We start from the raw sequence: 47,874 nt of genomic DNA, 5'->3' as shown, positions 1-47,874 counted from the left end.
CAGGGCGACCAGGCCCAACCACGCGAAGAAGAGGCCCCCCGCGCGCCGGATCTCGCCCACCGGGACCGCCTTTCCGTCCACGGTCACGCAGGTGACCAGATGCCTCCCGTGGCGGAAGTTGAAGATCTCGCGCCAGACCTCCTTGGAGAGCATGGCGGTGCGCATTACCTTGAATCCCCCCCCGGTGGAGCCCACGCACCCTCCCACCACCATCAGCCCCAAAAAGATCAGCCGGGCGGCGGGACCGAACCAGGGCCCGGCGATGTTGCGGGTGGCGAAGCCGGTGGTGGTCATGATCGAAACCGCCTGGAAGACGACGTCCCTGACCGTGTCGGCGCCGGGGAGGGCGCCCGTCCGTCCCAGACGCTCGGCCAGGATCAGGGCGGCGGCACCGCCCGCGATCCCCCAGAACCAGCGCATCTCGGTGTTGTCGCCCAGCGCCCGCCATTCTCCCTTGGAGAGGCGGTAGTGGATGAAGAAATTGATTCCGCCCAGCAGCATCCCGACGATGACGATGGTCTCGATGGCGCGGAAGTGAGCGTACCCGGCCTGGCGATAGAACCCGATACTGGCGTCGTGAGGCGAGAACCCCCCGGTGGAGAGGGTGGTGAGGGAATGGCAGACGGAGTCGAAGACGGGCATCCCCGCCAGGACCAGGGCTCCTCCCACCGCCAGCGTCAGGCTGACGTAGATCCCCCAGAGAATCTTGAGGGTGTGGCTCAGCCCCGGCACCGGCCGGCCCATCTCCACCTTGTGGCTTTCGGCCCCGAAGAGGCGGTGGTCGCCGCTCCGGTGGCGGCTGATGACAAGGAAGAAGGTGAGGATGCCCAGGCCACCGATCCACTGGGTCAGCGCCCGCCAGAGGAGGAGGCTCCGGGGCCAGCCGTCGAGGCCGGTGAACATGGTGATCCCGGTGGTGGTGAAGCCGCTCATGGTTTCGAAGAAGGAGTCGATGAAGGAAGCCTTGACCGCGATCATGAAGGGGACCGCCCCCACCGCAGAAAACGCGATCCAGGCCCCGGTGCAGGCCAGGGCGGCCACCCGCGGCGGGATGTCCCGTTCCGGGGTCAGGGCGCGCAGGAACAAGCCGGCGCCGGCGGCGCCGGCCGCGGGGAGGAGAAAGGCGACAGCGACGGCGTCGCCGTCCCCCCAGGCCCATCCCGCCAGAAGGGGGAGGAGCAGGATGGCCCCGAGAATGACCAGGAGCGACCCCAACAGCCGCAGGACCGCGGGAACGTTTCTTTTCGATTTTTCCGCCATGGCTCCCCTCTCCCCCGTCAGGCACGGCCTATGATAGAATAAACAATACCCGTTTGGCGGGATACGTCTTTCAACCGGGAGGTTGTCGGAAAGATGAACGCCGATTTCGGCATCAAATGGTTTCTGAACAGGGAAGGGGCCGTCTGCGCGGACAACCCCGCGATCGAAGCGTACGTTCCGATGGAGTCGGTCCGTCTGGCGCGGAAATTCCATCGCCAGATACCGGGTTACCGGGTCAGCCCCCTGAAGGGGCTGGACAACCTGGCGGCCCGTTTCGGCCTGGGGGGGATCTGGGTCAAGGACGAGTCCCAGAGGTTGACCCTGAACTCGTTCAAGGTCCTGGGCGGCTCATTCGCCGTCTACCGTTTTCTCCTGGACCGCCTGGGGATGAGCGGGAGCGAGGTGACCTTCGCGGAACTGACCTCTCCCGAAAACCGCCGGCGCCTCGGCGATCTGACCTTCGCCGCCGCCACCGACGGCAACCACGGCCGGGGGATCGCCTGGGCCGCGACCAAACTGGGGTTCCCCTCGATCGTCTATGTCCATAAAGGGACGTCGAAAGCCCGGATCGCGGCCATCGAAGCCAACGGCGCCGAAGTCAGGGTCGTGGACGGGACCTACGACGACGCGGTCCGGCAGGTGAGCGCGGATGCCGCCGTCCGGGGCTGGCAGGTGATCTCCGACACCTCCTGGCCCGGCTACCGGGATATTCCCGCCTGGGTCATGCAGGGTTACACCACCATGTTTGCCGAGGCCCAGGAGGAACTGGCGGCCCAGGGCCTGGTCAAACCCACCCACGTGTTCGTCCAGGCCGGGGTAGGGGCCCTGGCGGCTTCGGTCACCGCCTACTACCGCGGTATCTTCGGAGCGGACGGTCCGGCGATCGTCGTGGTGGAGCCGGATCGGGCCGCCTGTCTCTTCGCCTCCGCCCAGGCCGGCGACGGCAAGCCTCACTCCTTTCCCGGCGCCCTGGATACGATCATGGCCGGTTTGGCCTGCGGCGATCCCAGCCCCATCGCCTGGGAGATACTGGGGCCCTGCGCCGCCGCCTTCATCGCCTGTCCCGACTACGTGGCGGCCTTGGGAATGAGGGTCTACGCCGTTCCCCTGGCCGACGATCCCTTCATCGTCTCCGGGGAATCGGGCGCCGTCACCCTGGGTGCCCTGATCTCGATCGCCTGCCAGCCCGGGCTCCGAGAGCTGAAGGAGGCCCTGCGCCTGGACAAGGACTCCCAGATCCTGTTGCTCAACACCGAGGGGAACACCGACCCCGACCATTTCCGACAGGTGGTATGGCTCGGGTCCGAACCCGTGCCCCCGGGGTTCAGGGACTCGGCTACGTGACCGTCTCCCCTGCACGCGACCGCCGTACCGCCGCCCGCCGCCTGCGGGCGTGGTTCGACAAGGTCCCGGGGGCGGTGGTGGCCTTTTCCGGAGGAGTGGACAGCTCCCTGACGGCTTACCTGGCCCTCCGCCGCCTCGGCGCCGCCCGCTGTCTGGCGGTTACGGCCGTTTCCCCGCTGCGCCGGCCCGAGGAAGCCGCGCGGGCGCGGGAGTTCTGCGCGCAACACGGGATCCCATTCCGTGAATTCGCCGCCGCCGAGCTCGATCTCGACGAGTTCAGGCTCAACTCCCCGCTCCGCTGCTATTACTGCAAGCGGCTGATTCTGGAGGGGGTCAGAGAGCGTGGGCCGCGGGGATGGGCGCTCCTCGGCGGTTCCAACCTCGACGACGCCGCCGACTACCGCCCCGGTGCCCGGGCCGAGAGCGAAGCGGGGTGCCGCCGTCCCCTGGCCGAATGCGGAGTGGGAAAATCCCTGGTCAGGGAGCTGGCGCGCGGTTACGGATTGCGCTGCTGGGATCTGCCCGCTCAGCCCTGCCTGGCTTCCCGGATCCCCTACGGCGAACCGGTCACCGGGGAAAAATTGGCCCGGGTGGCGGCGGCCGAAGCCGCCCTGGAGGGAATGGGGTTCGTTCCCTGCCGGGTCCGGCATTACTCCGGATTCGCCCGGGTGGAAGTTCCCCGCGCCCGGGTGAGGGAGCTGGGTGCCCGGCGTCCGGAACTGGAGCTGCGGCTGCTGGACCTGGGTTTCGGGAACATAGAGATTGACCCCGAAGGCTTCGTTTCCGGTAAACTGAACCGGGTGCTGCCATGAACGACCTCGACCTCGATTTCGACCGGGAAGAACGGCTGGGTTTTCCGGAGATCGTCTACGGGGAATTCAAGACCCCGGAGCAGATCCGCCGGATCGTCGGCCTCTGCCGGGCCCGCTCCCGGCCCCTGCTGGTCACCCGCTTGTCCGGCGCGGCGGCGGCCGAGTTAGAAGGCGGAACCTACGACCCGGTCTCCCGCACCCTGACCGTCTCCGCGGGCGCGCCGCCGCGCCGCTCCGGCCTGGTCGGGCTGGTCTGCGCCGGCGCTTCCGATCTTCCGGTGGTGGCCGAGGCCGGCGCCGTCCTCGATTTCCTGGGGATAGCATCCCGCGTCTTCGCCGATGTGGGGGTGGCGGGCATCCACCGGCTTCTGTCCCGCCTGGAGGAGCTCAGGGAATGCGACCTGATCGTCTGTGCCGCCGGCTTCGAGGGTGCCCTCCCTTCGGTCGTGGCCGGCCTGCTGCCCCAGCCGGTGATCGGGGTGCCCACCAGCGTGGGGTACGGGGTCGCGGCGGGAGGGAAAACCGCCCTCAACGCCATGCTGTGCAGCTGCGCCAACGGCCTCCTGGTGGTCAATATCGACAACGGGTGCGGGGCGGCTTTGGCCGCCGCCCGGATGCTGGGGAGGCGGTCGAAGCCATGAAAGTGCTCAAGATCGAGCCGTTTTCCGGAATCAGCGGGGACATGTTCGTCGCCGCCGGGGCCCCGCTGGCCGGCGCCGAAGAGGAAGTGCGCAGCCTCCCCGCCGCCCTGGGGCTTCCCGGGGTCTCGGCGGAGTTCGGTTCCGTCCGGCGGGCGGGGATAACCTGCCGGACGTTCACGGTCCGCGAAGCCGGGAGCGAGGGCGGGGACCCCGGACTTTCCCCCCCCCGCCACCATCACCACCACCGGGGTCTCTCCGAGATCGCGGCACTGATCGAAGGTTCCTCCCTCCCCGAGGAGGCGAAAGAGTTGGCCTCCGCCATCTTCCGGAACCTGGGGGAGGCCGAGGCCGCCGTCCATGGAGTCGAGATCGAATCCATCCATTTTCACGAGGTCGGGGGCGTCGACGCCATTCTCGATATCACGGCCGCCGCCCTCATCTTCACCCGGCTGCGGGTGGAGGCCGTTTATTCCGGCCCCGTTCGGACCGGTTACGGGTTCGTGGACGCCGCGCACGGTCGCCTCCCCGTCCCCGCGCCGGCCACCGCCCGCCTTCTGGAGGGGATCCCATCCTGGCCCGGCGAAGTCCCGGGCGAGTTCACCACCCCGACCGGCGCTGCCATTCTCAGAGCGCTTTCCCCCCGCTTCCGGATCCCGGTGCTCGTCCCCCTCCGGGATTCCTGGGGAGCGGGAACGATGGAGACGCCCCATCCCAACGCCGTGCGCCTGACCCTGGCCGAAGAGAGCGCCGCCGCCGCCGAAGACCTGGTCCTGGTCCAGGCCAACCTCGACGATCTTCCCCCCGAGTTTCTGGGGGCGGGTCTGCTGGAACTGCTTTCGGCCGCGGGCGCGCTCGATGCCTGGGTGGCGCCGGTGGTGATGAAGAAAGGGCGGCCGGGCCATAAGCTCGAAGCCCTCTGCCCGGCCTCGGCGGCGCCGGCGGTAGGGGAAGAAATCCTGGAAGCCACCACGTCGCTGGGGGTGCGGTATATTTCCGTTTCCCGGCGCTTTCTGGAGCGCGAGGCGGTGAAAGTCTCCACCCGATTCGGAGAGGTCTCGGCCAAGGCGGCCCGGACTCCGTCCGGGAAAGTCCGGGTCATTCCCGAGTACGAGGATTGCCGGCGCGTGGCCCGCGCCGCCGGGGTGGACCCCTACACGGTTTACCGCGCGGCCCTGGGGGGGGAAGACGCTTGATCCGCAGCCGGGGGATAGACCTTCACGTACACACGCGCGCCAGCGACGGGCTCTTATCCCCCGCCGAGGTCGTGGCTCTGGCCCGGCGCCTGCGCCTGGGCGCGCTGGCCGTCACCGACCACGACACCGTCGCCGGTCTCGACGAGGCCCTGGCGGCGGGGAGCAAAGAGAAAGTGAAGGTGGTCCCCGGAGTCGAGATCAGCGTCGACCACCCCGTGGGATCGATTCATATGGTCGGGCTCTTTATCGACCACGGCAACGTCCGCTTGCGGGAATGGCTGGGGACGCTTCTGGAATCCCGGCTGGAGAGGCTGCCCAAGATCGTCGCCCGGCTCCGGGAACTGGGGATCGACATCAGCCGGGAGGAAGTGGAGGCGGAAGCGGCCGGCGGGGTCGTCGGCCGGGCCCACGTCGCCCGGGTGCTCAAAGCCAAGGGGGTGGTCCGGGGGATGGAGGAAGCTTTCCGCCGCTTTCTGGGCCGCGGCGCCTCCGCCTACGTGCCCCGGAGAAAGGTCCCGGCCGCCGAGGCGATCGAACTCATCCACCGGGCCGGCGGTGTGGCCGTACTCGCTCACTACACCACCTGCTGCGGCGGGGACCGGGAGCGGGAATCCGCCCTTATCCGGGAGATAACCGCCCTCGGCCTTGACGGGATGGAGACCTACTACCATTCCTTCAGCCGGGCCGAGCACCTGCGGGCCCGGGAACTGGCCCGGGAATTTCGGCTGCTGGAGGCGGGCGGCAGCGATTTTCACGGGCCGCCCGGGCCGGTTCCCCGCCTGGGGAGCCCCCGGATCCCCTGGAGCGTTTATTCCGCCCTCCGCCGGAGCGCCCGCCGTCATGCGCGCCGGGTCCGCCGGAGCGGCCCCGCCCGGCGTTTCCCGGCCTTCCTCCGTCAGTAGTCCCCCCCGCCGCCGCGGCTGCGGCGGACGCCGTGTTCGATGACGTGGCCGCCGAGGTCGGCTCCGGTTTTAAGCACGGTGAAAAGGGCGATCAGGGTGAAGTTGTCGGTCAGGGCCCCGGCCAGGATGCAGAAGTGCATGGGGATGATCCTCAGGTAAGGCATGAACATCAGTTTCCCGAACGGCGGGGAGGGCTCCCGGACCAGAAACCGGTGGTAAAGAAAAGAGAAAAGGTGGTTGGCGAAAAATATCGCCGCTGCCCCCAGAAGAACGCCGGGGGGAGCCAGGCGGCTGTGCTCGCGGGCGGCCAGGCCGACGATGAAGAGGGCGTAGACCAGGTGGAAAAAACCGTAGTGGAAGAGGAAGAAAAACGACATCCCCCGTTGCGCTCTCCGGGTGGGGGGGACGGGACGCCCGTTGGAAGTAATCCCCGAGGGGTCGAAATCGGGCACGGTGAGCATGGTTACGAACGTGAACAATCCGATGATGACGCTCTGGAGCCAATAGACGGCCAGGATGGTCTCCGCCGACCAGTCCTCGACCAGGTAGAGGTAGATGATCCAGAGGTTGGCTCCGATCAGCGTCCAGGCCGACGGGTCGAGCAGGAACGCTTTTCTTGGGGAGGCGGGCCTGTTCGGGGAAGCCGTCATGACGCTTTCCGGGCCGGCCCGGGGGGCCGGCCGCGGCCGTCAGGTTTTTCCCATCCGTCCGGCTGCGGCCATCAGTTCCCGGATCCGCGGGAGGGAGAGGGGATGGTCCCAGAGGCCGTCTTCCTTGATCCAGGAGCCGACGATGAAACCGTCGGTCGCGCGCCAACACTCCGCCAGGGTCTCGGGGGTGGTCCCGGAGCCGACCAGGACGGGGAGCGTGGTTCCGCGCCCGGCGTCCTCCAGGTCCCGGAGCCGGGTGGGTTCGCCGGTGGCGGTTCCGGTGACGACCAGTCCGTCGAGCCCGAAAAACTCGGCGGCATGGGCGGTCTGGGCCAGGTCGATGTCGGCGGTGATGGCGTGGCTCGAGTGTTTTTTCTTGATGTCGGCGAAAATCTTTATCCCCTCGGCGCCGACGTTGCGGCGAAAGCGCAGGAGTTCGCCGGCGTCCGCTTCCATGATCCCTTCGTCGGCCACGTGGGCGAAAATAAGCCCTTCGGCCCGGATAAAGGCGGCGCCTCCGGCCAGGGCGACGGCCAGCGCTTCGCGGTTGGCTCCGGCGAGAACCTGAACGCCGACCGGGCAATCCACGGCCTTGACCACTTCCCGGGTCACCGCCGTCATGGCGGAGGTGACTTCGGGCCCGACCGCCCGCTTGAGATAGGGGAGGTCGTGCATGTTCTCGACCAGGAGGGCGTCGAATCCGCCTTCCCGCAGCATGCGGGCTTCATCGACCGCGGTGGCGACGATCTCTTCCAGTGTCGAACGGTTGCGGGGGGTGCCGGGCAGCGCCCGGACGTGGACCATCCCAATCAATATCGGTCTATCGTCTCGCAGCGGGCACATGGTTTCCTCCTTGTAGGTGCCCCGAGTATAGTCCCTCGGACTCCGTAAGGCAAAAAGACAAGTCGCTCCCGCCGGCCCCGAACCGGGAACCCGTCCGTCGAAGCCGGGCTTGGAGCGTTCCCGGGTTTGGTATATAACATGATGGTGGGAAAACGCCGGGAGGAAAACGGCAAACGGGAACCGGGAGGTGAACCATGAGCGGAGAGAAGAATTACTGGTCCAAGGACGTGGAGACCAAGTGGCACCCGCCCGAAGGTTTCTTCGAGCAGCCGGCCGAAAAAATAGCTCGCGGCCTCAAGGACGCCTCCCAGGACCTGGCCCAGGCCATGGACCGGCTCGATTTTTTCCTCAACCGCGCCGGCTCCAAGCTCCCTCCCCGGGAGCGGCAGCGCCTGGAAGGGGTCAAGCCGATCCTGCGCGGTTTATTCGGGAAAGACTGAGCGGCGCGTCCGGGCGGCCGGCCCCGGCCGGAAACGTTTCCATGAGCATGGTCTCCCGGCCGGGGGAGGCGCCCCGGAAACCCGGAGCGCCCCCCCGTGCCGTTACCGTTTAATCCTCGAGTTTGAGCCGGATCTCGGTGCGCAGATCTTCGGGCGGGGTCCGGTCGGGGTCGGTGAGATAGACCTCGTACCCCGCTTCCGAGGAGACTACCCGCCCGCTGGCGGGGGCCCAGCGGCCGCAGAGAGCCTGGTAGGTCTCCCCCAGCTTATCGAAGGATCCCCGGTGCAGGGTGACGGCGTACTCTCCCCCCGGAATGGTCTTGATCTCGATCCCGGGAACGTCGGGAACGACGTCCGGACCCACGGTGATGCAGGCGTCGTAGCGGATTTTCTCCGGGGGCGTTACTTCGGGGTCGTCGTAGCTGACGCCGATACACTGGGTTGTGGGCCCGAAGATGCGGTTTCTGCCGGCCCAGGAGCAGAGCTTCTCCCAGGCCCCGTGACAGTTCTGGTACGGTCCGGTGTGGCGGACGCAGGCCACCCGGAGCGGTTCGAAGGTTTTGATTTCGACTTCGATCATGAGCTTTCTCCTCCCCAGTCGGGGTTTGAACATGGTGACGTCGCCGTCGGGCCGGTAGTGCACCCGGTTGGCGACCGGTTTCAGGGAGAGGAATCGGTCGCGCCGCGCCCGCGAGGGCGGGGCCCCGAAGAAAGAACGGAAAGCCCGGGTGAAGGATTCGTGGGTCTCGTAGCCGGCGTCGAGCGCGATGTCCAGGATCCGCCGGTCGCCGGCCTTGAGTTCGGAAAACGCCCGTTCCAGCCGTATCCTCCTGACGTGTTCCATCAGGCCTTCCCCCACCAGTCCGCGGAAAATCCGGTGGAAGTGAAACGGCGAAAAACAGGCGACGCCGGCCAGTTCCTCCAGGGTGAGAGACTCGTCCAGGTGCTCCTGGATGTATCCCAGCACCCGCCCCAGGCGCTGCCGGTATACCCGTTCCGTTTCTTCCTTCATCGTTCCCTCCTTCGGACGGCCCGGGGAGGCGCCGTTCCCCGACCGTCGAGGGTACGATAAACCAACGCCCCGGGCAAAGCTTGACCGCCCTTGCTTTTTTCGGCAGGGAGGGGAGGGCTCTCCATGTAGGCATGGAGGGAAGCATAAGGCATGGAGCATAGCCCCCCGCCGAACCTTTCTAGGGTTCGGGGTTCAGGAAGGGAGAGAATTCACAGACCTGCCGGCGGCAGGCAGGTTTCACAGATAGTAGAGAAAGAGGATTCAGGATTTGTTTTGCTCTATGCACTTCCATGCTCTTCGCTTTTCTCGACCATGAAGAACATGAAGGGCATGAAGGGGGGAAAGAAGAGGGTTTGGGTCCGGAGAATTGTATGTCATTGCGAGGAGTCCCACGTCTGGCGGGACAACGAAGCAATCTCTGGAGCAGTCCACAGACCTGCCGGCGGCAGGCAGGTTTCACAGATAGTAGAGAAAGAGGATTCATGATTGCTCCCTGCTCTATGCTTTGCACAGGTGCAGAAATCTCAAGGGGCCAAGGTGGAGTCCATCCTGAACCCTGAACCCTGGAGGAAGCCGGGGGCAGGCTGCCCCCGTCAGGCCAGCAGTTCGACGTTGCCGCCGGTATGGATGAAGAGGACCGCCTCGCCGCGGTCGAAGCGGCCTTCCTCCAGGAAGGACAGGAGGGCGGCGGCCGCCTTTCCGCTGTAGACGTAGTCGAGAAAGATGCCGTACTCGCGGGCGAAGCGCCGGACGGCCTCCTCGCATTCCCGGGTGCGGATCCCGTAGCCCGGACCCACCCAGCCGTCGTCGACTTCGGCCGGGCCCGGGATGGCATGTGGTTCGCCCAGGAGTTCGAGCGTGCTTCGGCTCAGGGCCAGGGCCTCTTCGGCCAGCACCTCGCCGGGATGGGCGGCGCTGATTCCCAGTATGGTTCCTTCCCATCCGGTCAGGGTTGTGCCGGCCATGAGCCCGGCCTGGGTTCCCGCCGAGGAGGAGGAATGGACGACCGTGCCGAAGTCGATCCCCACGCGTTTCCCGTCGTCGAGGATTTCCGCCCAGGCATCGACGTAGCCCAGGGCGCCGGTGGGGGTGGAGCCTCCCACCGGCAGGCGGAAGACCTTTCTCCCCTCGCGCTCCAACCGTTCCTCCAGCGTTTGGGCCTCGGTTCCCCAGTCCTCCCAGGAGGTGGAATCGATATGCAGACACGAAGCTCCCAGGATCCGGTCCAGCCGCAGGTTGCCGGTAGGGTCGGTTTCATCCTTCCCGCCCAGCACCAGGCGGACGTCGAGGCCGACCGCGGTCCCGTAAGCCGCGGCCATCCGGCAGAAGTTGGACTGGTTGGCCCCGATCGCGACCAGGGTGTCGCAGCCCAGTTCCAGCGCCTGGGCAATAAGGAAATCGAGCTTTCTGGTCTTGTTCCCCCCGAAGGCAAAACCGGTCAGGTCGTCGCGCTTGCACCAGACCTCGACGCCGAACCGGCGGGAGAGACCCGCCAGAGGCATGACCGGGGTGGGGAGCAGCGAATAGCCGAGACGGGGAAACGGCCGCAACCGTTCCCGTAAGGCGACCCCGGCGTTTTTCCCGTTCTTTGTCGTCACTTCCTTTTACCCCTTAAGCTCGCCATGTAAGCATGTCGGGCGTCAAAGAGCATGGCGTATAGAGCATAGGGCATAGAGCATGGAGCATAGAGTAAAACAAATCCTGAACCCTCTTTCTCTTATCCGTGAAACCTGCTTGCCGCTGTCAGGTCTGTGGACTCTCTCCCTTCCTGAACCCTGAACCCCGAACCCTGAACCCTGAACCCTGAACCCTCTTCCCCTCCTCTATGCCTACCTGGTGAGTTTTCCCACGCCTCCGCGGGGCACGAGCAGGGCGAAGCCGGTGTCGGCGTCGACAAGCCGGGCCGAATCCGTCCCGGTGATTTCCCGGAGGACGACTTCCAGCACCTGCCAGACCGTCACCCCCTCCCGGGCGCAGCCGGTTACCGTCGATTCCCCCCGGCCGCAGGCCAGGTGGAGATGGAGAAGGGGGTTCCCGGCTTCGTCGGGGAAGACGGTCCCGGTGCCGGTGACTTCGTGTACGCCCCGGAGCACGGCCGTCATCGGCCGCACCGGCCTTTCGTTCCCGTCCGCGGGGCCGACTACCAGGCGGCTGCCGTCTTCGGCGCCGCCCACGACGGAAAGGACGGCGGCGCCGATGCCTTCGCGCCGGCAGAAAGCCTCGATGGCTTCGTGGATTACCTCCCCCTGCTCGAGCCGGATTACGAACAGACGCCCGTCCCCGGCCTGGGCGGATTTCACAGATCCTCTCCCCCCCCCGGGACGGTAGCTTCCTCGAGCGCGCGCCGGAAGGCCGGATAATCGCTCAGATCGGGGAAAACGACGCCGGCGCCCAACCCCCGGAGCCGGTCGGCCCGGTCCCCCCGGCCGATCCCGATGAAAGGATGGTCGAGTTCCCGGGTCATGGCCACGTCCCAGACCCCGTCGCCGACGTAGACCACCCGGTCGAAGTGGCGCACGCGGTAGCATTGCCGGGAGCGTTTCAGGGCCATCCGGAAAATACGGGACCGCACCATGGAATCGTCGGCGGTCGCCAGGGGAATTCCTCCCGGGTCGATTCCGGCTTTTTGGAGCTTGTAGCGGGCCGATTCCAGCCAGCATCCGGTGCAGATCGCGATCTTCCAGGCACCCTCCGCCTTCAGGCGTTCGAGGGTTTCGCCGGCGCCGTCGACCTCTCCGAAAAGCTCAGGTTCGTCGTTGGCGCGGCTGGAGAGCAGGAGCATGAAGCGGTTGATCAGGCGCTGGTGCGCTTCCGCGTCCAGGCCGGCGCCGGTGGCTTCGGCGTAGATCTGGTCGGCGATCCCGGAATCGGTGTAGTGCTGGTAACTCCCCCAGTCGGTGCTGAACCCGGTGATGCCGAACTCCTGGGCGAACGCCTCCACGAAGCACTCGGCGTCCACATCCAGGGTCTTCGTCAGGGTACCGTCGACGTCGAAGATCGCCAGGTTCATGGTCTGGCCCCCATGCGCGCGCTCACTTCCTCCAGTACCCGGGGGATCGCCTCCTCCAACCGGGCACCCCGGAGGAGGGCTCCGGCCGCGGTCTGGTGCCCCCCGCCTCCCAGGACCTTGGCCGCGCTCCCGACGTCGGCGTCGCGTTTGGAGCGCAACCAGACCTCCACCCCGGCATTTTCTTCGTGCATCATGACCGCGGCCCGCACCCGCTCCAGGCTCAGCAGCTGCTTGAGGGCTTCCGAGGCCAGTTCCCGCTGATAGAAGGAGAGATGTTCGCTGCGGTAGAGGGTGAACCAGGCCAGGTTGCCGTCCCGCTCGTAACTGACCGAGCGGAGAATGGCGTACAGGTCGTCCAGGTAGGTGTCCCGGTTGCTGCAGTAAAGGCGTTCCTGGAGGAGTTCGATGTCGATCCCCGCCTCGACCAGTTCCCCCAGCATGCCGATCATGCGCCCCTCGGGGTCGATGTAGCGGAAGTTGACGGTGTCGGTCGAAAGACCCACGTACAGCGCCTCGGCGATCTGGCCCGCGATGGCCACCCCCATGGCTTTAAGGGTTTCGAAAACGAGCTGGGCGGCTCCCCCGGCACTGAAGCGGACGTAATTGACGGCCCCGAAGAAGCCGTTGTCGCGGTGGTGGTCGATGTTGACGACCGGGCCCGGCACCGTTTTGGCCGCCGTTTCCAACCGACCCAGGCGGTAGAAGTCGCAGCAGTCGACCATAGCGACGGCGTCGCACCGGGCCAGAAGGGGGTCGTGCCGGGGCGGGTCGTATTTTTCGATCACCGAACCCCGGTTGAGAAAGGCCAGGGTGGGGGAAATAGGGTCCGATCGGAGCGCGATCGCGGTTTTGCCCAGACCGCGCAGGGCCAGGGTGACGGCCACCTGGGAGCCGATGGCGTCGCCGTCGGGCTCTTCATGGGAGAAAACGGCGCACCGCGAGCACGCTTGCAGAGCGCCGGCGGTTTCCTCCAGGGTGGAACTTTTCTTGAAATCCGTTTCCTGAAACATGGCTATAGGCTACATGGGATCGCAGACGGGCTCAAAGAGAATCTGCGCCCTCCGGAAAAGGGTTCCCCCCTCCGGTGACGATCTGGGATAATCGTACCGGTCGAGCAATGAACGCGATCGCTTTGGCAGCCGTATCCCTGGCCGCATTTCTGGCGGCCTACTTCACCTACGCCCGGTTTCTCCAGGTCCGCATCTTCAAACTCCTCCCGGATGAAACCGTCCCGTCCCGGCGCTTCCAGGACGGGATCGATTTCGTTCCCACCCGGCCCGCCATTCTCTTCAGCCACCATTTCGTCTCCATCGCCGGATTAGGGCCGATTCTGGGGCCGGCCATCGGAGTCATCTGGGGTTGGCTTCCCGCCATGCTCTGGGTGGTGTTCGGGACCATATTCTTCGGGGCGGTGCACGACTTCGGGGCGCTGGTCATCTCCCTGCGCAGCGAAGGCCGCCCGATCGGGGAAATCGTCCGAGATACCGTGGGCTACCGGGCGGGGACGTTGTTCATGTTGATCATCTGCTTTCTCCTCGCCCTGGCCATGGGCGTGTTCGCCTATCTGGTGGCGGTGCTGTTTACCTCCTTCTACCCGGAATCGGTTCTCCCCGTGGGCTGTCTGATGCCGATAGCCGTCCTGACGGGATATCTGATCTACCGGCTCCGGGTTCCGGTCACCGCGGCCACGGTGCTCGGCCTCATCCTTATGTTCGGGGCGATCAGGATCGGACTCGATTACCCGGTGCCCCTGTACCGGTATTTTCTGGATCCGGAGGTCGGGGCCGCCGTCTCCGCCCTCACCGCCGCCCCGCTTCCCGGAGCCGCCGCCGAGGCGCTGCGGGAAGCGGGGAACGCGGCCGGAGCGCAGCAGGTCCTGGCCGCGGCCGACCGCGCCCGCGACTGCTGGATCTGGATCCTGCTCGCTTACGCCTTTCTCGCTTCGGTCCTCCCGGTCTGGGTACTCCTGCAGCCCCGGGATTATCTCAATTCCTTCCAGCTTTACGCGGGAATGCTGCTGCTGGTGGCCGGCCTGATCGTCGTCAACCCCGGATTGGCCGCGCCCGCCCTGGCGCCGTCGAATCCGGGGACCCCGCCGCTTTTCCCCTTCCTGTTCATCGTCATCGCCTGCGGCGCCATCTCCGGGTTTCACAGCCTGGTATCGAGCGGGACCACGGTCCGGCAACTCGACAGTTCCGTCCATGCCCGGGCGATCGGCTACGGACCCATGCTCCTGGAAAGCCTGCTGGCGGTGGTGGCGATCATCGTCTGTACCGCCCAATCCCCCATCTTTCCCGGAACGGAATCCTGGCTCGCCCGTTACGGCGACTACGCTCAGATGAACCGCCTGGGGACCAAGCTCGACGTCTTCATCTCCGGAGCCGGGTCCCTGATCGCCGCGGTGGGGGTGCCGGCCCGGTTCGCCCGCAGCTTCATGTCCGTGGTTGTGGTCGCTTTTGCCCTGACCACGCTCGATTCCGGTACCCGCCTGATGCGCTATGACCTGGAAGCCCTGGCTCGGACCTTCAAACTACGGCCCCTTACCTATAGGTTTCCGGCGGGAATCCTCTCCGTGCTCGTCATCGGCTATTTCGCCCTGATCAAGGTCCACGGGCAGCCGGCCGGGCTGGCGCTTTGGGAACTCTTCGGTTCCGCCAACCAGCTCCTGGCGGCCCTGGGGCTGCTGGCGGTCTGTGTTTTTCTCTATGTCCGCCGCCGGAACCTGCTGCCCTTCCTGATCCCCATGGTTCTCATGATGGTGTTCTCCCTGTCGGCGATGACGGTCAAACTGCGGGATTTTTTCCGGGAGGGGAGCCTGGTGTTGCTGATCACGGGGATCGTGCTTATGGTTCTGACCGTCTGGCTGCTGGTCGAAACCGTCATCCTGATCCGGCTCTTCCGCTTCGGGCGCCGTGGAGGCGAAGGTTGATGGACGAACGTGGCGCCCTGATCGTCCTCAACCTGATCAAAGGGCTGGGCCCGGTCAGGATCAGAGCCCTGGTGGAAAGCTTTGGTTCCGCCGAAGCCGTACTCGAGGCCCCCGCGTCCCGCCTGCGGGCGGTTCCCGGCATCGCCTCCTCGCTGGCCTCGGCGGTGGCGGCCTGGCGGGAGAGCGAGTACAAAAAGGAATTCGAGTTGATCGAGCGTTGGGGGCTGTCGGTCGTGAGCTGGCGCGACCCGGAATACCCGCCCCAGCTCGCCGAGATCTTCGACCCCCCCGTTCTGCTCTACGTCCGTGGCGCGTTTCGCCCGTCCGACCGGTGGGCGGTGGCTCTGGTCGGCAGCCGCCGGGCCTCGAGCTACGGGGAGCGGACCGCCTGCCGTCTGGCCCGGGAATTGGCCCAACGGGGTGTGACCGTGGTCAGCGGGCTGGCCCGCGGAGTCGACGTCCAAGCCCACCTCGGCGCTCTGGCCGGCGGCGGCCGCACCATCGCCGTTCTCGGTTCGGGCCTGGGCAACATCTATCCTCCCGAACACCGGGGCCTGGCGAAACGGATCGCTTCGGCGGGAGCGGTGATTTCGGAGTTCCCGGTCCGCGCCGTGCCCGAATCCGGCAACTTTCCCCGGCGCAACCGGGTTATCAGCGGGCTTTCCCTGGGGGTGGTGGTGGTGGAAGCCGGAAGCCGCAGCGGGGCCCTGATCACGGCCCGTCTGGCCATGGAACAGGGCCGCTCGGTCATGGCGGTGCCGGGGCGGGTCGATGCCTCCGGAGCTGAAGGGACCACCGGCCTTCTCCGCGACGGCGCCAGGCTGGTGGCCACGGCCGACGATATTCTGGGGGAGTTCGAGTACCTGGAGGCGAAACCGGCGGCCGCGGCCGCCCCGGCGGTCGAGCTTTCTCCGGAGGAAGCCGCGGTCCTGCGCGCTCTGCAGGAAGAAGACGCCGGGGTCGAGGCCCTGATGGAGAAAACGGGCTTGACTTCACCGGACATCTCCGCCATTTTGCTGAACTTGGAACTGCGGCGGCTGGTACGGAGGCTACCGGGCCGGCTTTACGGGCGCACCTGAGAGAGCGCCCGCCGCGAACCGTTCAGCGGATGGAACCATGGCCGAACAACGATCGAAGCGAAACCCGGAAAAAGCGCCCCGCAAGCTGGTAATCGTCGAATCCCCGGGCAAGATCAAGGCCCTCAGCCGTTATCTCGGCCCCGGATACCGGGTCATGGCTTCCCTGGGCCATGTCCGCGACCTGCCTAAATCCCGGTTGGCGATCGATGTCGACGGCGGGTTCGCCCCCGAGTACATCATCCCCAAGGGAAAGAACAAGCTGGTCAAGGACCTGCGTTCGGCCGTGAGCGACGCCGAAGCTGTTTACCTGGCGCCCGACCCCGACCGTGAAGGTGAAGCCATCGCCTGGCACCTTCAGGAACTGTTGAAATCCGGCGACACTCCCTTCTTCCGGATCGCCTACCAGGAGATCACCCCGTCCGCGGTCCGGGAAGCCCTCGAACATCCGGGGGAGATCAACCTCCGCAAAGTCGACGCCCAGACCGCCCGGCGGGTGATGGACCGTTTGATGGGGTATAAGATCAGCCCCCTGCTCTGGAAAAAAGTGGCCTCCGGGCTTTCCGCCGGCCGGGTCCAGTCGGTGGCGCTGCTTTTGGTCTGCCGCCGGGAGGAAGAGATCCGGGAGTTCCGCCCCGAGGAGTACTGGCTCCTTGACGCCCGTTTTTCCAAACCCGACACCGGGGAATCGTTCTGGGCGCGCCTGGAAAAGGTCGACGGACGCAAGGCCCGGCTGGAAGACGGAGAGAGCGCTTCGGGTTTGGAGGATGAAGTCCGCCGGGCGGTCCACAAAGTGGCCCGGGTGGAGGAGAAGGAACGGGCCAAGGCGCCCCCGCTCCCCTTTATCACCAGTTCGCTGCAGCTGGAGGCGGCCCGGCGCTTCCGCTGGACCGTCTCGCGGACGATGAAGGTAGCCCAGGGGCTCTATGAGGGTGTGGAACTCGGCCAGGCGGGCGTAGTGGGCTTGATCACGTACATGCGCACCGATTCCTACCGTATTTCCGCCGACGCTCTTCGCCACGCGCGCGAGTATATTGCGGAGGCTTTCGGCCCCGAGTACCTGCCGGCCAAACCCAAGGTCTACCGGGCGCGCCAGGGCGCCCAGGATGCGCATGAAGCCATCCGGCCCACCGATTTTTCCATTACCCCGGAGCAGGCCAGGCAATGGCTGCCGCCCGATCAAGCCCGGCTCTACGCTTTGATCTGGCGCCGGACGGTCGCCGGCCAGATGGCCCCGGCCCGGCTGGCCACGGTCACGGTCGCCGTCGAGTCCGGCCGGTGCGAATTCGTCGCCCGCCGCGAGCGGGTGGTCTTTCCCGGCTATCTGAAGGTCTGGGAGCCGGACGGGGAAAACGCGCAGGGAGAAGAGCCCGGGTCCCGGGACCCGCTCCCCTTCCTGAAGCCGGGAGAAGAGCTGGCCCTGGCCGAGATGAAGAAAGAACAGAAATTCACCCAGCCCCCGGCTCGTTACAGCGAGGGCACGCTGGTCAAGGCCCTGGAGGCCAACGGGGTGGGGCGTCCTTCCACCTACGCCCCCACCATCAGCACCCTGCTGAAAAGACGTTATGTAGAGAAGAAGGAACGAAAACTCGTCCCCACCGACCTGGGGATGATGGTCAACGGCTTGCTTCAGGAATATTTCCCCAGCGTGCTCAACATCAAGTTCACCGCTCAGATGGAAAAGGAACTGGACGAGATCGAAGAAGGCCGGTTCCGGTGGCGCCAGGTGGTCTCCGACTTTTTCGACCCCTTCCAAAACACCCTCCACCAGGCCGAGCAGGGGATGGAGAATCTGCGCCGCCAGGCCCTCCCGACCGACATCGCCTGCGAGAACTGCGGCCGGAAGATGATGATCCGGTGGGGGCGTAACGGCGAATACCTGGCTTGCGAAGATTACCCGCAGTGTAAAACGTCCCTGAATTTCGACCGGGCCCCCGACGGCACGATCGTTCCCCGCCGTCCGGAAACGACCGACGAGGTCTGTGAAAAGTGCGGTTCTCCGATGGTAGTCAAGCAGGGGAGATACGGGAAGTTCCTGGCCTGTTCGGGATATCCCGCCTGTAAAAATACCCGGCCCGTGCCCACCAGCGTTAAATGCCCCCGGGAAGGCTGCGACGGCGACCTGGTCCAGCGCCGGTCGAAAAAGGGCTATCGTTTCTACGGTTGCTCGCGCTATCCCGAATGCGATTTCGTGACCCGCCGCCTGCCCTCAGCCGAGGAAAGTAAAACCCCCGGAAAAGAGTCGTGACGAGTCTGCTCCAGCAGGGCGGCTTCCTGATGTACGTGATCCTACTCTGCTCCGTCGTGGGGTTGGCGGTGTTTCTGGAGAAGCTCTACCACCTCCACCGCGCGGCCATCGATCCGGAGCCGCTGCTGTTGCGCGTCCGGGAACTGGTCGGGGACGCAAACACCGCTTCCGCCCTCTCCCTCTGCCGGGAGACGCCGGGACCCGTCGCCCACATCATCGCCGCCGGACTCTCCAAAGCCGGCCTCGCCCGGCCCGAGATCAAGGAAGCGATCGAGGATGCCGGGCTCCGGGAAGTTTCGCGGTTGGAGTCCCGGTTGGGGATACTGGCCACGGTGGCCCATATCTCCCCGCTCCTGGGCTTGTTGGGCACCGTGCTGGGGATGATCCGGACCTTCAGGACCATCGAGAACCTCGACGGGCTGGTCAACCCCTCGAATCTGGCCGGGGGGATCTGGGAAGCGCTGTTGACCACGGCCTTCGGACTCATCGTCGCCATCGCCGCCTTCGTGGCCTATAATTTCCTGGTATCGCGGGTGGAGAAGATGGTCGGCCAGATGGAGGTCAGTGCGGTCGAGATCGCCGACCTCCTCAAGACCGGGGTTTGATCCATGAGGTTCGTCCGGCGGCGAACGCTGAAAAAGGGGAGTCTGGATATCGCTCCCCTGATCGATGTGGTTCTCCTCCTGCTTATCTTTTTCATGCTCACCTCGAACATGGTCAACCCGGCCGGTTTCAAGATCGACCTTCCCTCTTCCAGCTCCCGGCTTCCCCGGGCGCAAGCCGCTCTGGTGGTGACGATCGACAGCGCCGGGGCGGTCTACCTGGGCCCCGATCTGGTCGCCCGGGCCCAGTTGGCCCGCGCCCTGGCCCGGGAATATGCCTCCCGGGGAGATGGGGATTTGATCGTACGGGCCGACCGGGATACCCGGCACGGGGAAGTGGTGGAAGTCATGACCATCGCCAAGGACGCGGGCTGGGACCGGTTGGCGGTTCAGGCCCGCCCCGGCCCCCCGCCGCCGGAATAAATCCGCGCCTGCCCGGGGAGGTCCAGTTGCGGCTTGATGTCCCCTCTTTTCCCGGCGTATAATCCCGGCGTTCCCGGGATCCCTATGATGAACCCTGCAGATTTCGTACATCTTCACGTCCACTCGGAATACAGTCTTCTGGACGGCGCCGCCCGCATTCCGGAACTGGTCTCCCGAACCCGCGAACTGGGGATGCGCTACCTGGCCCTCACCGACCACGGCAACATGCACGGGGCGATCAAGTTTTACAAGGAAACCCGCACCGCCGGCATCCACCCGATTATCGGGTGCGAACTGTATCTGGCCCCGGGCAGCCGCCATGAGAAAGGGCCGGGAACCGGCAAGCATTTTTCCCATATGACCTTCCTGGCCAGGGACGAGGAGGGGTACCGCAACCTGATCGAACTCAGCACCCGGGGTTATATCGAGGGATTTTATTATAAACCCAGGATCGACCGGGAAATCCTGGAGAACCGCTCCCGGGGCCTGATCGCTCTCTCCGGATGCCTGCAGGGGGAAATCCCGCAGGCGCTGTTGAGGGGTAAGCCGGAACACGCCCGGCAGGCGGCCCGCTATTTCCAGGACCTGCTGGGTAAGGACAACTTTTTCATCGAACTCCAGGATCACGGTATTCCCGCCCAGAAGGAGGTCAATCCCCGCCTGGTCCGGCTGGCCCGGGAGCTGGAGGTCCCCCTGGTCGCTTCCAACGACTGCCATTACGTCCTTCCCGGCGACGCCGCCGCCCACGAAGTCCTGCTCTGTATTCAAACCGGGGCCAAGATCGAGGACGAAAAGCGCTTCCGTATGCCCAGCGCCGAGTTCTTCCTGAAGTCGCCCGACGAGATGGAGCGTCTCTTCGGAGAGTTCCCGGAAGCGCTGACCAATACCCGCGCGGTCGCGGAGCGCTGCCACTTGGATATCGTTTTCGGCCGCAACCTTCTTCCCTCCTTTCCGGTGCCGCCCGGAGAGAAGGAAGACGAATATCTGGAGAAGCTCTGCCGGGAAGGGATCCGAGGCCGGTACGACCGGGAAACCCCGGAGATCCGCGAGCGCCTCGCCCACGAACTGGGCGTCATCCACCAGAAGGGCTTCGATTCCTACTTCCTCATCGTCTGGGATTTGATCCGATACGCGAAATCCAACCGGATTCCGGTCGGGCCCGGGCGGGGGTCGGCGGCCGGGAGCCTGGTCGCCTACCTTCTGGGCATCACCGATATCGACCCCTTCCGCTTCGATCTTCTTTTCGAACGATTTCTCAACCCCGAGCGGATGGCGCTGCCCGATATCGACATGGATATATGCGACCGCCGCCGGGGCGAATTGATCCAATACGCCGCCGCCAAGTACGGAGGAAGCGAACGGGTCGCCCAGATCATCACGTTCGGCTCGATGAAAGCCCGGGCGGTTCTGCGCGACGTCGGGCGGGTTCTCGGCGTCCCCTACGCGGAAATGGACCGGATCGCCAAACTGGTTCCCGCCGGCCCCCGGATGACCCTGAAGAACGCCCTGCAGATGGAACCCCGGCTGAAGGAGGTCTCTGAGTCGAACGAGGAGATGAAGAAGCTGTTTCACATCAGCTTCCGGCTCGAGGGGCTGGCCCGGAACGCCTCCACGCACGCCGCCGGGGTCATCATCTGCGGCGATCCCCTCACGAGCTACGTTCCTCTGTGCCGGGGCAGCAACGACGAAGTGGTGACCCAGTTCGATATGCACGACGATGAAAGCATCGGCTTGCTGAAGATGGATTTTCTGGGGCTAAAGACGCTTTCGATTCTGCAGGACACCTTGGAGATGATCGAAGCCACCACGGGGAACAAACTCGACCTGTCCCGGATACCCCTCGACGACGAGGCGACCTTCAACCAGCTTTCCCGGGGCAACACCATCGCCGTTTTCCAATTGGAAAGCTCGGGAATGCGCGATCTCTGCCGCCGTTTCAATCTCAAGAACCTGGACGATATCCTGGCCCTGATCGCCCTCTTCCGTCCGGGCCCCATGCACATGCTCGACGACTTCATCGCCCGCAAACACGGTCAGGTCGAGATCAGCTATACCCACCCCGGGCTGGAGACGATTCTGAAGAAAACCTACGGGGTCATGCTCTATCAGGAGCAGGTGATGCAGATCGCCAACCGTTTCGCCGGTTTTACCCTGGCCAAGGCCGACACCCTCCGCAAGGCCATGGGCAAGAAGCAGGTGGATAAAATGGCGCAGCTGGAGGAGGACTTCATCAGGGGAGCGCGGGAGAAGGGGATCGACCCCGGGGTCGCAGGCAGGATCTTCTCCGACATGGCCCGCTTCGCCGAATACGGCTTCAACAAGTCCCACAGCGCCGCCTATGCCTTGATCGCCTACCGTACCGCATACCTCAAGACGCATTATCCCCGGCAGTACATGTCCGCCGTGCTCACCAGCGAAATGAACGACATGGACAAACTCACCTTCTATATGGCCGAATGCCGGGCGATGGGGATCGAGGTGCTCCCTCCCGACGTCAACGAGAGCTTTTCCCATTTTACCGTGGCCGGGGAGCACATCCGCTTCGGGCTGACCGCGGTCAAGAACGTGGGGCAGGGCGCCGTCGAGGCCATCATCCGCGAGCGGACCCGCGGGGGGGAATACGTCAGCCTCTTCGATTTTCTGGACCGGATCGATCTCTCGTCCGTGAACAAGCGCATGGTCGAAAGCCTGATCCGCTGCGGCGCCCTCGACTCGCTGCCCGGCAACCGCGCCCAGAAACTGGATATACTCGATGCCGCCGTCGATTCGGCGGTCGCTTCCCGGCGCGACCGGGAGGCGGGGCAGGAGACCCTCTTCGCCCAACTCGACACCGCCAACGGAGAGGAAGACCTGATCTCCTTCCCCGCCCTCGCCGAGCTCCCGGAAGCGGAGCTGCTGGCGGCCGAGAAAGAACTGCTGGGGATGTACGTCACCGGCCACCCGCTTCAGAAATACGAAAAGATCATGGAAGTCCTGACCACCGTCCCCCTCTCCCGCCTGGACGAAGTCAAGGCGGATACCGAGGTGAGGGTAGGGGGTCTGGTGGCCCAGGTGGACGAACGGCTTTCGCGCAAGACCGGCAAACCTTTCGCCGTGGTTCGCCTGGAGAGCATGGACGGGTCCGCCGAGGTGCTGATTTTCGGCAGAGACTACCCCCGCCTGGCTCCCAAGATGCAGGAGGGGGCGATCGTCGTGGTCGAGGGCAGGGTGCGGGCGGGGGAGATCTCCGCCGGCGTCTCCGCCGACGAGGTCCGCAGCGTGGAGGAAGCCATGGAGATGCTCTCCTCCGGGATCCACCTGCAGACCTTCGTCAACCAGGTCACCGACCACGACCTGGACGACCTGGTCGGTATTTTTTCCCGGTACCCCGGTCCTTGTCCGGTATTTTTCGATCTGCGCTGCCCCACGGGGCAGAAGGTCGTGATCAAGACCGGGCGCGAACATCATATCCGCTGCTCTCCCTCCCTGATCAAGGAGATCGAGCGGGTTCTGGGAACGGGCGCGGTCCGGCTCTGAACCGGCTGCGGGCCCGGTTCGGGGATAATCTCGCTTGAATCCGCGCGGGCGACTCTGCTACCCTTTCACCAAACCGAGCGGTCCGAAAAGAAGGAGTCAGCATATGACCAAGAGAGAACTGGCGGTAAGAATTGCCGAGGAGACCGGCTTGACCCAAGTCGCGGTCAAGGAAGTGGTTCAGAAGTTTCTGGATTACATCGTGGACGAGTTGGCCGCGGGCAGGAGCGTGGAGTTCAGAAATTTCGGAGTATTTGAAACCGTCTACCGCAAACCGAGAATGGGCCGCAATCCCCGTTTCCCGGAGCAGGAGGTGGAGATTCCCGGCCGCTACGTGGCTCACTTCAAACCCGGGAAGATCATGAAAGCCCGGATCGGGCGCCGGGTGCCCCGGGCCTGAGCGGGCCCGGTCCGTTCCCTTTTCCGGCGCTCGCGCGCAGCCCGGCCGACAAACCCCGGTCCCTCGGGCCGGGGTTCGTGATTTTTATGACCGAGACGAGGATACAATCAGTACGGGGGATGCAGGACGTCTTCCCCGACGAAGCGCGGCGCTGGGCGGCGGCGGAAGCCGCGGCCCGGGCCGTCGGCGTTCTCTACGGCTACGGAGAAATCAGAACTCCGCTGGTCGAGGCGACGTCGCTCTTCGTCCGGGGAATCGGCGAGGGGACGGACATCGTCGACAAGGAGATGTTCTCCTTCACCGACGCCGGCGGCAAGGGGCTGACGCTCCGTCCGGAAGGGACCGCGGGCGTGGTCCGGGCTTACCTGGAGCACCACGTCTACAAGACGGTGCCGCTGGCCCGTTATTTTTATCTGGGCCCGATGTTCCGGCGGGAACGGCCCCAGGCGGGCCGCCGGCGCCAGTTCCATCAGTTCGGAGTGGAGGCCCTGGGGTCGGACGAGGCCGCCCTCGACGTCGAGATCGTCGACCTGCTCATGTTCTTCCTGGGCGCGGCCGGGGTCAGGGCGCCCCGGCTGGAGATCAACAGCGTCGGCTGCGCCGACTGCCGCCCCATCTACCGGGAAAAGCTGCAAGCTTTCCTGCGGGATCGGTCCGCCGACCTCTGCGCCGACTGCCGCGCCCGCGCCGAGCGTAATCCCCTGCGGGTCATGGACTGCAAGAACCCCTGCTGCCGCCCGGTGCTGGAGGCCGCTCCGGTCGTCTCCGACCACCTTTGCCCGGGCTGTCGGGACCATTTCCAGGCCGTGCTTTCCGGGCTCGAGAACCTGGGGATCGCCGCCGTCCGCCGGCCGAGTCTGGTCCGGGGCCTGGACTACTATACCCGCACCGTCTTCGAGGTCTATTCCGATTCCCTGGGCGCCCAGGACGCGGTCGCGGCGGGCGGCCGCTACGACGACCTGGTCCGCGACCTGGGGGGGCCCCCGACGCCCGCCGCCGGGTTCTCGGTGGGGTTGGAACGGCTGCTGCTCTGCGCCGGGGACGTCACGATTCAGCCGCCTCGCTCGGGGAAGAAATCGGTTTACTGCGTCTGCATCGGGGAAGAAGCCGCGGCGTGGGGGGCGAGGACGGTCTCCGGCCTCCGCCGCGCCGGAATCCCGGCCCTGATGGACTACGGGAACCGCAGCACGAGGGCGCAGTTCCGGGAGGCGAACCGTGCCGGCGTCGATTTCGTCGTCACCCGGGGTGAGGCCGAAGCCGGGCGGGGAAAGGTCAAGTTCAAGGATATGGGGGAAGGGGTGGAGCGGGAGGTTGCGGATTCCCTCGACGTTCTGGCGGAGACGATCAAGAAGGGAGAGGGCTAGCATGGAATTCTGGAAGCGCAGCCACACCTGCGGAGAACTCCGCGGCGGGGACACCGGGAGCGAAGTGACGCTTTCGGGGTGGGTCCGTCGCCGCCGCGACCATGGAGGGGTGATTTTCGTCGACCTGGCCGACCGCGAGGGGATCACCCAGGTAGTCTTCAACCCGCAGACCGCCGCCGACGCGCATGCCCGGGCGGAGGGGCTGCGTTCGGAATACGTGATCGCCGTCCGGGGACGGGTGGGAAAACGCCCGGAGGGGACCGAAAACCCCGACCTTCCCACCGGGGAGATCGAAGTGGCCGTTTCCGGCCTTCAGATCCTCAACCCCAGTCTTCCTCCTCCCTTTCCCCTCGACGAGGAAGAAGCGGTGCAGGAAGAGACCAGGCTGGCCCACCGCTACCTCGACCTGCGCCGGCCCCGGATGCTGCGCAACCTGAAGTTCCGTCATTTGGTCACCCAGAAGGTCAGATCGTATTTGAGCGCCCAGGGGTTCTGGGAGGTGGAAACCCCTCTCCTGACCAAAAGCACCCCCGAGGGGGCCCGGGACTATCTGGTGCCGAGCCGCGTCCACCCCGGGCAGTTTTACGCGCTGCCCCAGTCCCCGCAGCTTTTCAAGCAGATGCTCATGGTGGCGGGGGTGGACAAATATTTTCAGATCGCCCGGTGCCTCCGCGACGAAGATCTGCGCGCGGACCGGCAGCCCGAGCATACCCAGGTCGACTGCGAGATGTCCTTCGTCACCCCCGAAGATATCTGCCGGACCATCGAAGGTCTGGTGTTCGAAGTGTTTTCGGAAATCATCGGCCGCCGGGTTTCCACCCCGTTCCCCCGGCTGACCTACGCCGAGGCCATGCTCAGGTATGGAAGCGACAAACCCGATCTGCGTTTCGGTATGGAGATCCGGGACCTTACCGATCTTTTCCGGGAAACCGGGTTCAACGTCATCCAAAGCGCCCTGGCCGAAGGGGGAGTCGTCCGCGCCCTGGCGGTTCCCGGGGGGGCCGAACTTTCGCTTAAGCAGATGGACGAATTGACCGCTTTCGTCAAGGAAGCGGGAGCGGGCGGCCTGCTCTGGATTCTGCCCCGGCCCGACGGTTCGCTGAAATCGCCGATGAAGAAATTCCTTTCCGACCCTCTCCTGGAAAAAATGCGGGAGATGCTCGGCTGCGGGCCGCACGATCCGGTGATGATGATCGCCGCCCGGGCAAACGTGGCCGCGGAAGCCCTGGGGCGCCTCCGCCTCCGCCTGGCCCGGGACCTGGGCTTGATTCCGGAGGGAGAATTCAGATTCTTGTGGATAGTCGATTTCCCCCTCCTGGAATACGACCCGGAGGCGGGACGGTACGCCGCGGTTCACCACCCCTTCACCAGCCCGGTTCCGGAAGACATTCCTCTCCTGGATACCGATCCGGCCCGGGCGCGCGCCCTGGCTTACGATCTGGTCCTCAACGGAACCGAAATGGGGGGCGGGAGCATCAGGATTCACCGCCAGGAGGTACAGAGCAAGATGTTTTCGCTGCTGAACATATCCCCGGAGGAAGCCCGGGAACGGTTCGGCTTTCTGCTGGACGCGCTTCAATACGGAGCGCCTCCCCACGGCGGCATCGCCCTGGGCCTGGACCGGATGCTGATGCTGATGCTGGGGTTGGATTCGATCAGGGACGTCATCACCTTCCCCAAAACCCAACGGGCCATCTGCCTGACCACCGGCTCTCCCTCTCCGGTCAGTTCCGAGCAGCTGAAGGAACTTCATATCCGCCTGGAGGCGGAGGATGAGGAAGGGGGAGGGCGGTGACGGCCGCCATCCTGATCGGCCTGGGGGTTCTGGCGGTAGCTCCCCCCGCCAACGGAACCTCCGCCGCCCTTCCGGTTCCCACCGCCCCTCCGGCGGCGGTCATCCGGGAAATGGAGAACATCATCCTGGTGGGCGATTTCTCCGAAGGCCTCGACGGAACGGTTCCCCGGTCATGGGAGTTGGACGACAAAAAAGAGCCGATCTCCATCTCTCTCTCCAGCGAGGGCGTCGATTGGGCGGTGGAGATGGCCAGCAGCAACAGCGCTTTCGGGATCTATCGGGAGCTGGATTTCAACTTGAAGCACCACCCCTATCTGAACTGGGAGTGGAAGGTGGAAGAACTCCCCCGGGGGGGGAATTTTCTCGATCCCGAGACCGACGACCAGGCGGGACAGGTCTATATCTCCTTCGGCTCGCTCAGTTTTCTCAACAAACCCTTCGTGAAGGCGGTGGGGTACTACTGGAGCAGCACCGCTCCGGTGGGTACCTCCGGCCCCTGCCCGACCTGGGGGAAAAGCCGGGTCATCGTCCTTAAATCGGGCCCGGAAAAGCTGGGGGAATGGGTCCGGGAAAAACGCAACGTCTACCAGGATTACCTGGATCTCTTCGACGGGGAAAAACCCGAACGGGTGAGCGCGCTCCGCCTGTATACGAACTCCCAGCATTCCGGGAGCGGCACCCGGGTTTCCTTCCGCAACATCTATTTCTCCAAAGAATAAACTTGTAAAAATTCCGTAGTTTGTTACATTAACCAGTGTAACCGCGGGTCCGGAACAAGGGTTCCGGGTGGCCGGCGGAAAGAGAGAAAAGGAGGACGGCATGAAGAAAGTTGCTGCTGTTGCGCTTCTGGGCGTGGTGGTGTTGACTGGCTGTGCCATGGGTATGGCCCCCGTGACCGGGTTCGTCTACAGCGACGTTTCCGGTCCTCTGACCGCGACCGGCGCTACTTCCGGCTTTGCCAAGGTCGGGCAGTCCGAGGCGGTTTCCTACCTCGGTCTTGTCGGGCTGGGCGATGCCAGTATCGACGCCGCCGCCAAGGCCGCCGGCATCTCCAAGATACACCATGTTGATTACCACACCATGAGTATCATTGGTCTGTATGCCTGCACGACCGTGACGGTCTACGGGGAATAAGTTTATTCCCATAAAAAAAGGCCCCGGGGTTCCCCGGGGCCTTTTTTTATGCCCGGGCCCGGCGGTCGGATATTCAGTCCTCGGCCGCCTTCTCCGCCTTCCGGCGTTCTTCGCGGGCCTGTTTCCAGAGGGTCATCTTCCCGAATATGAGGATGGTTTCTTCGTCCCAGATGCGCAGTTCGACCTCGGAATCTTCGCGGTCCCAGACGTAGACCTCGAGGCCGGGCACGACCTGCCGCGGGGCGCCCAGGTCCCGGTTGAGATTCTCCAGGACGGTTCGGCCGAACCCTTCCTCGTCCCAGGTCAGGACCACCGCGAAGAGTTTCCCCCCGGAAGGGCTGAAACGGAATTCGGCCGAGCATTCCCTCCCCATGGAGACGATCCGGTATTCCAGGAATTTCTCGGCGGGCTCCATCACCCGGTCCCGGAGGCTGAAACCTTTTTCCGCGGCGGTATTTTCCACCTCGCGCACCGAGGCCCCCCAGGGAATTCCCCGGAAAGTATAAAGCGTGCCGGTCGAGTCCCCCGCCGCCGCGGCCGCCAGCAGGGCGCAGAGCACGATCGATTTCATCCTTCTTCTCCTCCGTGGCCCTAGGGTATAAGCTAGAATACCCGAAAACGATAAACGGCCGCAACCGGGCCGTTGGCACCAGCGGAGGCAGCGATGGCGCGTGTGCTCAGGGATGAAGTGGCGGAATATCTGGACGAGTTTCTCTCGGTGGGCGAATTCGTCGATTACGGTCCCAACGGCATTCAGGTCGAAGGCGCGGAGGAAATTTCCCGGCTCGTCACCGGGGTAAGCGCCAGTGTCGCCCTGTTCCGCGAGGCGGTCCGCCGGGAAGCCGACGCGATCCTGGTTCACCACGGCATTTTCTGGGACCGCGACAGCCGGGTTCTGCGGGGAGGATTGCGGGAACGGGTTCGGATTCTCCTGGAAAACGACATTACGCTCTGGGCCTACCACCTTCCCCTGGACCGGCATCCGGTGGTGGGGAACAACGCGGTCGCCGGGCGCCTGCTGGGGTTGCGGGACCCCGTCGGTTTCGGGGAGGTGGGGGTGGCGGGTGCGGTCGACTCCCTGAGCATCGGGGAGTTGAGCGCCCGGGTCCGGGACGTTTTCGGCCGGGAACCCCTGGTTTTCGATTCGGGTCCTTCCCGGATCCGTCGCGTCGGTTTTTGTTCGGGCGCCGCCCAGGGCTCGGTGGCGGCGGCGATTTCGGCCGGATTGGATGCCTATATCACCGGGGAGGTTTCCTTGCCGGTCATGCACGCCGCCCGCGAAGGGTCCATCCATTTTCTGGCCGCCGGCCATTACGCCACCGAGGTTCCGGGAATCACGGCGTTGGGGGACAATCTCCGGGAACGGTTCGGGATGGAGGTGGAATTTGTCGATATCCCCAACCCGGTCTGACGCCGCGGGGATGAAGCGAGGGCGGCCGGTATAAGCGCGCTCACCGTCATCGGGATCGCCCTGGCCCTGGCCCTGGACGCTTTCGCGGTGGCGGTGGCGGCGGGGGCCGGTCTCCGTTGCCGCCGCGTTCCGGCCGCGTTCAAAACCGGTTTATTCTTCGGAGGTTTTCAGGCCCTGATGCCCGTCCTCGGCTGGTTGGCGGCCTGGCGGTTCCGGGGCGCCCTCGATGCGGTCGACCACTGGGTGGCGTTCGCGCTGCTGGCCGCCATCGGCGGGAAAATGATCTGGGAGTCGCGTCGCCTGGCGGAACCCCGCCGTCCCGCCTGCGTCGAGGATACCCGGGTGTTGTTTCTTCTGGGCGTGGCCACCAGCCTGGACGCCTTGGCGGTGGGGATCAGTTTTTCCTTTCTGGGAGTCGCGGTCCTGACTCCGGCGGCGGTGATCGGCCTGGTGGCTTTCGCCCTGTCCTTTGCCGGGATACTGCTGGGGTCCAGGCTGGGACATTTCTGCGAGAACCGTCTCGAAGCCGCGGGGGGGGCGGTGTTGATTCTGATCGGGCTCAAGGTTCTCTACTCCGGGTTGACCGGTTGACCCCCGTCCGGGGCGCCGTCGCCCCTCCAAATTGCTTGCCGCGGCCGCGGCGCGCCGGTAAAATTCCCCCACAAACAACCCACCAAGGAGGGCGAGATGAAGAGACCGATCCCCACCAAGCTCCGTAAAAGCGAATACACCTTCAAAGTCGAATGGCTGGAGGGTCTGCTGCAGGCCCCCGACCGCGCGCCGGCGATGCCGCCCATGTACTCGCCGATCAAGAACCGGGAAGGGAAAACCTTCAACGTCCTCATCCGCCCGATCAAGCCCGAAGAGGTCGACCCCGTACTCTCGTTCCTGCGGCTGACGCTGGACGCCGAATACGATTATTACGACATCGTCGGCGTCCGCGTCTACGCCGAGCTGTTGGCCATCAAGCGCAAGCGGATGAAGGACGAGTACTTTTTCCTCGGGCTCAACGAAGGGAGGCTGGTGGGGATCGCCAACGGCAGAATCCGCGACCCCGAAGTCAATATCAGTCTCCATACTCTGACGTTCGAGCGCCAGATCAACGCCGGGGCGATTCTCTTCTACTCCAAGTGTTGGTACGCCTTCGAGGTCTGCAAGAACGACGAGTTCTGGGCGACCTTCGAAAGTTACAACGGGTGGCGTCTGGCCGGTCTGCGGATGGCTTTGCCCTCCTATCCTTGGCCGGAAGAACAGCATGAACTGGGCGGGGCCAAGATCTTCTACCTCACCCGGGAACTCTGGGAGGAGAGCATCAAGGAGGAATACCTGGAGCAGGTCTCCCGGACCGCGTTCCTCCCCGCCGACGACGATATCATCGCCGCCAACGAGAAGCTGATCATCCCCGAAGCCCTCGACATCTGAAGCCAGGGCTTCGGCCGGAAAGAAAAGCCCCGGGGGTTTCCCCCGGGGGCTTTTCTTTGCCTTCGCTCGTGCCGTCTCAGTCCACTTCCTTGAGGCCGGCCTTGATCGCCATCGCGATCTTTTCCGCGGTGATGGGCATCGACTTGAACCTGATCCCCAGCGCGTCTTCCAGCGCGTTGGCGACCGCGGGGGCCACCGGAATCATGGTGTGTTCGCCCACGCCCCGGGCTCCGTAGGGACCGTCGTGCTGTGGGGTCTCGATGATGATGGGCACGATCTCGTCGGGCAGATCCAGCGCGGTCGGGATCTTGTAGTCGGTGAAGTTGGGGTTGAGGATCCGTCCGCTGTCCGGGTCGAAGCGCATGTCCTCGTAAAGGATCGTGGCCAAACCCTGCATGAACCCGCCCAGGATCTGGTGCCGCACCAGCTCCGGATTGATGGCTTGTCCGACGTCGAAGCCCTCGGCGACCTTGAGAATCCTGACCTTCCCCGTCTCCTTGTCCACTTCGAGGACGATGGCCCCGGCCCCGACCGTGTAGTGCGGGTTGGGGTGACCCCCCTGGCTGGTTTCGGGGTCGCTCTTGGTGCTCATGAACTCGGGCATGAACATCCCGTGCCCGGTGATCGGTCCGCCTCGGAAGGTGCCGTCCTCGACCATGATCCCGTCGATGACGAAGTTCCTCAAGGGGAGGGCGAAGGCCGGGTCGGTCCGGCATTTCACCTGTTCGTCCTCGAGATAGAGGGAATCCGGGTTGTACTTGAAGGCCCGGGACACGCCGTCGAAGATCCGGGCGCGGGCGTCGAGTGCCGCCCGCCGGACCGCGTTGCCGCAGGACCAGGTCACGTGGGAAGCCACGGTCTGCCACTCGTAGGGGTTGCGGTCGGTGTCGGGACATTCGACCCGGACCTTCTCCATCGGCAGGGCGAGCACTTCGGCCGCGATCTGGCCCATCACCGTGAGCAGTCCCTGGCCCATGTCGATTCCGGAAACCAGGAGGTTGATGGACCCGTCCTCGTTGAACTTGAGGAAGGCGCTGCTGGACGCATTGGGCGGCATGGCCGGCCCTTTCCAGGCCGAGGCGATGCCTTTTCCGATCGCCTTGCGGGGATCGGGGGAGACTTCCTTCCGGTCGAGCTTGACCGCCCGGGCCACCCGTTTCAGGCATTCCTGGATGTTGCCTTCGTTCATCCCCGCCCCGTAGGCCAGGGGTTGGCCCCGCCTGATCCCGTTCTTCTCCCGGAACTCGGCCGGGTCCATTCCGATTTTCTTGGCCAGTCGGTCCAGGTGCGATTCCACCCCGAAAAGCATCTCGGAGTACCCGAAGCCGCGGTACGGGCCGGCCGCGGGCAGGTTGGTATAGATGCAATAGGAATCGATCCGGATGTTGGGAATCGAGTAAGGCCCGGTGGCCGACAGGCCCGAGGAGTTGACCACGTTGGCCCCGTATTCCACGAAGGGTCCGGCGTCCCAATAGTTGGCCATGTCGAAGGCGGTGATGGTACCGTCCTTCTTCACCCCGATTTTCAGTTTGGAGACCACCGCCTGGCGCATGTAGGTGTTGTAGAATTCCTGATCCCGGCGCCAGCGGACCTTGACCGGACTGCCCTTGACCACGGTGGCGAAAGCGGCGGCCAGAATCTCCATGGTCACCCCGGCCTTGCCTCCGAATCCTCCCCCGATGTAAGGAGTGATGACCCGGACGTCCTTATGGGTGAAACCCAGGGGAGAGAGGGCCTCGGCGAAAAGATGTCTTTGGGTGAAAGGGGACTGGGACGAGGCCCAGACCGTCATCCGCCCGGAATGGTCGACCAGGCCGACCGCGATATGGGTTTCCATGCAGCAATGAGCGAAGCGCGAGACATGGTAGGTGTCTTCGAGGACGACGTCGGCTTTCCGGAATCCGGCGGCCAGGTCACCCTTGCGGATTTTCCGCCAGTGGGCGATGTTGGTGCCCGCCTGGGGATAGAACCAGGGGACATGGGGATAATCGCCGAGGTCGGGGTGGATGAGGGGCGGGTTCTTGCGGATGGCGGCCATCTGGTCGAGGATGGCCGGCAGGGGTTCGTAATCGACCCGGACCAGTTTCGCCGCCCGCCGGGCGGTTCTCGGGTCGCGGGCGATGACCCCCGCCACCTGTTCGCCCACGAACCGCACCCGATCCTGAGCCAGGATGTAGCGGTCTTTCATATAGAGGCCGAACTTGTAGGGGAAATCCTTCCCCGTCACCACCGCCACCACCCCCGGAACCTTTGCGGCTTCGGAAATGTCGATCCCCTTGATCAAGGCGTGGGGGTGGGGGCTTTCGATGATTTCGGCGTGGAGAAGCCCGGGGCCGAATTCGATATCGTCCACGTACTGCGCCGCCCCGGTGACTTTATCTTTTTCGTCGATGCGGGAGGGCGAGTGCCCGACAACTTTCAGTTTTTCCATTACGTCCCCCTTACTCAAGGCTGGGCTTCGCCCGTTATTTTTTCGCGCCGGCCGCGGCCAGAATAGCGTTGATGATCGGCTCGTATCCGGTGCAGCGGCAGAGGTTGCCGGAGATCGCTTCCTTGACCTCCTCCCGCGTCGGTTTCGGATTGTTCCTCAACAGCTCGGTCGCGGTCATCAGGATGCCGGGGGCGCAGAACCCGCACTGGAAGGAGCTGTGGGCGATGAAGGACTCCTGGAGGGGGCTGAGTCTGCGGGCGGAGAGTCCTTCCACCGTCTCCACCTTCTGTCCGTCCGCCTCCACCGCCAGCATCAGGCAGCTGCGCACGCTTTTGCCGTTGAGCAGGATCGTACAGGTCCCGCAATCCCCGCGGCCGCAGCCGTACTTGGGCCCCTTGATCCCGAGCCGGTCCCGGAGAACGTCCAGCAGGAGGTCCGCGGGTTCGACGTCGACGCTTCGCTTGCTTCCGTTGAGAGTGAATGTGATCGTCTGCTTCATCGTATCTCCCCCGCTAGATGAGACTGGTCCCGTATTTCGGCCCCCGGCCGCGCCGCCGTTCGTCGGCGGCTTTGAGCGCACGCTCCAGCATGACCCGGCACATATGCAGCCGGTATTCCCTGCTGGCTCGGATGTCGGTGAGCGGCGCCACCACCTTTGCCACCAGGTCCAGCGCCGCCTCCATCCGTTTCGGGGTAAGGCTTCCGCCCTTGAGAACGGCCTCGATCGCCGCCGCTCTCACCGGCACGGGATTGACCGACCCGAACGCCACCCGGTAACGGTTGCCGGGGAGGGCGATGACCCCCACGCTCGCCTGGGCCAGGTCTTCTCCCCGGTAACGCTTGAGTTTGACGAAACTTTCCCCCCGTTCCCGGGGGAGATCGGGGAACGTGACCGCGGTCACCATCTCCTCCGGTTGTAGGGCGGTTTTCCGCGGGCCCTGCAGAAAATCGAAGATCGACATCTCCCGGGCGACCTCCGATCCCGCGATCTCGACGGTGGCTTCGTAGAGAACCAGCGGCGGCCCGCTGTCGAGGCAGGGAACGCAGGAACAGAGGTTCCCGACCAAGGTGGCCCGGTTCCGGACCGAGATCGAAGCCACTTCTCCGGCGGCTTCCCAGAGCAGGGGGAAGCGGCGCTTGACCGTGGCCGACCCGATCAGGTCGCTGAAGGTGACCAGGGCGCCGATCCGGAGGCGTCCGCGGGAGAATTCCAGGCGCTTGAGATCGGCGATCCCCTTGAGGTCGATGACCGCCTCCGGGGAGACGACTTCGTCGGCCAGGTTGTTGATCAGGTCGGTTCCTCCCGCCAGGAACCGGCCCCGGGACCCGTATTCGGTCTTCAGCGCCAGCGCCTTGGCCAGCTTCCCCGGTTTAAAATAGGCGAAATCTTGCACCAAGGTCATGTCGTCCTCCCGATGTCGATTGGGCAGGATTCGTCGCCGGCGGCGGCCGTCCGCCGCCGGCGGTTTTCTAAGCGTACCACTCTCGAAAGGACGGCCTGTCCCGCCCTTCCCTGAATTTCCGGTTCAATCCTTCCAGGCGACGAACCGGGCCCAGCAGGACGCCAGTTCCATCCCTTTCTGGATGAAACAGCCGATGAAATAGCGGCCGCTTTCCAGGTCGCCCAGGTCTTTTCCCAGGTTTTCGGCGTGGATGATCCCCTTGGGAAAGAGGTTGAGATGCATGTCCTGGTAGAACTTGTCCAGCGGGTACATCTCGTCCCAGTCCTTGCCGAAATCCTCCTTCAGCTTCCGGTCGGCTTCGGCGAAGGTTTTGGGATGCCAGTTGCGCTGGATGGTGTTCATCGGGTGTTCCATGGCCACGCAGTCGACGCCCAGCCATTTGATCTTCTTCTTCAGGCACCAATCGGCGAAATCGGGGGAGGGGCCGGGGTGCCGGATCATGTAGCGGAACTCGTCGGAGTCGGGGCTGTACCAGCCGTAACGGTAATAGCCGGTCTTGATGATGAGGATGTCGCCTTCCTTGACGTCCACCACTTTTTCGACCATATCCGGCGTGTAGACGCTGGTATCGCTGACCATGTCGGAGATATCGGCGATGGCGCCCGGGCCGATCCAGACTTCCATCGGGGTTTGGCCGATGGTGCGGCCGCCCATGTGGAAATGTTTCTCCCCGTCCATGTGGCAGCTCAGGTGGAAGCTGGCCTTGCAGTGGGCGTTGTTCCGTCCCAGGCCGAAGTACTGTCCCCCCACCCGTTTGGTGTAGTGGACGATCAGGGGGACGTAATTGGCCCACTGTGGGGTCTGGACGCTGAAGGGGATCGACATATCGTACATCTTCTCCGCCTCCATCCGGGCGAAGAAGTCTTTCAGGCTCATCCCCTCCGGGGGTTCGAGGGCGACCACACGGGCCCAGGCCGATTCCACTTCGCAGAAGGGGATGGGGTGGATCATGATCCAGGCCCGCCGGTTTTTCAGCTTGTCGATCTGGCCCCCGAGCGATTCCGCCAGCAACAGGCCCGCTTTGGGCATGGTCTGATGGGTGAGCTTATAGTATTCGTCCTGGGGGAACATCTCGTCCCAGGTCTTGCCGTGAGTTTTTTTCAGCTTGGCTTCGGCTTTTTCGAACTCGCGCGCGTGCATGTAGCGCAGGTTGGTGTTCATGGGGTGCTCGGCGCATCCGCAATCGACGCCGATCACCTTCAGCTTCTTTTTCAGCGCCCATTCGAAGAATCCGGGTGCCGGCCCCGGATGCCGGAGGAGGTAGCCGAACTCCTTGTTCTCGATGCCCCCCTGGGCGTCGGGGTTGACGACGTCCGGCTGGTCGTAGCCGAACTTGTGGTAGCCGGTGTTGATGATAAGGATATCGCCTTCCTTGACCTCGGCCCGCTCCTCGATCATCTCCGGGGTGTAGAGGCTGTAGTCGGAAACCGCGTCGGAGATGTCGACGACGACGCCTTCGCCGCAGATATCCTCCAGCGGGATTTCGGCGATGGAGCGCATGCCCGAATGAAAAGCGGTGGGGCCGACCAGGTGGGTCCCGGTGTTGTTGCTCCACTCGATCAGTTGCCCGTTGGCTCCCGCGCCGCCGATGAAGGAGCCGGTCAAGCGCTTGAAAAACTGGATCTGCAGCGGCATCTCGCCGGGCCAGGGGGGCGTAAAAATGCTCAGGGCCTGGGTAAGATCGTACCACTTGGCGCTTTCCAGCAGCTCGATCATGCTCTTTTTCTTCTCGCTCATCGCTACCCTCTCCTGTGTGTTGCCGGAACCGAACGGGCGGTTGCCGGGAACGCGGTCGTCGAACCCGGATGACCCCCGCGCTGTTTCCGCCCGCTCCGCGTCTCCGGGTCCCCGCCGTTGCCCGCTGCTTCGGTTGGCGGACCGGGGTTCCGTCCGTCGATTCCTTCCGTTGACCTGTAGTTCGTTCTGACTAGGCGTATTTTTCCGAAAATGCCACCAGGGCGTCCTGAAAGACCTGCATGGGCGCGTCGCACAACCCGGCGCCGACCTGTCCCACGCCGGGGTCTTTGTGGGCGACGCCGGTATCGATGAAGGGGGGCAGGCTTTTTTCGACCACCTTGACGATGTCGATACCGGTCGGAGACCCCCTGAAGTCGAGCGCAGGGATCTGGTAGATGTTGTTTTCGCCCAGGGAGATTTCGTACATGTCCAGGGTCTTGGAGACCGCCAGGTCGTAGGTGCCCCCGACGAACTGGACGATGGCTGGCGCCGCCGCCAGGGCGCAACCGCCGATTCCGTACGTCTCCATGATCGCGGAATCGCCGATGTCCCGGCCGACGTCGTCCTTGGTGAACCCGGGGAAGAGGAGCACTTCCGGAACCGGGGACTCGCAGGTGAACCACTGTTTGCCCAGGCCGGAGACCTGGATGCCCCAGTCGGTGCCGTTCCGGGCCATCACCGTGACCATCGAGCTTCCCTCGACGTTTTCGGCGGCCATCAGGCTGACCTTGGCGCTGGACATGGCGAACCCGAGGAAACTGTGGATGTTCGCTTCCTGGAATTTGAGGGCTTCGACGGTGTCGCCGATGTTCTTGCGGTCGAGCGTCTCCAGGATATAGGGGGCCGATTTGGTGAAGAGGATGTAGGAAGCGGCCCGGCTCCGGTTATGGAGTTCGTCCCCCATCTGAATGGCCTGGGCCATGATGTTCTTGAGATCGATCTTGCCCGCTTTCCGGATGGCTTTCTGCAGGACCGGGCCGAGCACGCGCTCCATCCATTTCAGGCGTTCGATGACCTCCTCGTCGTAAGCGCCCATGCGGAGCACCTTCCCGATCCCTTCGTTGAGGCTGTTGAAGGCTTTCTGGCCGGTGACCTCGTTCTCGGTCACGATCATCGGCATGGAGGCGCAGACGATTCCGGCCATGGGCCCGACGGTGTCGTGGTGGTGGCAGGGGTCGAATTCTATTTCTCCCGAAGCCGCCAGCTCCTCGGCCTCCTCCACTGAGGTCGCCATCCCCTCGTAGATCAGCGCCCCGATCGTCGCTCCCCGCTGAGGGCCGCACATCCGCTCCCAGGTGACGGGAGGGCCGGAATGGAGTATGAGATTTTTCTTCATCCCGGGAACGCACTCGATCGCCGGTTGGATATCCACCCAGAACGGCCGGGCTTCCAGCAGCGCTTTCAGGGCTTTTTCGTTGGCTTTGTCGATATCGACCATCGGGCACCTCCATGGTGTGGAAATATGTGACGCTTCGCGGTGCTACTATAGCTTCTCCCGGCGGGACGGTCAAGCAGGAGGAGATTCGCAGGGCATCCCCACGCGGCACTCTTCCCCGACCTCCATCTCCGCCCAGGCCGCCTCCGCCTTTTCCCACGCTTCCTCGGTGGCGTTTTCCTCCCAGGTGGTGAGGCCGCGTTCTTCGCGCGTCGCCCCCGGGAGGAGGTTGTCGAGGATGATGGCGACGATGGCGGTCACCGCCATACCCGTGGAAAGAACGGCCTGGAGGATGTTCCCCAGGATGCGGAGGAATCCGCCGGGATCGCCCCAGGCGATCGGGGCGGCGGATGCGGAAAGCATGGGGTTGAACTGATAGGGAATGGAGAGCCCGGCGAAAAAGGAGATCCCGATGATGAAAAGATTGCGCGAGTTGTTGAGGTTGACGAACTGGAGGTTGGAAAGTCCCACGGCCGCGATCAGCCCGAACAGTCCGACGAACATGGCCCCGACCACCGGCTGGGGGAGGGTGGCCAGCGTGGCGCCGAACTTCCCGAAGAGGGGCAGCACGAGCATGACGACGGCTCCGGCCTTGATCACCCGCCGGCTGGCCACCCGGGTGAGACCGATGGCCCCGATGTTTTCGGAATAGGAGGTGGTCCCGTTGCCGGTCTGGAGAATTCCGGCCAGAAGGCAGCCCAGACCTTCGGTTCCGATGCCCCGGGAGATCATGCGTTCGGTGGGGACCGGCCCTTCGGCGATCCGGGCGCAGGCGTAGTAGTCGCCGACGGATTCGATCATGGAAGCGAGAAACCCGGCCAGCATCCCGAAGATGCCCGCCACGGTGATGCTGTTCAAGGCCGGGAAACCCCATTTGAACGGTACCAGGGGGCGCAGGGAAAACCAGGGGGCTTCGTGGAGAAGCCTGAATTTGCCGAAGAGGTAGGCTTCGTTGCCTTCCGGGATCAGCCCCAGGACGGTTCCGATTCCCGCCGCCGCCCATCCGGTCAGCACCGCCAGGAGAACCGGAAAAAGCAAAAACACCTTCGAATGTCGGGAAAAAACCTGGGAATAGAGCACGAGGGCGACCAGGGTTATCCCGGAAATGATCCAGTTCTTCGCCATCCAGGGGGCCCCGATGTTGAAGAGCCCGAGGCCGATCATGGCGATGGTGGGGCCGATGACGATGGGGCTCATCACCCGTTTGACGAAACCCATCAAGCCGGTATAGCCGAGGGCGATTTCGAAGATCGAGGCGAACATGACCGCGGCGGCCACCTGCTGGATCATGATCCTCCAGCCCAGCTGCTGGGCGGCGCACATGCCCACGATCGCGAACATGGGCCCGAGAAAGGAAAAAGTCCCCCCCTGGATGATGGGAAGGCGGTTTCCGAGGGGGGATTGCTGAAGGAGCGTGGCGAGTCCCGAAACCAGGAAGATGGTGGAGATGAGCAGGGCGAGTTCGGCCTGGGGCATGCCCATGGCTTTCCCGATGATGAACGGGATGAGGACGGTGGAGCCGAACATGGTCAGGTACTGTTGGACCCCGAGCAGGAACGCCATGCCCATCTTGGGCCGCGATCCGATGGGATAGACCACCCACCCCCGCGTTTCGTGTTCGATGGCTTCCTCCGGGAGGATGGCGTCCACCGTGGCGATGTGATCTTTGGTCTTGCTCATGGCTTCACCTCGTTTGCCGGTGCCGCGGGTTTGATTTCAATGGCGCCGCGCCCGGGGATTTGTTATTATTTCACGGCATCGATAAATGATTAGGATACTCGCCGATGCTGAGGCCGGTCAAGGAGCTATGCCCGTTTCGGGGCCCGCGGATCGAGGACGGCGTCCGGCGTCGGTTCCGTCAAATGACAATGTGTTGTTACGCTTAGAAACGTGCCCGCGCTCGCAGCCGATACGAATACTCCACCGTCCTCTCCCCGGATCGTCAGCATCGGGGACCGGATCCGGCCCGGAAAGTACTCGCTCCACTCCCGGTTCCGGCGCGCGGTCAACCTCACGGAAGGGGAACGGCTCGTGGCCGTGGTGACCGAGGAAGTGGGAAAGGGCCCGGTCAACCTTGTCGTCCGGGGAATCGATCTTGAAGAGGTGGACGGGTTGGTGGTCGAAGCGTCCGCCGCGCGTCTCGGCGGGAGAGCCCTCTCCTACGGTCCCGCCCATATCTTCGCTTCCCGGTTCGAGCCGCCCCGCCGCGAACCGGCTCGATTGAGCCGGAACCTGGGCCGGCTGGCGGACACGATCAGCCGCGGGGCCCCTTCCGGGAGTCTCGCTTTTCTCATCGAGCCGGGACGGGAACGCGATTTCGTCTCGGGTTTCGAACGGGCTTATATGCAGAGAATCAAGGAGGGTGTCGGCTTGCTCTTCGATCGGCCCGGAGACTGGCGCCGGGGGGTCCGCCGGCTGAGAGGGGCCGGGTACGGTCTTACGCCCAGCGGCGACGATTTTCTGGCGGGCCTGCTGGTGGCGGCCAACCTCCTGGAAGCGGTTTTCGGGATCGACCTGGACGAGGTGCGGCGCGTCACCGCGGCGGACGCCCGGGGGGGCAACCTCCTTTCCAATACTTTCATCGAGTTGGCCCGCGATAATTTTCTGTTCGAAGGATTTTACCGGCTCCTGGTTTCGCTCCTGGAGGGCTCGGAGCGGGAAGTGGCCGCGGCCGGGGGAAGACTGATGTCCCTGGGCGCCAGTTCGGGGAGCGATATGGGAGTGGGTTTTTTACTCACCATGAAGAAAGGAGAAGAGCGATGGTCGTAAAAGGCGTCACGAAGACCGGAGAATATTTCGATTCGGTGACATTGATGCTGGTGGCCCGTTCCCTTACCGAGCTCGACGGGGTCGAGGACGCCACGGTGGTGATGGGGACGGCGGAGAACAAGCAGATACTGGCGGCTTCGGGGATGCTCCTGGACGAGTTCGCCGACGCTTCCGATACCGATCTTCTCATCGTGGCCAAGGCGCCGGACGAGGAGACGGTCGCCGCGACCCTGGCTCGGGCGGAGGAACTGCTGGTCGAGAGCAAGCAGAAGAAATCCGGCTCGGGGGATTACCGGCCGAAAAGCATCGAGGGCGCGATCGAGCATCTGCCGGGAGCGAACATGGCCATCATCTCGGTGGCGGGCCGGTACGCCGGCGACGTGGCCATGGAAGCCTTGGAAAAAGGGCTTCATGTCATGCTTTTCTCCGACAACGTCTCCATCGAGAAGGAGAAGGAACTCAAGGAATACGGTCGTTCCCGGGGCCTGCTGGTGATGGGTCCCGACTGCGGCACCGCCATCATCAACGGTGCGCCGCTCTGCTTCGCCAACGTGGTCAAGCGGGGCGTAATCGGGATCGTCGCCGCTTCCGGCACCGGCCTTCAGGAGATCAGCGCCGTTATCGCCAACCAGGGTGAAGGAATCTCCCAGGCGATCGGAACCGGAGGCCGGGACGTGAAGAGCGCGGTGGGCGGCATCATGTTCATCGAGGGGATCAAGGCATTGGCCGAGGATGAAGCCACCAAGGTTATCGCTCTCGTCTCCAAGCCCCCTGCGCCCGAGGTACTGGAAAAGGTCGCGGAAGTCGTCAAGTCGGTGGACAAACCGGTGGTGGCGATCCTGATCGGGGGCGATCCCCGGGTCGTGGCCTCAGCGGGGGCGCATGCGGCCAAAGACCTGGAACAAGCCGGCCTGATCGCCGCCGCGCTGGCCCGGGGCGAAGATGTGGAGGGGTTTAAAAAGCAGCTGGAAGAGCGCGGCCGCCGGCTGAGAACGCTGGCGGCGGACGAGGCGGCGAAGATGGCCCCGGGGCAGAAGTACCTCCGGGGGCTCTTCAGCGGGGGAACGCTCTGCGACGAAACCCAGCTCATGTTCAAGGACGAGATCGGTCCGGTCTACTCCCCGGCCCCGATCGATCCCGCCTATAAACTCGCGGATGTCTGGAAAAGCCGCGAGAACACGGTCGTCGACCTCGGGGAAGACGAGTTCACGGTGGGGCGCCCCCATCCGATGATCGATTTCATGCTGCGCAGAAAACGGATCGTGGAGGAAGCCCGCGATCCCGAAACCGCGGTCATCCTGCTCGACGTGGTCTTGGGGTACGGATCGAACATGGCCCCGGGCGAAGAGCTCGCCCCCGCCATCCGGGATGCGATCGCCCTGGCCCGGAAGGAAGGGCGCCACCTCACGGTCGCCTGCTCCATAACCGGAACGGACGACGATCCGCAGGATAAGGCCAAAGTGAAAAAAGAGCTGGAGGACTCGGGCGCGATCGTGTTGCCCTCCAACGCCGCCGCCAGCGCTCTGACCGTCGAAATCGTCAAGATCAGGGGAGGTGCCCGGTGAGCGTTACAAGTCTGTTTTCCCAGGAATTGAAATCGATCAACATCGGATTGGTCTCCTTCAAGGAAGCGCTGGACGACGCCGAGTTCGCCGCCATCCAGGTCGAGTGGAGACCCCCCGCCGGCGGCGACGCCAAGGTGCTCGAGGCGCTCAAGAGGATCAAGCGTCTCAGGAAAAGCTAGCAGAGCCGTCGGACCGATGAGCCCCAAGCGGGAACAACGGGAAGGGAAAGAGGGGATACCTCCTCTGGAAGCGGTCGCCGATCTGGTCGAAATCGCCGGGAAGCTGAAGCCGTCGACCGTTATCGTTCCCGGGGGCGACCGGGTAGAGGATCTGCGCCTGGTCGAGTCGGGACGCGATCACGGTTTCATCGACCGGGTGATCCTGGTCGGCGATCCCGGGAAGATCCGGCGGTCGGTGGACGAGGTCGAGATCGAAATCCCCCCAAGCGACATCGTGGCCGCGTCCGGCGACGAGGAGGCGGCCGCCGCCACCGTGGAACTGCTGGGGAAGGGGGGGATCGATGTCGTCCTCAAGGGCAACATCTCCACCCCCGTCATCAACCGCTTCATGCGGCCCCTGGCGGTTCGCTCCACCGTGAGCCTGGCCACCGTTTTCGACGCCGCTCCCATCGCCAAAGGGCGCCCCATGATTCTCACCGACGCCGGGTTCACCACCGTCTGTAATTTCGGCCGCATGGTCGATTTGATCGACAACTCCCTGGACGTCGCCCGGGTGGTGATGGGGATCCCGCGCCCCCGCGTCGCGGTTCTTTCCGCCAACGAGAAGCAGATTCAGTCCCTGCCGTCCACCCGCCTGGGATTCGACCTCGCTTCCCGGGACTGGACGGACGCCGTCGTCTGCGGGCCTCTCTCCTTCGACCTGGCGGTCGACCCGGAGTCGGTGGCGATCAAAGGCATGCCCGATCTTCCCGGGGCCCGGGAAGTCGCGGGGAGAGCCGACATCCTGGTCTGCCCGGGGATCGACTCCGCCAACATCCTCTATAAGACCGTCGCCGCCATGGCCAAGTACGGCCAGGCTTCGCTTGCCGGCATCACCGTGGGTTTTCCGGTGCCCTTCATCATTCTTTCCCGTTCCGACACCGTGGAAGTGCGGCTGGATTCGATCGCCCTCTGCAGCATCTACGCCCAGCGGACCCGGGCCCGGCGGGCGCCGGCCGCCCGTCCGGTCCGTTCTTCGCCGGAATTCCGGGTCCTGGCCGTCAATCCCGGGTCCACCTCGACCAAGCTGGCTTACTTCGAAGACCTCGAATGCGTTCACGAGGCCGAAGTCCCCCATAAGGTCCGTTCCGCAGCCGACCCCGGGGAGCGCCGCCGCCAGGGCGCCTGTTTGGCCGGATTCGTCCTTTCCGCCCTGGAACAATGGGGGTGTCCTTCTCCCGACGCCGTGGTCGGGCGGGGAGGCTTTCTCCCCCGGCCCGAGGGGAAGCTTTCCAGCGGCACCTATATCGTGGCCGAACTGGAGGGAGGAAAAGTCCGGGTCGATCCGGAGATCGTGGCCGCGGTTCTTGATTTTCCCGAGAAAGTCCACGCCAGCAACCTGGGGATCCCGGTGGCGGGATCGTTGGCCGAGAAACTCGGCGTTCCCGCGTACGTGGTCGATCCCGTGGTGGTGGACGAATTTTCGCCCGAGGCCGAAATTTCCGGGTACGCCCCCATCGTCCGCCGCAGCACCGCCCACATCCTCAGCCTCCGGGCCGCCGCTCGGCGCGCGGCGGCGGAGATCGGACGCCCCCTGGAGGAGATCAACCTGGTCATCGGGCACCTGGGGGGCGGAATTTCCATCGCGGCCATGCGCCGGGGCCGGATCGTGGACAACAACATCGCACTTCTTGGGGGAGGGCCGTTTACCCCGCAGCGCGCCGGCCAGCTTCCCACCGACGATCTTATCGAACTGTGTTATTCCGGCGGGTTTTCCCGGGAGGATCTCAAGGAGGAATTGACCAAAAGAGGGGGGCTCCAGTCCTATCTCGGGCAGTTTCGGATGGAGGAGATCGAACAGTGGATCGCCGCCGGGGACGAGAAAGCCCGGCTGGTGGTCGAAGCCATGGTCTACCAGATCGCCAAAACCGTGGGATCCATGTTCCTGGCGGCTGGCGGCGACGTGGAAGCCATCGCCTTGACCGGAGGGTTGGCCCGCAACTCCTTCGTTCTTTCTTCGCTGCGCCGCCGGATCGGACGGTTGGCCCCGGTCCTGGTGTTCCGGGAGTCCCTGGAGATGATCGCCATGGCCGAAGGGACGCTCGCGGTTCTCTCCGGCCGGGCCGAACCCAAACGCTATCGCCTGCCCCAATGGTGCCTCAAGGCAATGGAGGGAAATGATGCCTAGAACTCGAAAAAACCACTGGGTATTTCGAGCCCGGGTGATCGACCGGTCCGGAGCCCTGACCAGCATCGCCTCGGCCTTCAGCAACGAGGGGATCAGCATCAAGACCGTGGTCGGTCACGGGTTCGAAGAAAAAGCGGGTATCGACGGCAATGTGGTCGTCACCTTCTTCTGCAACGAGGAGGAAAAAGACGTGATGGCCCGCAAGATCCGGCGCCTGAAGAAGGTGATCCAGCTCGAGGAGCACCCCTACGAATCCGATCGGCTCCGCAAGTCCGCCATCATTCTCTCGACCCGCGAACTCACCCCCGAGGACATGGCGACCGATCGGGCCCCGCTGACCTGCGAACTGGTTCATACCGGTTCGCAGGGCAGAATTTATTTCCTGGCCGGCGCCCCCAACCGCCTGGACGGCGTGCTCGACCGGCTCGAGGCCGATGGCGCGGTCGAGGACATCATCTACTCGATCATGGGCCTCTGAGACCGCGCCGATCCGTTCGGCGCCGTCGGTCAGCGCGTGACCGGGAGGTCTCCGGAAACCCCGAACCAGTATCGGGTCGCCCCGCGGAGCGCCCATAGTCCCGCCGTGGGCCGGAAGACGGCGCAGGTGTCTTCGGCTCCCAGATAGGAGGCGGGAACGGGAGTGTCGCCGTCTTTGCCGAAATACCAGCGGCTGCCGCTGGCGGTGGTCCAGACTCCCAAGGAACCGCGGAAGACCACGGGTTCGTCGTTGGGGTCGGGCCCCAGCTCGGCGCCCAGGGGCCAGTCGCCGGTGATGCCGAAGTAAAGCCGAGTCACCCCGCGCCAGGCCCATAACCCGTTGCCGCTGCGGAAGACGGCGATTTCCGAAGTCCCGTCTCCGTTGAAATCGGCGGGCAGGGGGGAATCCCCCTCGACCCCGAAATGCGTTTGGGTGATTCCCCTGACCGCCCACAGCCCTTCCGCCGGCCGGAAGACGGCGACGTCGCAGCTGCCGTCGCCGTCGTAATCGCCGGGAACGGGGAGATCGGCGGCGAGGCCGTGGTAGACCCGGGTCACGTCCCTGACGATCCAGAGCCCGTCGCCGTAGCGCCAGACCCCGGCCTCGGTGGTCCCGTCGCCGTCGTAATCCCCGGGGACGGGGAGATCGCCGTCGCCGCCGAAATAGATCCGGGTCAGGCCCCGCACCGCCCACAACCCCTGGCCGTCGCGGAAGACGGCGACATCGGCCGAGCCGTCGCCGTCGTAATCGCCGCCGGCGATGGTGAGGTTATGCCGGAAAACGGCGGTAGGGGAGAAGTCGCCGAAAGCGTAATCGTTGCGGGCGCAGACCCTCCAGGTATGGGTCCGGTCCACCTCCAGGGAAGTAAGTTCGCGGGCGGTTGCCGAGGTTTTGTAGATGTAGGAGTTCTGGCTGCCGGCCCGGCTTTGGACCAGCTCGTATTCGATGGCGTCGCTGACCGCGGCCCAGCTGACGGTGATTTTCCCGTCCGAGAGGCAGACGGTGCTCCCGTCGAGGGGAGAGATGGTCTGGGGGGCGGAAAGGATCGTCCCTCCCTGACCCGCGGTGAACGACCAGGTTTCCGAATAGGGGCCGTACTCGGTCCCGCAGCGCAGACATGTATGCCAGTAGTAGGTGGTGGCCGGCGTCAGGTTGTAACTGTAGCGGGATTGAGCAATTCCGGTATGGGTCGGCAAAGACGAGCTGAAGATGACGTGAACGAATTCGTAGTCGGTGGCGACCTGCAGCCTGGAGCCGGTAGCGTTGGGGTCGCTTTGGCAGTTCCAGGTCAAGAGCGGGATCAGGTTGTCGATGGTTTCCCCGTCGGAGGGGCTGACGAGCAGGGGTACCGTCAGGCATTCTGCGCAGCGCTCGCCCTCTCCGGGCGCTCCGGCGTCGGGAACCCCTCCTGAAGTGGCCGTGATGATTTCGCTTCGGCTCAGGCCCGGGGAGAGCTGGAATACGACCATGACCGTTAAAAAGAACGTTCCAACACCAGTCTTTGTTTTCATGGCGGTCTCCTCCAGTGCCCGAAGTTAAGTATCGGCGCGGCCTGCGTCTTGCGTTCAGTATAGTTGCTCCGGACTCCGTCGTGAACTTAAAAGCCTTTCAGAGACCCGAACTTGCCGATATCGTTATTACCGATCGGGATTTTCTGTTGTTGCCGTGTTGCGGCTCGATCGATCATGGAAACAGATGCCGCCGTCGGGCGGAAGCGGAGTCCGGGTTGTCGCTCGCCGGAGTAGCGCCCGGCGTCGATTCTCGTCGGCCCCCCACATGCGTCCGCGGAGCCGGACAGGACCAGGATGCTTCCAGGAATAAACTGGCGATGAAGATTTGGCCGGGTTTACCGCCGTTGCTGTTGCTGATCGTATCCTTTCCGGTTGCCTCCGCCGCTGGCGACGACCGGCAAGCGATCAGGGAATCGACCATGTTCCTGGTGAGTCCGGTCTTCGGGTGGAACCGGGATACCCTGAAAACGGAGCTGCCCGGCGGCCGGACCGCCAGCAGCTCCGAAACCGCTCCCGAATACGGTCTTTTTTTCCTCATGGTCAGCCCGCACCTGATAGTGAATGATTTTCTTTTCTATACCGACGTCAACGGCGCCGAGGTGATCGGGAACTTCCTCTTCGCCAACTGTTACGGAGATCTTGAAGCCCCCCTGACCTGGAATGCTGGGGTAGGGTATCTGTACCACGACATCGACTCCGAGCGGATTCGGATCGACGTTCATGTCCCCTTGGTCAAGCTCGGGCCCGTTTTCCGGCTGTCCCGGTTGAACCTATTCGTCAATCCCTACATCGGCTACGCCTGGGAGCGGGTACGTACCGGGTACGGGAACCGGGACAACGACTCGTTTCTTTACGGCCTTTCTTTGGCCTGGCACTGGCGGATGTTGACGGTCGCAGTCAAGTACTACTATCAGGACAGCCAGGAGATGGAAGATAATTTTCAAACATTTCGAGCCCGCCTCGTCGTCGGTTTGACCCGGCATTGGGGCCTTATGGTACGGTACGATTATATGGAACATTCCACCACGACCGACCAGTCGTTTCTTTTCGGGCCCGTGTTTCGTTTCTGAGGCCCGGTATCCCCTCCCCGTGAGTCCACGGACCTGCCTGCCGGCAGGCAGGTTTCACAGATGCGGGAGCGGGAGAATTTGCACCTGATTTCTCTGATTAACTCTGATTGGGGGAGGAATTCAGAATACAGAAATCAGTATTCAGTAGCCCCATCTGGGAGTCCACAGATTACAAAGATTAGGGAACTGGAATTACATGGATGGGAATGATTCCCGCTTCCGACCCAGCAGCAACCTCAGCCCGTCTTCAGCCCCTGAAAATCCTCTATGTGGTTAATCGTTCCCATCTTCATGAAATTCAGGTTCTTCATGGGAAATTTTTGCCATACCTGTAAAATCCACGGACCTTCTTGGGGGCCGTGGCGATAGTCTTTCCTGGTAGGTACTGTAGAGGGGAGGGGAATTAACCACAGGCCACAGAGGAAGGAGAGGACACAGAGAAATTTCCGGGTTTAAAACCGGATGAGGCTGCCGGTGGGAGCCATGATGTTTCCCCATCCATGAAATATTCGAACCCGAAGGGCATGAAGAGGAAAGGATGAGGGTGAGGTTGGGGCCCTTACTCTATGCACCATGCTCTCTGCGCCCTTGGTACGGGTTCAGGACATAGGTAACAGATTAGTCTCAGGACATAGGTGACACTTC

43 protein-coding genes are annotated in these 47,874 nt (G+C 64.3%); 27 read left to right on the top strand and 16 right to left on the bottom strand.

Going from position 1 to position 47,874, the window contains the following annotated elements:
* A partial coding sequence (locus PLZ73_09705) for a potassium transporter TrkG (GenBank protein ID HOO78150.1) occupies nt 1-1,260 on the bottom strand: 1,260 nt, incomplete at its 3' end.
* A gap of 93 nt (nt 1,261-1,353) precedes the next feature.
* Between PLZ73_09705 and PLZ73_09700 the strand changes: the two genes are divergently transcribed.
* Genes PLZ73_09700 through PLZ73_09680 form a run of 5 tightly spaced genes read left to right on the top strand, consistent with a single transcriptional unit; the run spans nt 1,354 to nt 6,152 of the window.
* Nucleotides 1,354-2,604 carry a diaminopropionate ammonia-lyase gene (locus PLZ73_09700; GenBank protein ID HOO78149.1) on the top strand — a complete coding sequence of 417 codons (1,251 nt, stop codon included), beginning with the start codon at nt 1,354-1,356 and terminating at the stop codon, nt 2,602-2,604.
* Entirely contained in the window at nt 2,601-3,416 is an 816-nt protein-coding gene (gene larE, locus PLZ73_09695) for an ATP-dependent sacrificial sulfur transferase LarE (protein ID HOO78148.1), read from the top strand. Before PLZ73_09700 ends, larE begins: the two co-directional genes overlap by 4 nt.
* On the top strand, nt 3,413-4,057 hold the full coding sequence (gene larB / locus PLZ73_09690) for a nickel pincer cofactor biosynthesis protein LarB (protein HOO78147.1): 645 nt from the start codon (nt 3,413-3,415) through the stop codon (nt 4,055-4,057). The genes larE and larB overlap by 4 nt, the downstream gene beginning before the upstream one ends.
* Nucleotides 4,054-5,250 (top strand): nickel pincer cofactor biosynthesis protein LarC, encoded by a 1,197-nt coding sequence (larC, locus tag PLZ73_09685; GenBank protein ID HOO78146.1) that lies wholly within the window; start codon nt 4,054-4,056, stop codon nt 5,248-5,250. The genes larB and larC overlap by 4 nt, the downstream gene beginning before the upstream one ends.
* A complete protein-coding gene (locus PLZ73_09680; GenBank protein ID HOO78145.1) occupies nt 5,247-6,152 on the top strand; it encodes a PHP domain-containing protein in 906 nt (301 codons plus the stop codon). The genes larC and PLZ73_09680 overlap by 4 nt, the downstream gene beginning before the upstream one ends.
* Here the strand turns inward: PLZ73_09680 and PLZ73_09675 are convergent.
* The gene (locus tag PLZ73_09675) at nt 6,146-6,802 is read right to left on the bottom strand and encodes a DUF6498-containing protein (protein HOO78144.1); all 657 of its coding nucleotides are present in this window, start codon (nt 6,800-6,802) and stop codon (nt 6,146-6,148) included. The genes PLZ73_09680 and PLZ73_09675 overlap by 7 nt on opposite strands.
* Before the next feature lie 39 nt (nt 6,803-6,841).
* Nucleotides 6,842-7,645: a BtpA/SgcQ family protein gene (locus PLZ73_09670; protein ID HOO78143.1), complete on the bottom strand. Its 804-nt coding sequence runs from the start codon at nt 7,643-7,645 to the stop codon at nt 6,842-6,844.
* A 194-nt stretch (nt 7,646-7,839) separates the two neighbouring features.
* On the opposite strand from PLZ73_09670, the gene PLZ73_09665 reads away from it, so the two are divergent.
* A complete protein-coding gene (locus tag PLZ73_09665; GenBank protein ID HOO78142.1) occupies nt 7,840-8,085 on the top strand; it encodes a DUF3175 domain-containing protein in 246 nt (81 codons plus the stop codon).
* 109 nt (nt 8,086-8,194) lie between these two features.
* On the opposite strand, the gene PLZ73_09660 is transcribed toward PLZ73_09665, so the two are convergent.
* A complete protein-coding gene (locus tag PLZ73_09660; GenBank protein HOO78141.1) occupies nt 8,195-9,097 on the bottom strand; it encodes an AraC family transcriptional regulator in 903 nt (300 codons plus the stop codon).
* A 150-nt stretch (nt 9,098-9,247) separates the two neighbouring features.
* Between PLZ73_09660 and PLZ73_09655 the strand changes: the two genes are divergently transcribed.
* Nucleotides 9,248-9,583: a hypothetical protein gene (locus PLZ73_09655; protein ID HOO78140.1), complete on the top strand. Its 336-nt coding sequence runs from the start codon at nt 9,248-9,250 to the stop codon at nt 9,581-9,583.
* Between the two features lie 107 nt (nt 9,584-9,690).
* Here the strand turns inward: PLZ73_09655 and PLZ73_09650 are convergent, their stop codons facing one another.
* The 4 genes from PLZ73_09650 to PLZ73_09635 all read right to left on the bottom strand — a co-directional run bounded on the left by PLZ73_09650 (nt 9,691) and on the right by PLZ73_09635 (nt 13,117).
* A complete protein-coding gene (locus tag PLZ73_09650; GenBank protein ID HOO78139.1) occupies nt 9,691-10,695 on the bottom strand; it encodes a pyridoxal-phosphate dependent enzyme in 1,005 nt (334 codons plus the stop codon).
* Between the two features lie 231 nt (nt 10,696-10,926).
* Nucleotides 10,927-11,397, bottom strand: coding sequence for a DNA-binding protein (locus PLZ73_09645; protein ID HOO78138.1), 471 nt, complete (start codon nt 11,395-11,397; stop codon nt 10,927-10,929).
* Nucleotides 11,394-12,107, bottom strand: coding sequence for a haloacid dehalogenase-like hydrolase (locus PLZ73_09640; protein HOO78137.1), 714 nt, complete (start codon nt 12,105-12,107; stop codon nt 11,394-11,396). Before PLZ73_09640 ends, PLZ73_09645 begins: the two co-directional genes overlap by 4 nt.
* A complete protein-coding gene (locus PLZ73_09635; GenBank protein HOO78136.1) occupies nt 12,104-13,117 on the bottom strand; it encodes a DHH family phosphoesterase in 1,014 nt (337 codons plus the stop codon). Before PLZ73_09635 ends, PLZ73_09640 begins: the two co-directional genes overlap by 4 nt.
* Nucleotides 13,118-13,224: 107 nt before the next feature.
* On the opposite strand from PLZ73_09635, the gene PLZ73_09630 reads away from it, so the two are divergent.
* From PLZ73_09630 to PLZ73_09580, 11 genes are all read left to right on the top strand, one after another.
* Nucleotides 13,225-15,036, top strand: coding sequence for a carbon starvation protein A (locus PLZ73_09630; protein ID HOO78135.1), 1,812 nt, complete (start codon nt 13,225-13,227; stop codon nt 15,034-15,036).
* Complete coding sequence (dprA, locus tag PLZ73_09625; protein ID HOO78134.1) at nt 15,036-16,115, top strand: DNA-processing protein DprA; 1,080 nt, start codon at nt 15,036-15,038, stop codon at nt 16,113-16,115. Before PLZ73_09630 ends, dprA begins: the two co-directional genes overlap by 1 nt.
* A 37-nt stretch (nt 16,116-16,152) precedes the next feature.
* Complete coding sequence (gene topA / locus PLZ73_09620; GenBank protein ID HOO78133.1) at nt 16,153-18,360, top strand: type I DNA topoisomerase; 2,208 nt, start codon at nt 16,153-16,155, stop codon at nt 18,358-18,360.
* Complete coding sequence (locus PLZ73_09615; GenBank protein ID HOO78132.1) at nt 18,357-18,965, top strand: MotA/TolQ/ExbB proton channel family protein; 609 nt, start codon at nt 18,357-18,359, stop codon at nt 18,963-18,965. The genes topA and PLZ73_09615 overlap by 4 nt, the downstream gene beginning before the upstream one ends.
* 3 nt (nt 18,966-18,968) lie before the next feature.
* Nucleotides 18,969-19,385: a biopolymer transporter ExbD gene (locus tag PLZ73_09610; GenBank protein ID HOO78131.1), complete on the top strand. Its 417-nt coding sequence runs from the start codon at nt 18,969-18,971 to the stop codon at nt 19,383-19,385.
* 87 nt (nt 19,386-19,472) lie between these two features.
* The gene (locus PLZ73_09605; protein HOO78130.1) at nt 19,473-22,901 is read left to right on the top strand and encodes a DNA polymerase III subunit alpha; all 3,429 of its coding nucleotides are present in this window, start codon (nt 19,473-19,475) and stop codon (nt 22,899-22,901) included.
* A 103-nt stretch (nt 22,902-23,004) separates the two neighbouring features.
* Nucleotides 23,005-23,298, top strand: coding sequence for an HU family DNA-binding protein (locus PLZ73_09600; protein HOO78129.1), 294 nt, complete (start codon nt 23,005-23,007; stop codon nt 23,296-23,298).
* Nucleotides 23,299-23,384: 86 nt separating this feature from the next.
* On the top strand, nt 23,385-24,662 hold the full coding sequence (gene hisS, locus PLZ73_09595; GenBank protein HOO78128.1) for a histidine--tRNA ligase: 1,278 nt from the start codon (nt 23,385-23,387) through the stop codon (nt 24,660-24,662).
* A gap of 1 nt (nt 24,663) precedes the next feature.
* Nucleotides 24,664-26,457, top strand: a complete 1,794-nt coding sequence (aspS, locus tag PLZ73_09590; GenBank protein HOO78127.1) for an aspartate--tRNA ligase — start codon at nt 24,664-24,666, stop codon at nt 26,455-26,457.
* Nucleotides 26,454-27,176, top strand: a complete 723-nt coding sequence (locus PLZ73_09585) for a DUF3047 domain-containing protein (GenBank protein ID HOO78126.1) — start codon at nt 26,454-26,456, stop codon at nt 27,174-27,176. The genes aspS and PLZ73_09585 overlap by 4 nt, the downstream gene beginning before the upstream one ends.
* Nucleotides 27,177-27,276: 100 nt before the next feature.
* Entirely contained in the window at nt 27,277-27,591 is a 315-nt protein-coding gene (locus tag PLZ73_09580) for a TRL-like family protein (protein HOO78125.1), read from the top strand.
* 73 nt (nt 27,592-27,664) lie between these two features.
* Here PLZ73_09580 and PLZ73_09575 read toward each other — a convergent pair whose 3' ends face one another.
* On the bottom strand, nt 27,665-28,162 hold the full coding sequence (locus PLZ73_09575; GenBank protein ID HOO78124.1) for a hypothetical protein: 498 nt from the start codon (nt 28,160-28,162) through the stop codon (nt 27,665-27,667).
* A 93-nt stretch (nt 28,163-28,255) separates the two neighbouring features.
* Between PLZ73_09575 and PLZ73_09570 the strand changes: the two genes are divergently transcribed.
* The 3 genes from PLZ73_09570 to PLZ73_09560 all read left to right on the top strand — a co-directional run bounded on the left by PLZ73_09570 (nt 28,256) and on the right by PLZ73_09560 (nt 30,424).
* Nucleotides 28,256-29,002, top strand: coding sequence for a Nif3-like dinuclear metal center hexameric protein (locus PLZ73_09570; GenBank protein HOO78123.1), 747 nt, complete (start codon nt 28,256-28,258; stop codon nt 29,000-29,002).
* A 93-nt stretch (nt 29,003-29,095) separates the two neighbouring features.
* Complete coding sequence (locus PLZ73_09565) at nt 29,096-29,593, top strand: manganese efflux pump MntP family protein (protein ID HOO78122.1); 498 nt, start codon at nt 29,096-29,098, stop codon at nt 29,591-29,593.
* Between the two features lie 96 nt (nt 29,594-29,689).
* Nucleotides 29,690-30,424, top strand: a complete 735-nt coding sequence (locus PLZ73_09560; GenBank protein HOO78121.1) for an N-acetyltransferase — start codon at nt 29,690-29,692, stop codon at nt 30,422-30,424.
* Nucleotides 30,425-30,500: 76 nt separating this feature from the next.
* On the opposite strand, the gene PLZ73_09555 is transcribed toward PLZ73_09560, so the two are convergent.
* The 6 genes from PLZ73_09555 to PLZ73_09530 all read right to left on the bottom strand — a co-directional run bounded on the left by PLZ73_09555 (nt 30,501) and on the right by PLZ73_09530 (nt 39,170).
* A complete protein-coding gene (locus tag PLZ73_09555; protein HOO78120.1) occupies nt 30,501-32,855 on the bottom strand; it encodes a xanthine dehydrogenase family protein molybdopterin-binding subunit in 2,355 nt (784 codons plus the stop codon).
* Between the two features lie 34 nt (nt 32,856-32,889).
* Nucleotides 32,890-33,354: a (2Fe-2S)-binding protein gene (locus tag PLZ73_09550; protein HOO78119.1), complete on the bottom strand. Its 465-nt coding sequence runs from the start codon at nt 33,352-33,354 to the stop codon at nt 32,890-32,892.
* A 13-nt stretch (nt 33,355-33,367) separates the two neighbouring features.
* Nucleotides 33,368-34,258 (bottom strand): xanthine dehydrogenase family protein subunit M, encoded by an 891-nt coding sequence (locus PLZ73_09545; GenBank protein ID HOO78118.1) that lies wholly within the window; start codon nt 34,256-34,258, stop codon nt 33,368-33,370.
* 123 nt (nt 34,259-34,381) lie between these two features.
* Complete coding sequence (locus PLZ73_09540; protein HOO78117.1) at nt 34,382-36,055, bottom strand: cyclase family protein; 1,674 nt, start codon at nt 36,053-36,055, stop codon at nt 34,382-34,384.
* Nucleotides 36,056-36,245: 190 nt separating this feature from the next.
* Nucleotides 36,246-37,493, bottom strand: coding sequence for a DUF1116 domain-containing protein (locus tag PLZ73_09535; protein ID HOO78116.1), 1,248 nt, complete (start codon nt 37,491-37,493; stop codon nt 36,246-36,248).
* 69 nt (nt 37,494-37,562) lie between these two features.
* The gene (locus tag PLZ73_09530) at nt 37,563-39,170 is read right to left on the bottom strand and encodes a solute carrier family 23 protein (protein HOO78115.1); all 1,608 of its coding nucleotides are present in this window, start codon (nt 39,168-39,170) and stop codon (nt 37,563-37,565) included.
* A gap of 210 nt (nt 39,171-39,380) precedes the next feature.
* On the opposite strand from PLZ73_09530, the gene PLZ73_09525 reads away from it, so the two are divergent.
* From PLZ73_09525 to PLZ73_09505, 5 genes are read left to right on the top strand one after another with little or no spacing between them, the layout of a single operon-like run.
* A complete protein-coding gene (locus PLZ73_09525; protein ID HOO78114.1) occupies nt 39,381-40,259 on the top strand; it encodes a DUF2877 domain-containing protein in 879 nt (292 codons plus the stop codon).
* Entirely contained in the window at nt 40,250-41,824 is a 1,575-nt protein-coding gene (gene fdrA / locus PLZ73_09520; GenBank protein ID HOO78113.1) for an acyl-CoA synthetase FdrA, read from the top strand. Before PLZ73_09525 ends, fdrA begins: the two co-directional genes overlap by 10 nt.
* A complete protein-coding gene (locus PLZ73_09515) occupies nt 41,821-42,003 on the top strand; it encodes a fdrA domain protein (protein HOO78112.1) in 183 nt (60 codons plus the stop codon). The genes fdrA and PLZ73_09515 overlap by 4 nt, the downstream gene beginning before the upstream one ends.
* A 16-nt stretch (nt 42,004-42,019) precedes the next feature.
* Nucleotides 42,020-44,170 carry a butyrate kinase gene (buk, locus tag PLZ73_09510; GenBank protein HOO78111.1) on the top strand — a complete coding sequence of 717 codons (2,151 nt, stop codon included), beginning with the start codon at nt 42,020-42,022 and terminating at the stop codon, nt 44,168-44,170.
* Nucleotides 44,163-44,648, top strand: coding sequence for a hypothetical protein (locus PLZ73_09505; protein ID HOO78110.1), 486 nt, complete (start codon nt 44,163-44,165; stop codon nt 44,646-44,648). The genes buk and PLZ73_09505 overlap by 8 nt, the downstream gene beginning before the upstream one ends.
* Nucleotides 44,649-44,677: 29 nt before the next feature.
* On the opposite strand, the gene PLZ73_09500 is transcribed toward PLZ73_09505, so the two are convergent.
* Nucleotides 44,678-46,159, bottom strand: a complete 1,482-nt coding sequence (locus PLZ73_09500; protein ID HOO78109.1) for a VCBS repeat-containing protein — start codon at nt 46,157-46,159, stop codon at nt 44,678-44,680.
* Between the two features lie 317 nt (nt 46,160-46,476).
* Here PLZ73_09500 and PLZ73_09495 point away from each other — a divergent pair, with 317 nt between their 5' ends.
* Nucleotides 46,477-47,229, top strand: a complete 753-nt coding sequence (locus tag PLZ73_09495) for a hypothetical protein (GenBank protein HOO78108.1) — start codon at nt 46,477-46,479, stop codon at nt 47,227-47,229.
* The last annotated feature ends 645 nt before the right edge of the window (nt 47,230-47,874 follow it).

The organism is bacterium, assembly GCA_035380285.1.
Classification (GTDB): domain Bacteria; phylum Auribacterota; class Erginobacteria; order Erginobacterales; family DAOSXE01; genus DAOSXE01.
Note: the sequence above shows the minus strand (reverse complement) of the source record. Positions and strands in the feature narration are given on the sequence as shown.

Excerpts from the sequence above, each read along its gene's own strand:
- PLZ73_09700 (HOO78149.1), top strand. The coding sequence starts at position 1,354 with ATGAACGCCGATTTCGGCATCAAATGGTTTCTGAACAGGGAAGGGGCC.
- larB (HOO78147.1), top strand. The coding sequence starts at position 3,413 with ATGAACGACCTCGACCTCGATTTCGACCGGGAAGAACGGCTGGGTTTT.
- larC (HOO78146.1), top strand. The coding sequence starts at position 4,054 with ATGAAAGTGCTCAAGATCGAGCCGTTTTCCGGAATCAGCGGGGACATG.
- PLZ73_09675 (HOO78144.1), bottom strand. The coding sequence starts at position 6,802 with ATGACGGCTTCCCCGAACAGGCCCGCCTCCCCAAGAAAAGCGTTCCTG.
- PLZ73_09670 (HOO78143.1), bottom strand. The coding sequence starts at position 7,645 with ATGTGCCCGCTGCGAGACGATAGACCGATATTGATTGGGATGGTCCAC.
- PLZ73_09665 (HOO78142.1), top strand. The coding sequence starts at position 7,840 with ATGAGCGGAGAGAAGAATTACTGGTCCAAGGACGTGGAGACCAAGTGG.
- PLZ73_09660 (HOO78141.1), bottom strand. The coding sequence starts at position 9,097 with ATGAAGGAAGAAACGGAACGGGTATACCGGCAGCGCCTGGGGCGGGTG.
- PLZ73_09655 (HOO78140.1), top strand. The coding sequence starts at position 9,248 with ATGGAGCATAGCCCCCCGCCGAACCTTTCTAGGGTTCGGGGTTCAGGA.
- PLZ73_09640 (HOO78137.1), bottom strand. The coding sequence starts at position 12,107 with ATGAACCTGGCGATCTTCGACGTCGACGGTACCCTGACGAAGACCCTG.
- PLZ73_09635 (HOO78136.1), bottom strand. The coding sequence starts at position 13,117 with ATGTTTCAGGAAACGGATTTCAAGAAAAGTTCCACCCTGGAGGAAACC.
- PLZ73_09630 (HOO78135.1), top strand. The coding sequence starts at position 13,225 with ATGAACGCGATCGCTTTGGCAGCCGTATCCCTGGCCGCATTTCTGGCG.
- dprA (HOO78134.1), top strand. The coding sequence starts at position 15,036 with ATGGACGAACGTGGCGCCCTGATCGTCCTCAACCTGATCAAAGGGCTG.
- topA (HOO78133.1), top strand. The coding sequence starts at position 16,153 with ATGGCCGAACAACGATCGAAGCGAAACCCGGAAAAAGCGCCCCGCAAG.
- PLZ73_09610 (HOO78131.1), top strand. The coding sequence starts at position 18,969 with ATGAGGTTCGTCCGGCGGCGAACGCTGAAAAAGGGGAGTCTGGATATC.
- PLZ73_09605 (HOO78130.1), top strand. The coding sequence starts at position 19,473 with ATGAACCCTGCAGATTTCGTACATCTTCACGTCCACTCGGAATACAGT.
- PLZ73_09600 (HOO78129.1), top strand. The coding sequence starts at position 23,005 with ATGACCAAGAGAGAACTGGCGGTAAGAATTGCCGAGGAGACCGGCTTG.
- hisS (HOO78128.1), top strand. The coding sequence starts at position 23,385 with ATGACCGAGACGAGGATACAATCAGTACGGGGGATGCAGGACGTCTTC.
- aspS (HOO78127.1), top strand. The coding sequence starts at position 24,664 with ATGGAATTCTGGAAGCGCAGCCACACCTGCGGAGAACTCCGCGGCGGG.
- PLZ73_09580 (HOO78125.1), top strand. The coding sequence starts at position 27,277 with ATGAAGAAAGTTGCTGCTGTTGCGCTTCTGGGCGTGGTGGTGTTGACT.
- PLZ73_09575 (HOO78124.1), bottom strand. The coding sequence starts at position 28,162 with ATGAAATCGATCGTGCTCTGCGCCCTGCTGGCGGCCGCGGCGGCGGGG.
- PLZ73_09570 (HOO78123.1), top strand. The coding sequence starts at position 28,256 with ATGGCGCGTGTGCTCAGGGATGAAGTGGCGGAATATCTGGACGAGTTT.
- PLZ73_09560 (HOO78121.1), top strand. The coding sequence starts at position 29,690 with ATGAAGAGACCGATCCCCACCAAGCTCCGTAAAAGCGAATACACCTTC.
- PLZ73_09555 (HOO78120.1), bottom strand. The coding sequence starts at position 32,855 with ATGGAAAAACTGAAAGTTGTCGGGCACTCGCCCTCCCGCATCGACGAA.
- PLZ73_09550 (HOO78119.1), bottom strand. The coding sequence starts at position 33,354 with ATGAAGCAGACGATCACATTCACTCTCAACGGAAGCAAGCGAAGCGTC.
- PLZ73_09545 (HOO78118.1), bottom strand. The coding sequence starts at position 34,258 with ATGACCTTGGTGCAAGATTTCGCCTATTTTAAACCGGGGAAGCTGGCC.
- PLZ73_09540 (HOO78117.1), bottom strand. The coding sequence starts at position 36,055 with ATGAGCGAGAAGAAAAAGAGCATGATCGAGCTGCTGGAAAGCGCCAAG.
- PLZ73_09535 (HOO78116.1), bottom strand. The coding sequence starts at position 37,493 with ATGGTCGATATCGACAAAGCCAACGAAAAAGCCCTGAAAGCGCTGCTG.
- PLZ73_09530 (HOO78115.1), bottom strand. The coding sequence starts at position 39,170 with ATGAGCAAGACCAAAGATCACATCGCCACGGTGGACGCCATCCTCCCG.
- fdrA (HOO78113.1), top strand. The coding sequence starts at position 40,250 with ATGGTCGTAAAAGGCGTCACGAAGACCGGAGAATATTTCGATTCGGTG.
- buk (HOO78111.1), top strand. The coding sequence starts at position 42,020 with ATGAGCCCCAAGCGGGAACAACGGGAAGGGAAAGAGGGGATACCTCCT.
- PLZ73_09505 (HOO78110.1), top strand. The coding sequence starts at position 44,163 with ATGCCTAGAACTCGAAAAAACCACTGGGTATTTCGAGCCCGGGTGATC.
- PLZ73_09500 (HOO78109.1), bottom strand. The coding sequence starts at position 46,159 with ATGAAAACAAAGACTGGTGTTGGAACGTTCTTTTTAACGGTCATGGTC.
- PLZ73_09495 (HOO78108.1), top strand. The coding sequence starts at position 46,477 with ATGAAGATTTGGCCGGGTTTACCGCCGTTGCTGTTGCTGATCGTATCC.